The sequence below is a fragment of the Dyadobacter sp. SG02 genome (assembly GCF_900109045.1).
GTDB lineage: Bacteria > Bacteroidota > Bacteroidia > Cytophagales > Spirosomataceae > Dyadobacter.
Map to the genome: position 1 here is coordinate 57,020 of NZ_FNYL01000017.1, position 57,671 is coordinate 114,690.

Sequence of the window (57,671 nt, forward strand, 5' to 3'; positions counted from 1 at the left end):
CGAGCGGATTATGGCCTACCGGGCGCTGCGGTTTTCGAGGAACGATAAAACCCAGCTTCCGGGTTACGACGAGGCTATTCTGGCGGCAAATACGGTCGCTAGCCACCGCACGATCGACGACCTCATGGACGAGTTTCGTGAGCTTCGGCGGAGCACCATTACCCTGTTTAAAAATATGGACAAAACCATGCTGACACGTGTGGGTAATGCCAATCAGACTGAAATAACTCCATTAGCGCTGGGTTTTGTGATCCTCGGTCATCCGGTACACCACATGAATGTCGTCCGCGACCGCTATTTCCCGCTGCTCTAAACGCCGGCCAGCTGATCGAGCGCTTCTTCCACCTTGGTAACCGGTAACTGGCAGGTTTTGTCGTAACACACATAAATCGCCGTTTTGGCATTGATTTCGGTCCGGTTCTGCAAGAGCGGCAGGGTGGAGGAAGTGCTTGTCCCCATCACGATTTTGTTAGGGATAAAAAAGCGGTCGAAATCCTTGCGCATCGCGTCCGCATCCCCACCTATGATGGCAATTTCCGCAGTAGGAACCGCACGCTGGCAATACAATGCGGCCCAGTTAGTAACCCATTGTACATCGGCGAGGAGCAACTTGGTCATTTTGGAGAGCATATTGTCCGCAATTTCAAGGTAATCGTCGCGGTCCAGCATTTTGCCCAATGTGTAAAGATTATGGGCCATCATCGAATTGGAAGCAGGAATTACATTGTCAAAAAGCTCTTTTTTGCGTGCAATGAGCACTTCTCCGTAAGCATCCGTAAAATGGAAGAAACCTTCCGACTGGTCGAAAAAGTTGCTGATCGTATAATCGGCCAGTTCTTGCGCTTTTTGCAGCCAGCTTTCTTCAAATGTGATCTGGTAAAGTCCGAGGTAACCTTCGATAACCGCGGCGTAATCTTCCAGAAAGCCGGTTACCGTGGCGATGCCATTTTTGTAACTGTGTTTCAATTGGCTGCCGGTCGTCATTCTTTCAGCAATGAAATGCCCGGTTGCAACGGCGAGTTTCCGGATTTCTTCATGACCCAGTGCACGATAGCTATCCGTTAAGCCTTTGATTAAAAGTCCGTTCCAGGAGGCCAATATCTTGTCGTCGAGCCCCGGCCTGATTTTCGAACTACGCTTTTCAGCCAGTTTGGATAAGGCATTTTCATACATTGCGGGAAAATCATCGAGCTGTATGCCGGCCGTTTTTGCCGCATATTCAATCGGCTCGGTCAAATGCAGGTGATTGTAACCGTGCTCCCAGTTTCCTCGCTTCGATATTTTGTAGAGTTTTGAAAACCAGTTGAAATCGTCCCCCAGCGTGTCTTTGAGCTCGTCTTCGGTCCAGATGTAAAATTTGCCTTCGATTCCCTCGCTATCGGCATCCAACGCGGAGAAAAAGCCACCATCCGGGCTACGCATTTCGTTTGTGAGCCACTGAACCGTTTGCTCGATGCGGTTTGCGTAAAGCGGGCTTTGGGTTAAGGAATAGGCCTCGGCGTAAATGCTCAGCAACTGCCCGTTATCGTAAAGCATTTTCTCGAAATGCGGGATAAACCAGTCCTCGTCCACCGAATACCGCGCCCAACCACCACCGACATGATCGTAAATGCCGCCCAAAGCAATGCGGTTCAATGAAAGCTCGACCTGTGCCAATGCTTCGGGATTCTGGCTGATATCGAAATAGCGCAGCAGAAATTTATAGATCGAAGGCATCATGAATTTCGGCGCCCGGTCCATTCCACCCTTCTGCGTGTCGAAATGCCGTTGTATCTGCTCGAACATCTGGTCCGCGTCTTTTGTGTTGAACTTGACAGTGGCCTGCACTAGCCCGTATTTCTGGCTTTCGGAAGCCACCATATTTTCCACAAAACCTTCGGCGGAGCTTGCCAGCTCATCGTAATGGTTGGTGAATGCCTGGTTAATGCTTTTCAAAAGCTGCACCCAGTTCTGCGGCGGGAGGTAGGTAACCCCGTAAAATGGCTTGGTGTCGGGCAGCAGGAACACATTCAGCGGCCAGCCTCCGCGTACGCCCATCGCCTGCACGGCGTCCATGTACACCGCGTCTACATCCGGCCGTTCTTCCCGGTCGACTTTGATACACACGAAATACTCGTTCATGACCTCGGCGATAGGCTCTTTTTCGAAGCATTCACGCTCCATCACGTGGCACCAGTGGCAGGCCGAATAACCGATACTGACCAAAATGGGTTTGTTTTCGCTTTTGGCTTTGGATAATGCTTCCTCGCCCCAGGGATACCAATCCACCGGATTGTGGGCGTGTTGAAGCAAATACGGGCTGGTTTGTTGACTGAGTCGGTTCATAGCAATGCAGGCAGCGGCTATTGCAGGATCACTACCTTTTTAATGACAGTTCGGTTATTCGTAGTAAAGCGGGCAAAATATATGCCAGAAGAGAGCTTTGGAAGTGCGATCGTCCTTTTCGTTTCGCCGGCGAATGCTTTCAGTTTTTGTTGCAGGAAAATCTGCCCTTTGGTATTGGTTAATGCAAATTCAACCTCCGCGACCCCATTAATGCCCGCCAGCGACACGTTGAGCTCCTGCGCTGCCGGATTGGGGTAGACATTGACCATATCGACGGACGGTTCAACGCCATTGACCGAATCGTTTAAATCGAATTTGCAGAGAAAAACTTCCTTCCCTTTCATGGTAATGTTACGCGCCCAGTTCTGGTAGGAAACCGTGATGGAAGTGGTTGCATTATCATCGGCATAGGGGTTCTGGGCGGCGATCAGGATATTCTGGCCTTTTACAATGCCCCGCCAAACCGGGTTTTGCTGCTCCATATTATCCCGCGCCGACATCGGGATCACCAGTTGGTAGTCGCCTTCCAGCATATCCTTGAACTGAGATAGCCGGTACAGCCCGTAAATGAAATGCTCATAAGGTGCATAGTTCTCCTGCCGCTCAGCCGATAAGAATGGGTTTTCCCAAAGCCAGAGGCCTTTTGCACCGGAAAAGAAGGGGAAAATCGCCGTGGCTTCGGCCATGAAATTGGTGATCAGCGGAATGTTCGGGTCGTAGCTGTCGTGCACGCGCAGCCATACGAACGGGATGATCGGCTTGTTGCTCCACGCCACATTCGCTTCAATGCTGAATAGCAGGTAGGAGAGGTAATCCTTGCCAATGGGATGGTCGAAACCATAATAGTAGTATGGCGACGGCGACAGAAAATCCATCGCGTTGTAAAAGTTGCCGCCGATCTTGCCAGCATTGTCTTGCATGAGGTAATGCGTACGTGCGAGGTTGGTTGTCCAGTCCTGCCAGCTGTTGGCCGTGATATTCAGCCAGGTATTACGGATAGGAACGTCGCTGTAACTCGTGAGTGACGCTTTTACGCCCTTCGCGCGCAGGCGGTTGGCGGCCTCAGTGTACCACCAGCGCATATCACGTTTGTAGGTTGCCAGAAAGTCGGCATCCGAAAGGTTGCGGTAATTCTGGGGGATCTGGGTATTGGTTTTCAATGCAAGAATGTCACGGTCTTCGCGCTGCATACGCTCGATGTCGAGACATATCACATCGACACTCGTGACCGAATTGGCATAATTGTCCCAATAGCTCCGGTAAGCGGCGGTATCGTTACCCCACGGACTCCGAAGGGCATTGTCGGCCCAGGGCTGGTTGCCGCTGGACGTAGCCACGCCATACCAAAGTGCTGCCAGCTGGTTCGGTTGCAGTGAGCCCGGTTCAGGTCCGCTGAATGCGGCAAGGTGATTGAAACCGTGTTTTAATGGCTGGGATTGCGTGTCGCCGAAGCGCGGGCCGCTGTAAATCATTTTGAATGGAAGCGAAAACTCCGGGAATTTGCTCCATTCGATGTTATTGTTGGTTTTGACCGGGTTTAGCACATAACCGGGCTGACAATTCTGGCCGTGAGCGCTTAGCGCCGTGAGCAGTAGACTCAGAAATGTGCTGAAAAACGCCTTTGAATAGATGTTTGTATAGTATGTCATAAGATTAGACCAGACAAATTCGTTACTTTTGCAATGTCGCCAATTTCATTTTTTCGAGACGCGCGGTCCGCGACGGCCGCAAAAACAGCGGCGTCAAACAGTTCAGCAGAATAGAAATTGCCTTGAAACGTAAAATACAATCAACATGAAACGACTACTCCTTTTTGTTCCAGTCCTGTTTTTCTCGCTTTTGGTGATTAGCTGCAAGGACAAAGATAAGAACGAAACGCCTGAGCCGACCGCGAAGAATAAAATACTGGTTAATTATCCGTGGCGGATGTCGGCTGTGACCGATTTGTCGGGAAAAAGCATTTCGGACAACCAATTGGACGCAGAGACGATGGGTATCAAGAAAATGGATATCCAGTTTCAGCAAAATGCGACAGTTAGGGCATTCGATCAGGGGACCAGCCAGGTGGTTAATGGCGGTACATGGAGCCTTATCAACGAAGAAAAGACGTTGGATATCAAAATAATAGGCTTCTCTGGGGAATTCGGTCTTGAAGAATTGACTAATTCAACGATGAAACTTAAAAAGTCGATGCCCGTGAATGGCGTAGAGCAGGAAGCCATCATGGTTTTCCAGCCTGTGATCAAGTAACTGGTGGTGCGATATACAATTTATAGTGAAAAGCGGCGGAGATAATCTGCCGCTTTTCTTATTTTGTACAAATTTTTTTGAATGAAAAAGAACATTCCCTCCATTATCAACGCGTGGTGCATGTACGACTGGGCCAATTCGGTACACGCATTGGTGATCGTTTCCAGCATTTTTCCCGTCTATTTCAGCGCCACCGCATTAAGCGCTTCGGGTACGCCCGATGTTAATTTTTTCGGGACGCAGATCAAGAGCTCGGTACTTTTTTCCTACACAGTTTCGGTTTCCTTCCTGATCACCGCATTGCTGGTCCCTATTTGTACCGCCATCGCCGATTTTACAGGCAAGAAAAAGCGGTTTATGCAATTCTTCTGCTACACGGGGGCCATCAGCTGCATGCTATTGTATTTTTTTACCAAGGAAACGATGATTTCGGGCGTGTTTCTTTTTGGGCTGAGCCTGATCGGATGGAGTGGTAGCATCGTCTTTTACGACTCCTATTTGCCTGAGATCGCCACCGAGGACCGCTTCGACAAGTACAGTGCGCGGGGCTTCTCGTTGGGTTACCTGGGCAGTGTATTGCTGCTGCTATTCAATTTAAGCATGATCCTCGCGCCACAGTTTTATGGCATTACCCAGAAATCGCTTCCCGCGCGCATATCTTTTTTCACTGTCGGACTTTGGTGGATATTGTTTGCCCAAATCCCTTTTTGCTACCTGCCTTCCGGCAATGCGGATAAGGAAAAGAGCGGAAACTGGATATTTCACGGGTTTAAAGAACTGAGAAAAGTATACGGACGCCTGCGCGAGCAGCCTTATCTTGCCAAGTTTCTGAGCGCGTTTTTCATTTACACCATGGGCCTGCGCACGGTCATGTATGTAGCGACGATCTTTGGTGCTACCGAGTTGAAATTGCCTTCGCAAAGCCTGATCATCACCGTACTTTTAATACAACTCGTGGGGATTGCCGGCTCCTACACATTTGCGTGGTTATCGGGTAAAATCGGGAATATTTATGCATTGATGATCGGTGTCGCTATTTGGATCGGTATCTGCACCGGGGCCTATTACACTACCGAAGCGATGGAATTTTACGTGATTGCATGTACGGTAGGGATGGTGATGGGCGGCATTCAATCACTTTCTAGATCGACCTACTCTAAACTGATCCCTGAAAATGTCACGGATACAGCTTCTTATTTCAGCTTCTACGATGTGACGGAAAAGCTCGCCATTGTGATCGGTACATTTATATATGGTACGGTCGAGCACATTACGGGCAGCATGCGCAACAGCATTCTTGCATTGCTCATTATTTTCGTGATCGGCCTGATGCTGCTATACCGCATTCCGTCGCGGAAAGTGTACCACTTCGAATTGGATCGTAACAAAAATTAAATTAATATCGCAGCCCCAACCTGATTCACGGGAAGGTTACGAAGGATGTTAGCTCAGCTGGTTCAGAGCGCCGCCTTGACAGGGCGGAGGTCAGCGGTTCGAACCCGCTACGTCCTACTATTGATATGAAGGCTTGTATATCGCTGATATGCAAGCCTTTTTTTATTCAGTTTCTTAAATCATCTCCTATTTCTGCCCTTGCATTTAAAATTGCCCGCCTTCTTTTGTCTGAAAATTTCAATAACCAGAGTTTTATTATTATTTTAAAAAGATAAAGCTAAGTACTCATTTGAAATTCTGGTTTGCATTAAAATTATGTTGGAATTGACGGAGCGCCAATGGGCGCTGTTTGATTATGTGAAGGAAATGCATGGGGAGCAGAAACGTAAATATACCGGTGCGCCTTACTATACGCATTTGCTGAGTGTTGCCGATCGGGTTGAACAGTTTGTGCAGAATGGTTATGAAACGGAAATAGCGCTTTGCCACGACCTGATCGAAGACACCGAATGTTCGTTGGCTGACTTATCGGATAAACTGATGAGCATTGGGTATAATATCGAGGAAGACGAAGTGATCCTTGCCGGTGTGGACGATCTTACGGACAAGTATACCCATGACAAATACCCCTCATTGAATCGCGCGCAGCGCAAGGAGCTCGAAGGCGCGCGTATCGTCGCATCCCGTCCGATCGCGCAGACGGTCAAATACGCTGATATTATCGATAATATGCTTTCGCTCGCCGAGCATGATCCCGGCTTCGCCCGCGTGTACGCGAGCGAGGTTGACGGTTATTTATGGAAGATCGATATGGGAAATCCAGAATTATATGCGGCTTGCTGCCAGCTTCTGATCGAGGTCAAAGGTAAACTGGGAATGGATCAGAACTAGCAACGTTTAAAAGGGCATAAAAAAGCCTGCTCCATCTCGTGGGGCAGGCTTCCATTATATCGGTAGCTTATTAAAGCGTCCGTTTTACTTCGCGTAGCTCGAAACTTTCGATGATATCGCCGATTTCGATGTCGTTGTAGTTTTTGACACTCAAACCACATTCGTAACCGTTTCTTACCTCCTGAACGTCGTCTTTGTAACGTTTCAGCGAGTCGATCTCACCGGTGTAAAGTACGATACCGTCGCGGATCACGCGGATTTTGTTGTTGCGTTTCACATAGCCATCGGTAACATAGCAACCTGCAATGGTACCAATGCGGCTGATCTTGAACACCTCGCGGATTTCGATATTTCCGGTAATGATCTCTTCGATGGTCGGAGCCAACATACCGGTCATCGCATCCTTGATCTCCTCGATTGCCTGGTAAATGACCGAGTAGTGGCGAATCTCGATCTGATCCTGCTCGGCCATTTTCTTCGCATTCGAAGAAGGACGAACCTGGAATCCGACGATGATCGCATCGGAAGCAATCGCAAGGTTGACATCGGATTCGGAAATCTGACCTACTGCCTTGTGAATGATATTTACCTGAACTTCGGAAGTCGAAAGTTGCAGCAATGAATCGGAAAGTGCTTCTACCGAGCCGTCCACGTCTCCTTTTACAATGAGGTTCAACTCGCGGAAGGTACCGATCGCCTTACGGCGGCCGATCTCTTCAAGCGTAATGTGCTTGCGGGTACGGATCGATTGCTCGCGCTGGATCTGTTCGCGTTTGGTAGCAATGTCACGCGCGTCACGCTCGTTTTCGAAAACGTTGAAGCGGTCACCTGCCTGTGGCGCGCCGTTGAGACCCAGCAACTGAACCGGCATGGATGGGCCCGCTGTTTTGAGCCTTTTTCCAAGGTAATCGGTCATTGCCTTCACTTTACCGAAGTGCGCACCGGCCAATACCACGTCCCCAACTTTCAATGTACCGGTCTGCACGAGGATGGTCGTAACGTAGCCGCGGCCTTTGTCGAGTGACGCTTCTACCACGGTTCCTATCGCACGGCGATCCGGATTGGCTTTGAGTTCGAGCAATTCGGCTTCGAGCAACACCTTTTCAAGGAGTTCGTCAATACCCAGTCCCGACTTGGAAGAGATTTCCTGGGTTTGGTATTTACCACCCCATTCTTCCACCAGGAGGTTCATATTTGCCAGCTCTTCACGGATTTTCTCCGTGTTTGCGCCCGGCTTATCCACTTTACTGAATGCAAATACGATAGGTACACCGGCTACTTGTGCGTGGTTGATCGCCTCGCGGGTTTGCGGCATGACGCTGTCGTCCGCTGCAATTACGATGATAACAACGTCGGTGATTTTCGCACCCCGTGCACGCATCGCGGTAAATGCCTCGTGACCTGGTGTATCGAGGAATGTTACCGGCTTACCGGTTTTTGTCTTCACACTATATGCACCGATGTGCTGGGTGATACCTCCGGCCTCGCCGCTTGCTACGTTTTCCTGGCGGATATAGTCAAGAAGTGATGTTTTACCGTGGTCAACGTGACCCATGATGGTTACGATCGGCGCTCTTTCTTTCAGGCTTGCTTCGTCGTCGACTTCTTCCTGAACGTCGTTTTGTACTTCTTCTTCGGCCGAAATAAAGGCAACTTCAAATCCGAATTCATCGGCGATGAAAGTAATGGCTTCTGCATCGAGGCGCTGGTTGATCGAAACGAACATACCCATGCTCATGCACACCGAGATTACCTCCTGCACCGTCACGTCCATCAGGGACGCCAGGTCGTTCGCAGAAACGAACTCGGTTACGCGCAATACCTTTGTTTCCTCATCTCCGAAGCCATTCGGATCGTTCTGGTCTCCGCGGTCACGGCGACGGCCTTTTCCTCCTCTCGCTGAGCCTTTAGTGTTACCACCGCCCATACGCGCCATTGTCGCTTTGATATTATCAGCAACCTCCTTATCGGAAACCTCCTCGCGGCGGCCGCCTCTGCGGTTGTTGTTGCTGCTGTTGTTTCCGCCGCGGTTGCCTTGTCCACCTTGTGCCGGACGTTGTCCGCCACCTTGCGTGTTACCACCCTGCGTGTTGCTGCCGGGTGTATTCGGGCGGTTGCGGTTTGCGTCGGTGCCACCGGTATTGGTATTGGTGTTTGTATTTGTAGTGGCGCCCGGCGTTGCATTTGCGTCGGCAGGCCGGTTTTCACCAGGTGCCGCTGCTCCGTCGCGGATTCTCTTTCTTTTTCTACGGCGTTTCTTGTCAGCGGCATTGTCGCTCGAAGCAACCGGATCTTTCTTTTTATTGGTAGGGAGTTCGATTTTTCCAACGACCCTCAATCCTCTGAGTTGTTCACCACGCGCCTCGATCAGCTCCGATCCGCCTGCTGGCTGATCTTCGGTCGTATTGGTGGATTCCGGTGCGGCAGGAGCTGCCGAAGGGGTGCTTGCGGCAGGCGCTGCTGGTGCAGTTACGCTTTCCGCAGGTTTTTCAGCAACAGGCGCAGTTTCTTTCGGCTCAGCCGGTGCTGCCTGGCGTGGCTCTTCCTTCGCCGGTGCTTCGGCCACCGGAACGGCAGCGGGTGCCGCCGGTGCAGGAGGAGTTTCTTTCACAGGAGCTTCCGCCGGAGTTTCCTTCACAGGCTCAGGTTGGGTCGCTACCGGTTTCACTTCTGGTTGCTCTACCGGCGCTGGCTTCGGCGTTTCAGCCACTACTTCTTTCGGTGCTTCCGGTTTCGGTTGTTCCTCAGTTGCAGACTGTTGTACGACCGGTCGTTTCGCATCCAGGTCAATCTTGCCCACTACCTTGATACCAGGGAGTTTATTTTCAAAAGCAGGTTGTGGCTCGGTTGCAGCAGGTTTCTCTTCCGCAACTGGCTTTTCCTCGGCTTTCGGTGTATTTCGGAAATAAAGAATTCCCTCAACATCGCTTTTCACTTTGTCTTCCTTCACTTCAATCGGTGCTTCCACAGGGGGAGCAGCCGGTTTCTGTGTCAGAGAAGTTCTTAGCTCATTTGATTTGAAGTCCTTCGCAAGAAACTCAATTTGATCGGCATTAATTTTGGTATTCGGATTAGTTTCCACCTTATACCCCTTGGCAGACAGATGATCCACGATCGTAGTAATACCCACGTTCAGGATCCGTGCCACTTGGCTAAGGCGCATCATTTTATCTTCTGCCATATTAGCAATTTAGTAGAATAAGGTTTTGCATTGATTGCGGAGCCGTTTTGCACAGCTCCACGGGTTAATATTATTCAAATTCTTTCCGCAGGATATCGAGTACTTCCTCGACAGTCGCTTCTTCAAGGTCGGTCCTTCTTACCAGCTCTTCTTTACTCAGAGCGAGTACGCTTTTCGCTGTATCCAAACCGATTTTGTGCAATTCGTCGATGATCCATTCGTCGATCTCATCCGAGAATTCGGTCAAATCAACGTCTTCGTCATTTTGTTCTTCGATATCGCGGAATACATCGATTTCCATTCCCACCAGTTTGCCGGCCAGCTTGATATTCTGTCCGCCTTTACCGATTGCCAGTGATACCTGGTCTGGTTTGAGGAAAACCGATACGCGCTTGGCGTCGCGGTCGATCTGCATGGAGCTTACTTTCGCGGGGCTCAATGCGCGGCTGATGAGTAGTTCAAGGTTGTCGGTGTAGTTGATAACGTCGATGTTTTCGTTACCCAATTCACGGACAATGGAATGGATACGTGAGCCTTTCATACCTACGCACGCACCCACCGGGTCGATCCTGTCGTCGTATGATTCGACGGCCACTTTGGCACGTTCCCCTGGTTCACGAACAACTTTTCGCACTGAAATGATTCCATCATAGATTTCCGGGATCTCCACTTCGAACAATCTTTCCAGGAATACCGGCGATGTTCTCGAAAGCGTAATCTTCGGCGAACCGTTGTTCATTTCCACTTTATGGATCACCGATTTCACGGATTCTCCTTTGCGGAAACGATCTTTTGAAATCTGCTCGGTACGCGGGAGCGAAAGTTCATTGCCCTCCGAATCCACGATGATCACCTCGTGTCTCAAAGTCTGGTACACTTCGCCGGTGATCATTTCGCCTACCTGATCTTTGTATTTTTCATACATGATCTCTTTTTCCATGTCCTTGATCTTCTGGATCAGGGTCTGGCGGGCGGTTTGCACGAGGCGGCGACCGAATTCAACCAATTTTACCTCTTCGGCAACTTCTTCACCTACTTCAAAGTCACTCTGGATCTTGCGCGCTTCCGCAAGAGGTATTTTATTATATTCCCAGATATCCTCGGAGTTATCGTCCACGATCTCACGGGTACGCCACATTTCGAGGTCACCGCTTTCCGGGTTGATGATTACATCAAAATTATCGTCGGTGCCATATTTCTTGCGAATCATAGTACGAAATACCTCTTCCAAAACACTGATCATCGTCGGACGATCGATGTTTTTGGAGCTTGCGAACTCCGCGAATGATTCAATTAATATTCCGCTATCCATTGCTTAGTTAAAGAATATTTGCTGATACTAAGTTATACATATTATATAATTGATCACAACCGAAAAATGCGATTCCGGCGTTGTGAGTCTATTTAAACGAGATTTCGATCAATGCTTTGGAGATTTCATCCAGGCCGATCGTCCGCACCAGCGACGCCTCGTCTACCGGTGTTTTCGGTTTTTTCTTGGGGGCGGGCAGCTGGATCGTAATGTTTTCATCACTTGCATCCGTCAGGTTTCCTTGCAGCACTTCTCCGGTTTTCAAAGTAATCTTGAGATTCCGGCCCACATTCTTCCTGTACTGGCGCGGCAGCACCAACGGCTGGTCAAGGCCAGGGGAAGAAACTTCCAGTGTGTATGCATCAGTGAAAATTTCCAGCTCTTCAAGCTGCTTGGCGAGCCTGCGGCTGATGGAGGTGCATTGCTGAATTGTAATGCCCTCGTCGCTGTCGACAAGGATGGTAACTTTCTGACTTGCCTTGGAAGGTTTGATGGCGATATCTATCAGAAAACAATCTCCATCTTCCAGAAGCGGGGCCAGCAAAACTTCTAAGTGTTCCTTTACGGTCATGTATGAGCTATACAAATAAAAAAGGGGATTTTAGACCCCCTCAATCAATCGATCAAAATAGAATTGGATGCAAATATAAAATAATTTTGTCATTTCTACAAACATTCGGGGATGTCTTCCAAATCCATTTTCGTCCCCTATTTTTGCAAAAAATGCTATTCTGAATCAATGAAGGGGATCAAGAAGTTACTGTGGTTTTTGTATCAATGCTTTGCTTGTTATACCCTGCTGATTTACATATTGGTACTGTGGGTGCCTACCGACGGCTGGCTGGCCGGGTTTATGATGATGTCGTTTCCGGCCGTAGTGCTCATCCATCTGATTTCCATACCGGTTTGGTTTGTAATAGAGCGGAAAAAAGCCGTTTTGCCACTTGTACTGTTTGTCGCTGCCGGTTTATTTCTTTCGCGGACCTATGCATTCAAAAGTTCGGGGGAGGAGGCTCCCGCCGACGGTGCGCGGAAATTCTCCGTCATGAGCTACAATGTTCACGTATTCCAAAAGTATGCGGGGTGGCAGGGCGAGGCGCGACGCAAGGAAATCAAAGAAATGAAAGCGTGGATAGGGGATAGCGGCGCTGACGTGCTTTGCATGCCCGAGCACTACGACGAAGACGAAACCATTTTCGATACAGGAAATTATCTGAAAAAAAAGGGATATCGGCATACTGCCTATTTCCACGGCCGGAAATACGGAAAATCATATTGGGGGCTGGCAATTCTTTCGAAATACCCCATCGTCGCGTCCCGCGATACAATTTTTCTGGCGCAGAACGGACTGGTGCAGGCGGACATCAAGATTGGGCGAGATACGGTTAGGATTATCGGTTTGCATTTGTATTCCATGACATTGGGCCTGAGCAAGCTGGTCCGGCAAAAGGAAATGGACGGCATCGAAACCGAGGGACGTATTACGCTCAGCAAAATGAAAAAAGGCTTCACCCAACGGGCCGAAGAGTTTACCGTTTTGCAGGAGTGGATCAATGCATCGCCTTATCCGGTGCTGGTATGCGGGGATTTCAACGAGGTGCCTTATAGCTACATTTACGGAAAGCTGCGTAAATCACTCAAAAACAGCTTTGAAGAGAAGGGGCAGGGCTTTGGTTTTTCCTATAATCATTTACCTTATTTTATCCGGATAGACCATCAGTTTTTCGATGAAAGCAAACTTTCCGTTCATGACTTCACTACCTATTCCAAAATAAAGTTTTCGGACCATTATCCGATTATGGGTACTTACAGCTTTAAATAAAAACAGGCTCCGAAGAGCCTGTTCTACTGATATTTTACACCGAGACTATCGAGCTCGTGCGCCGATATGGTAGGTGGGAAAATGCCGTGGTCGAGCTTCTGCTTGACGAGCGCACCCGTTTCCGCAGCGTCCTGTTCCGTGGCAAAGCCATTGATACCGGGTATTCCGGGAATAACCTTTTGCTCGATCACCAGCGTAGTGTCCTGACGAACGTTGTAGCCCCAGCCATGCTCGCCCCTGATTGTTTCAACCTTGAAACGGGAAAGGCCTTCGCCGCCCTGATTTACCCCCTGTTTCTTGAAGAACAGAAAGTAAATCGCTGCTGCGAAGGCCAGTATACCTATGATCAGGATTCTGCTGTTTTTGCGGATCACAGATCGTCGTCGTCGTTGATAGGCAGACTAGGATCGAAGCCCCAGAAGTCGTCTGTTCCGCCTGAACCACCTGCGCTACCTGTACCCAGGTAACCGATTTTACCGATGGTGAATGAACCAGCAAATCCTCTTTGAGTTGGGAAAGGAGCTCTCTCAGTCCAGCTGTTCGCGCCCGGATCGTATTCCCAAACAGCAGAACTACCTTTTCCACCCACAATGTAAGCTTTTCCGTCGATCACGAATGAAGAACCGTAAGAACGTGCAGGGAAAGCATCCTGATCGAAACCGTCGGCGAAATCGATACGGGTCCAGTTACCTGAGCCGCCGTTACCAGCGGGGTCGAAGCTGTAAATGTCCTTGAAGGAAGTTCCGGCATTGCTTTCGCCGAAACCTACATAGGCCTTGTCGCCGATAGTGAATGAAATGGCGCCGGTTCTTTTACCACCTTTAAATGTAGCCATTTCGGTCCATTTGTCGGTAGTAGGATTGTATTCGTAGAAATCCTGGTAGTAGTTGCTCGCATTGAAACCGAGACCTACGTATGCTCTGTCATTCACGACGAAAGAAGTTGCAAACTGACGGGGACCACCGCCAAAGTCAGCGATAGAATCCCATTTGTTGGTAGCAGGATCGTATTCGTAATAATCTTTTTTGTAGCCGTTGTCAACAGTCCGTACGTCATCGAAACCGCCGCCGACATAAGCTTTGCCTTTCACCACGAATGCCGTAGCGTTGTTCCGGCCGGTTCCGGGGAAGGGGGTTATTTGAGTCCAGGTCTGTCTTTCGGCATTGTAAGCCCAAAAATCTTTCACCCTGGCAACTGTCTCGTTGGTATAACCCGTACCAATGTAGCCTACGCTACCAATCACAAAACTCACTGCATTGGTCCGTATAGATCCTCCGAAGCTTGGCAGATCCCTTCTGAACCAGTTTCCGCGTTTTTCTTCATCATCATCGTTCTTACAGCTTATCTGCACCAACGCTGTTGAAGCGACTAGAAGGGCTAACGAAGTCTTTTTTAAGGTATTAAACATGAATTTATTGTTTGACGAATTGTTACAAATGAGTATTGAGAATTATTGAATGTTTCAGCGGATCGCCATGGTATACACGGTATGACAAGAACACTGCTAACCTAAATTTTTTGCAAACATAACATCTTGATACTGCTAAGTAAAATAATCGGAAATTTTTTGTCCAAAACTTTAATCCCTCAGTTACTTTCAACGCGTATCAGGTTACAATGTTGCGCCGTTATGGCGGTCGACTGATTTGAGGATGCATTCCAACTTCGAAAGGTTTGAAATAGTCCTACTCCTTTTACGTTTCTAACCTTGTTTGCCACTAATCGGGTGCTTGCAGCGTAACACTTGAAAAGCCTTTGTTTTAACTCTTACGTATGCATTCCTTTTTTTGTTGCAAACCGGATTTTACTTTCTTATTTCTCCTAAATCGTTGAATCATGTTGTAATTAAGAATGCAACTGATATTTTTGCACTTTTTACTGTACTTGCTCTAAATGAAATTTCAGTCTAATTCCTTCGGGAAGTCGTCCATAGTCTCTAAGCTTCTGATCATAATTGGATTTGCGTTTTCGCTCGCGGCGTGTGAGTGGGGGGATCAGATCGAATCCCTTAATCAGCCCGATCTCGACGATTTTGCGGTGCTAAGTGCCGATACGGTGACCATTCAGCTATCCACGATCGGGACCGACTCGCTAATGACGGGAGCGGCTAGCCGGATGTTGCTGGGAACTTATAAAGATCCCTACTTCGGCAGGGTGAAAACAATGAGCTTCTTTCAGGCTACAAAGGATGAGGGCGCGAATATCGCGCAGGAAGCATTGTACGATTCGCTTATCCTGGCGCTGAAATTTGATAATGCGTACAGCTACGGCGATAGTACCAAACCGATGAATCTCACCGTTCACAGGCTGCTGAGCAACATTCTTGATAAAAGCGCTTATTGGAACCATAACTCCACGCCCTACGATCCCACCCCGATCGGAAAAACTACAATTATTGCAAGACCCAGAACAACTTCGTTCTTGAAAATCAAGCTCTCCGACGTGCTTGGGAAACAGGTTTTTCAAAAGGCTCAAAACAACCAGCTAACAGGAGAAGACTGGCTCGACCTCGTTAAAGGATTGGTAGTTGTGCCTGCGGCGACTGACAATGGACCGATTGTCGGCTTCAAATGGGGAGGGAATTTTGAGGACACAACATCCGTACAACTTCACTATCACATTCCTTCGGTAAGCGAGTACAAAAAGGATTCTACGATATTCAAAATAAAAGCGTCATATAATCAAACCGTTGCTGATCCTACCGGAACACAGCTTGCGAAGTTGCCGGAAAACAAGCGAATTTCACTGTCGTCTACGCAAACAGCGAACCAGGCATTTATGCAGGCAGGTACGGGGATTATGATCCGCGTGGACCTGCCTTACCTGAATAATTTCAAATACACAAAATACACGGCCATCAATAAGGCCTTCCTGAAAATAAAGCCATTGAGAGCCTCGGTTACCAATCCTCTCCGGGTTCCGCCGGTATTGTACCTTTATCGGGTCGACAAGAATAATCAATTGTATACGGACGGAAACGGTGCTCCATTGCCCGTGTCGATCTTGGGCGGTCAGGGAGGTGCATCTGCTGCCTTCTTTACCGATCTGGTCAAAAACGAACAATATTACCGCTTCGATATCAGCTCTTTCGCTACGGAGCTGATGGTTTCGGAAACGAACGATGTCGGCGGGATCATCATTCGGAGCAGTCCTTACGGTTCGGCCACTGGCGCTTACCGCGACCAATACACCGAATTCTCCATGAGCGTCGACAGGCTGGTGGTAGGCGATCAGAAGAATTCCGACAAGGGTGTTGAACTTGAATTATATTATACGAGGGTTAAGCCCAAATAATAGCAGGAGCATTCATAAAATAAGGGGTAGGCCGCAACGCTTACCCCTTATTATTTTACATAACTACCCCGTTCTTCGGCAATATTTTCTCCGGGATCTTCTCCGCACCGATCAGTTCGAGCAAATTGATCTCTATACTGCGCGACATGGAAGTCATCGGAATGTCATTTGGCCCGTTTTCGAACGGGTTTTGCATGATGTAGGCAATCCATTCTACATAAAAGAACAGGAACGAAATCGTGAATGTGATGGGGATGGCAATGCGGCCGATGCTCTCGACCAGGCCCATGGGAAGTACCAGCGTGAAAATGAATATCACCAGGTGCACGAAAAAGGCATATTGCGTGGGGAAAACGGTATTCTTGATCCGCTCGCATTTGCCCATCGCATCGCACAACCTTTGTAATGTGTTGTCGATATTCTGGTATAGCAATGTCTTGATTTGCCCGGAATCGTGCAATGCGGCCATTTTGAACTGGATCAGGTTCAGGATGGCATTGGGGATATTGTCCTGGGCGCCTACGTATTCGCGCTCGTCGGTGGTCAGGTGCAGATCCGCGTACACGAGTACCTGCGTGCGACGGAGCGAGTTGGCCAGGGCATAACACCAGGCGATCTGCAAATGGGCGATGTTGGAAACGAGCTCGTCTTTTTCAGCATCGGGGCCCTCGATAAATGCCTTCGCTTGTCGCACCAGCGTGCGGCTGTCGTTGACGATCTCTCCCCACGATTTACGGGCTTCCCACCAGCGGTCGTACGCCGAGTTGGTCCTGAAACCGAGCAGTAACGAGAGCGCGGTACCGAGAATGGTGGTGATGGAAATAGGAAAAGAGAGAAAGTGCCAGTTCTGATAACTGAAAAGATAAAATACCAGCGTTGCGTAAGCAGTTACCGCAACCACGCCCACCCAAATGCCTTTGAGCAGGCGCCAGATCGAGAAGACCTCTTTGACGTACATATACAATCATAATAAGTTCTCCCCAAAATATAAAAAGCGGGCCATAGTAGCACCCATGACCCGCTTTTTGAAATAAAAACAATATCCTGTTAATGCGCAGGAGCGTCGGCTACATTGCCAGGCCTTGTCGGTTGCTGGCCTTTTTTGCCTGTCGCCAGCTTCTCGATGGCCACGAACAATACCGGCACCACGAAAATCGCCAGCGAGGTAGCGGCGAGCATACCGCCAAATACCGTCCAGCCGATGGTTTTCCGTGATTCGGCCGCGGCGCCGCTTGCAAATGCGAGCGGTAGTACCCCAAGGATAAATGCCAGCGACGTCATAATGATAGGCCGCAAACGCAACTGAACCGCTTCGAGCGTCGCTTTTACGAGCTCCATACCATTGTCGACCCGCTCTTTGGCGAATTCGACGATCAGGATGGCATTCTTGGCGGCGAGACCGATCAGGGTAATCAAACCGATCTGCGCGTAAATGTTGTTGGACAAATTCGGCAGGAAAGTCAGCGTCAGGATCGAGCCGAACGCACCGATCGGTACGGCGAAAAGTACGGAGAACGGGATCGACCAGCTTTCGTAAAGCGCCGCCAGGAACAGGAATACGAATACGATGGAAATCGCAAAGATGGTCGTGGTACTGTCACCCGCTTTAATCTCTTCACTACTCATACCTGAAAACTCGTAGGCATAACCCGCAGGCAGTTTGGCAGCCTCTTCGCGCAATGCCGTGATCGCCTGACCGCTACTGAAACCGGGTTTCGGCGTACCGTTGATCTCCACCGAACGGTAAATGTTGTAGTGGGAAATCAATGCAGGGTTTTCTACGACTTTCGAAGTAACCAATGCACTGAGCGGTATCATATTACCTGCCCTGTTACGAACGTAGAATTTCTGGATCTTGTCGAGCGACGAGCGGAAACTGCTGTCGGCCTGCACCATTACACGGAAGTTACGGCCGTAAAGGTTGAAATCGTTGACGTAAGTACTACCGAGCAATGTCGACAGCGAGTTGAACACATCATTGACCTGTACGCCCAGTTTCTTGGTTTTATCACGGTCCACGTCGATCTGATAGCTCGGGGTCCGTGCATTGAAGAAGGTATAGGCGATCGCAATCTCAGGGCGTTTATTAACCCTTCCCAGGAATTCACGGGCGACGCCTTCAAACTGCTGAATATTATCCGTACTGGTCGACTGCTGTAACTGGAATGTAAAACCGGACGTCGCACCGAGGCCCGGGATCGCAGGAGGGGCGATCGCGAGTACGCGGGCTTCCTTAATATCCGCCGTACGTTTCTGGATTTCCTTGATCACCGCCTGTACGTGGTGCTCGGCACCTTTCCGGTCGGCCCACGGGTGCAAGCTCACGAACATCGTTCCCACGTTGGACTTGTTGGAGAAGCTGATCACGTTCAATCCGGCCAGACCACCCACTACTTTCACCTCCGGAATCGACGATACGCGGCCCATAATGTCTTTAATCATCGCCACGTTGCGTGTGGTTGAAGTCGCTTCCTGCATTTCGTAGGTTACGAAAAGACGGCCTTCATCTTCCACCGGAATAAAGCCCGAAGGTTTGTTTTTAAACAGAAAGAACAATCCTACAAACAAGCAGACCATCATCACAAGCACTAATGGCGTGGCCTTGATCCATTTGGAAACGCCTCTGGTGTACGAGCGCGAAACTTTATCGAACCAGCGGTTGAAACTATCGAAGAACTTTTCGAGCAGGTTCTTTTTCTCGTCCGCACCTTTGGAAGGGCGCAGCATGATGGAGCAAAGCGCCGGTGTGAGCGAAAGCGCCACAAATGCCGAAAGCAATACAGAAACCGCGATCGTGATCGCAAATTGTTGGTAGAGTCGGCCAACGATACCCGGTACAAAACCTACCGGCACGAACACCGCCGCGAGTATCAATGCAATGGCGATTACCGGGCCCGAAATGTCTTTCATAGCCTGCTCGGTAGCGGCGCGGGGCGACATTTTCTTTTCATCGATATAATGCTGTACCGCTTCCACCACCACAATCGCGTCATCCACCACAATACCGATCGCAAGTACGAATGCAAAGAGCGTCAGCGTGTTGATCGTAAATCCGAAAGGAATAAAGAATATAAATGTACCGATCAGCGAAACCGGGATCGCCAGGATCGGGATCAGGGTTGCACGCCAGTTTTGAAGGAACAAAAATACCACGAGTACCACGAGGATCATCGCTTCGCCGAATGTGTGCAGTACTTCCTCGATGGACACTTTCACTACGGATGCGGTCTCAACCGGGATCACGTAATCGATGTCTTTCGGAAAGGTCTTTTTCATTTCTGTCAAAGCCTTCATGACACCTTCGTAGGTATCAAGCGCGTTCGCGTCGGGTGCCTGGTAAATCAACACAAATGCGGCAGGTTTTCCCGCTACGAATGCATTTACACCGTAATCGAATTTACCGAGCTCCACGCGCGCAACGTCGCGCAGGTAAACAACACTTCCTTCCTCAGGTGAGGAGCGGACGATGATATCTTCAAACTGCGCTTTGGTATTCAAGCGGCTGTTGGTGAGTACGCTGTATTCAAATGCCTGTGCGCCCGGCTGCGGCGTACCACCTACGGTACCGGCCGCGATCTGCAAGTTTTGCTCCGCCAATGCCGCGGAAATGTCCGACGGCGTCATGCGCAGGTTGGCCAGCTTCTCGGGGTTCAGCCAGATACGCATCCCGAAGTCGTCCGCACGAGACACGATATCACCCACCCCTTTCACACGTTGGAGTGCGTCTTTGAGGTAAATATTGGCGAAGTTACCAATGAACTGCGAATCGTGCGTGCCATTGGGCGAGTACAATGCGAGCGCGATCATGATACTCGGCTGGCGTTTCCGTACCGTCAGACCGAGGCGCTTTACCGCATCGGGCAGGGTAGGCTCGGCCACACTCACACGGTTCTGCACGTCGAGGGCCGCGATGTTGACGTCGGTACCCACGTCGAATGTGACGTTGATGCTGCTTTGGCCGCTGCTGGTACTGTTGCTCGACATGTACGTCATGCCGGGCACACCGTTGATCTGCGTTTCAATAGGGGTTGTGGTCGTTTGCTCGACCGTCTGGGCGTCGGCACCCGTGAAGTTCCCGCTAACGGTTACGGTAGGAGGGGTAACATCAGGATATTGGGCCACCGGCAGGGTGGTGAGGGCAATGAGCCCCACCAGGACCAGGACCACCGAGGCTACTATCGCGGTGACCGGCCTTTTTATAAAAACATCTGCAATCATTTCGTACTGGTTTATGAAATAGTAAAAGGGACCGGCTGCTTATTTTTTGGGAGCGGCACCCTGAGCTGGTGCGCCTTCCTGTACAACTGCGCCTTCACGAAGGTTCTGCACACCTTCCACGGCGATTTTCTCGCCTTCTTTCAGCCCTTCCCTGATAATGATGTTCGGGCCGATGGCGGTGCCGAGCACGACTTTGCGCTGGGTAACTTTGCTGCTGTCGCCTGCCACGTACACAAAGTACTCACCCAATTGCTCGGTTACGGCTTTGTAAGGGATCACCACCGATTTCGCACCTGCATTGTTCAGTACCTGCACAGTGCCGCTCATGCCTGCGCGAAGCTGGTTGTCCTTGTTGGGGAATACCAGACGTGCCTTGATGCTACCGGTCTGCGGGTCCACGGCGCGGTCGAGCAATGCGATTTTGCCGTGTGCGGGGTAAACATCCGTTCCGAATTTGATCGAGAATGTCGAATCGCTGGCCTTTTGGGATTTCATTAATGTGGTGAAACGGTAAATCTCTTTCTGATCCACATTGAAATCGACCGCGAGCTGGTTATCTGTCGAAACCGTGTTCAGAATGGTCTGACCTGCTGAAACCGGTGCGCCTACTTTCACTTGCGAAATACCGATGATACCGTCGAAAGGTGCGGTCACTTTCGTGTAGCGCACACTCGTCTGACTCGCTTTAATGCTGGCCTTGGCGGCATCTACCTGTCTTTTCGCAACTTCCAGGGCAGCGTCGGCATTATCGACGAGCTGTTTGGCTACGGCGTCGTTCTTTTCGAGTTCGTGGTAGCGGTCGGCGTCCTTTTGCGCACGAGCGAGGTTCGCTTCCTGCACATTCAGACTGGCAACGGCCTGGTCGTAGTTGGCGTCGTACAGCTGCGCGTCGATCGTGTAGAGCAGCTGCCCTTTGCGCACGCGGGCACCATCCGTGAAGTGAATGCCGGTTACGAAGCCTGTAACCTGCGGCCGAAGCTCGATTTCGTTCAACGGCACCACGGTTCCCGGGTATTCGTCGTAGTAAGTAGCCTCTGAGGTAGCCACCTCTGTAAGCGTAACATTAACCGCCGGAGGTGCGGTAGGTGCCTGTTGCTGGTCTTTTTTGCCGCATGAGAAGATCGTCAATGCAAGCAGGGCAGCGGGATAATATTTTGTTGTATTTAAAAACATATCATTAAAATATTTTCTAATGGAAGCTGGTGTTAATGGAGGCTGGCTGTGAGCCCGGCCTGTTATTGAATATTAATCTGTCCGAGCGCTTTCTGAACGTCGATCTTGCTCGCGAGCACCAGGTACAATGCATTATAATAATTGATGCGCGCCAGACGGAGGTCGGTCTCGGAAGTAACCACTTCGAGGTACGTTTTGATACCCGATTTGTATTGCAGTTGCAGCACGTCATATACCTCACGCGCAAGCTCGACATTCTCTTTCTGAGCCAGCAGGTTCGTCAGGTTACCTTTATAGTTTGCCAATGCAGCCGCATATTCCGAATTCACATTGTTTTGAAGGCCTTTCAGATCCCAGTCGAGGCGTTTGAGCTGCCATTCGGCTTGTTTGGTATTGGCCTTTCTTTTTCCGCCCTGGTAAATAGGGAGCGAAAGCGTCAGCACGCCGAACGAGTTGGGATAGTTCTTGTTATAAAGGTCCGAAAACTGGTTGTTCTGGAAGTTTAGGTTATAAGCCCCGTTTACGGCCAGGTTAGGCAAATAGCTCCATTTGTTGTAGGTCAGATTCGCTTCCGCGAGCTTTCTTTGCGTTGCCAGGATCTGGTACTCGATGCGTCCGTTCAGATCCACGTTCTGCAAAGTGTCCAAAGCGATTTCCTGCTCCATTTGCAAAGTGTCGTAGCTGATTTGCAACGCTTTCGTAAGCGGATAGCCCATCAGCGTTTTCAGATATTCGAGTTTCGCCTTCAATACTTCCTCGTTGCTCTTCTTGTTGGCGCGGGTGTTGTTAAGCGAAATGGTCGCCCGTTTGTAGTCGATCTTGTCGGTAATGCCCGATTTGTACTGATTCTGGGCATCTTTCAGGCTGCGTTCGAGGCGCACGATGTCCTCTTCGGCTACTTTAATCTGTTGGGTGGTGGCCAGTACGTCGTAGAATGCTTTGGAAACACTCACAGCCAGGTCGGTTTTGTTGTTCACCGTGTTCTGGCTCGCCGCGAAAAGCACGTCACCACGGGTGCGCTTGGCCAGCAACACGTCGCGGTTGAAGATCTGTTGCGAAAGCGTAAACTGCGCGGCCGAGAGATTGCTCACCCCCAGTTTCACCGGGTTACCGGCGATAATGCTCGTCTGAACAATAAAGTTGTGCTGCAAATTGTAATTGAAGCCGATCTGCGGGTACCAGTCGGCCAGTTTGGCGCGGACCTGGTTGGCCGTGATCTGCTCGTCGATCAGCGATTGCTGGATCGCTGGCTGGTTTTTGATAGCGTACGCAACCACATCCTGTAAAGTTGCCTGCTCCAAGACCGGCGCTTCCCGGCTACTTTCCTGGATGCCCTGAGCCAGGGCGGTACTGAGCAAATTCAATAAGAGGAATGCCGAGCTAAGCGCCAAACGCGTCGTTTTTTGTGGCTTAGACCAATACTTCATGTAGGTGTTAATTAGAATTTTGAATAGAGATAAGTGTTTCTGTCTGATGATGAACAGGTTAAAAATTGGAAAAAAGCATGATAGGAGTCAGCTATCCGTGGCTAGGAACAGGATTTTGACCCCCGAAAAGAAAGGATTGAGCGGCGTGAGCATGGCCAGTAGGTTTAGAGAACGTTTTTTGTAAACAATCGGTGACATTAATGGTCTGCGTATAAGCTGCCCCGTTGTCCGATTGTACTTATTAAGGATTAAAATGATGGAATAGTTTCCTATGCTTTTGAAAAAAATTGGCAAGGCACCATACTTTCTTTAAAATGTGTAATTTTTAAAGAGAATTGTGCTTTACAGGACATTTCAAAGGCGATTTATTATGCGTAAAAATTACGCATAGAGATTATTCGGCGACCATTTCGTGCTGCGGCCATATCTTTTCGATCAGCCACGCAAAGATGATCACCAGCGTGCAGCCGATCAGGTTCAGCCAGAGGAATGCGGTGAGGTCGATTACATAGCTGGCGATTACGAATATTTCTCCGATAATGCTTCCCCAGAAAACTGCACGGCTGCCAATGTTTTTGAAATAGAATGCCACGAGGAATATGCCCAGAATAGTGCCGTAAAACAGCGAGCCGAGGATATTCACCGCCTCGATCATACTGCCCAGCCGCGAGGCATATTGCGCCACCGCAATGCAGAACACGCCCCAGAAGAATGTCGCCCAGCGCGACGCGGCCACATAGTTGCGGCCGTCCTCGTCTTTGCGTACGATCCGCTTGTAAATATCGATGATCGTGCAGGAAGCCAGCGAGTTATAAGCTGCCGCGACCGAGCCCATCGAGGCCAGTAATATCACGGCAATGAGCAGGCCCACCATACCCGCGGGCAGGTAATCGATCACGAAACGGAGGAAAATGTAGTTCACATCGTTGGTGTCGCCGCCATTCGCTTTCGAAAGTACGGCGGCCGCCTCTTTTCTTACTTCCTTCACTTTACCTTCCAGCCCGGCCAGAATGCTGCGTGAGGCAGCAATCGCCTGCTGGTCGTCCTTGCGGATAGCGTCCGTGAGCGCCATAACCTGGGGCCGCTTCACAGCCTGTATTTCCTCATGCTGCTTTTCCAATGCCGCATATTCCGCTGCATATGGGGTTGATTTGACCTGATCGACGGCCGTCTGGTTAAAGAAAAGCGGTGGCGTTGTGAACTGGTAGAATGCAAACACGAGCACGCCCACCAGCAGGATCAGAAACTGCATCGGTATTTTAAGCAATCCGTTCATGGCGAGTCCTAACTTGCTCTGCCCCTGCGAGCTGCCTGTCAGGAAGCGTCCTACCTGCGATTGATCGGTACCGAAATAGGAGAGTTGTAAAAAGAACCCGCCGATCAGCCCCGACCATACATTATATCTATTATTCAAGTCGAATGTAAAGTCGATCAGGTTCACTTTCCCCATCTTGCCGGCCACATGCAAAGCATCGGTAAACGACACCTGTTCGGGCAGGAACTTTACGACCATCACACCCGCCACGACCATGCCGACCGTGATGATACCCATTTGCTGCAAATGGGTATGCGAAACGGCCCGCGAGCCGCCGAGCGTCGTGTAGAGGATCACTACGCCTCCCGAAATAATATTGGTCCAGGTGATATCCCATCCCAGAATGGCCGAAAGGATCAGCGACGGCGCATAAATGGAAAGACCGGTTGACAAACCGCGCTGCAAAAGGAATAAAAACGCCGTCAGCGCACGCGTACGCAGGTCGAAACGGCCTTCGAGAAATTCGTAGGCGGTGAATATTTTCAGCTTCCCGAATTTGGGAACGAATGTCACGCAAAGTACCACCATCGCGAGCGGTAGCCCGAAATAGAACTGCACGAAGCGCATTCCGTCGGTATAGGCTTGTCCAGGGGCGGAAAGAAAGGTAATGGCGCTAGCCTGTGTGGCCATGAGCGATAACGTCACATGGTACCAGGGCATCGATTGCCCGGCGAGCAGAAAGGAATCCATGGTATGTTTCTCGCGGCTGCGGTAAATACCATATATGACAACAAAGAGAAGGGTAAGCGAAAGAACAATCCAGTCGAGCGTGCTCATTGAAAGTGGGCCATAAATAAATAGAAGAGGACAATTTGCAATGCGAGCATGCCGATCAGCAGAATGTACAGCTGTTTCCAGCTATTGACAAATGGGGGCAGCCCGTCGCGATCCTGCGAGCTATTTTCTTTTATGATCATTGTTCGGGTTGAAAGGTTTAGTATTGAAAAATGGCCGGGTATTGTACCACAAGCAAAAGTAGAACGGTTTTGACTTAATTTTAGCATGGAAAAATGTTAACGAAGCGTTAACGGTAGCCATATGGGAACGGCCCCGGACAGGACAGAACAGGCTGGCCGGTTGATTTTTAATTATTTATTTTCCGGGAATATTACAATCCTGAACACCAAAACGATCTGTCTGTGAAAAACTACCTGGCCTTCCTTTCACTTTTTCTGTGCCTGCCTGCCGGTGACATTGCCGCTCAGGAAGTATCCGGCCCCGCACTCCCCCCGATTTTCGACAACAGTTACGAAGCCCAGAAGGATTCGAGAATCCGGCAGTACCTGTCGCCGAAACGCATTGTGTGGATGTCGGACCGCAGCGGGACGAGCGTGGTGGATGCTTCCGCCCTGCTCCGGAAAGGCACAGGCCAAGCCGACCTGGTTCACCAGAATTTCGCAAAGCTGATCAGCACGGAAGGTGAAACGCCGGGCATATTGTTTGATTTTGGAAAGGAAATTCAAGGCGGCATCCAGATCGTAACCGACCAGCCTGCCAACCAGAAGCCCATCCGCATTCGCATTCGGCTGGGCGAATCGGTCAGTGAAGCCATGTCCGAGATCGACACCATCCAGGGCGCGACCAACGACCATGCCATGCGCGATTTCACCATTCAGGTGCCGTGGCTTGGTGTAATGCAGGTAGGTAACTCCGGCTTTCGTTTTGCAAGAATAGACCTCGTGGACGCCGACCGCGAACTGCAATTGAAAGAAGTACGGGCTATTTTCGAATACCGGGACATTCCCTACCTCGGCTCGTTCAAAAGTAATGACGAGCGCCTGAACACCATCTGGAACACCGGTGCCTACACGGTGCATTTGAATATGCAGGAATACCTGTGGGACGGTATCAAGCGCGATCGCCTGGTCTGGGTAGGCGATATGCACCCGGAAGTGATGACGATCAACACGGTTTTTGGTAAAAACGAAGTAGTGGCCAAAAGTCTCGACCAGGCCCGGGACATTACGCCGCTGCCGGGCTGGATGAACGGCATTAGCGCTTATTCGATGTGGTGGGTATTGATTCACAGGGATTTGTATAAAAATCAGGGCGATCTTGAATACTTGCGCAAGCAGCAAAAGTACCTCGTCGCATTGCTGGACCAGTTGATGGCGAAAACCAAAGACAACAAAGAAGACCTCGACGGTACCCGTTTCCTCGACTGGCCATCCAGCGAAAACCCGGAAGGTATTCACGCGGGCCTGCATGCGATGATGATCATGACGCTCGAAGCAGGAGCGGAGCTTTGCCTCATTCTCGATGAGCCCGCGCAGGCGACGCGCTGCAAAACCATGGCCACCCAGATGAGAATGTACGTTCCCGACGCCAACGGTTCCAAACAGGCCGCCGCATTAATGGCCCTGGCCGGCCTGATGCCCGCCGAAAAAGCCAATGCGGAAGTGATAGCGGTCGGTGATTGCGAGCGTTTCTCGACATTCTACGGCTATTATATGCTGCAAGCCAAAGCGCAGGCAAAGGATTACACCGGCGCATTGAACTGCATCAGAAACTACTGGGGCGGAATGCTCGACATGGGTGCAACGACCTTTTGGGAGGATTTCGACCTGGCCTGGACCTCAAACGCCGCACCGATCGACGAGCTGGTACCGGACGGGAAGGACGATATCCACGGTGATTTCGGGGCTTATTGTTACAAAAAACTCCGCCACAGCCTTTGCCACGGCTGGGCTTCCGGACCTACTTCATGGCTTTCGGAGCATGTCCTTGGGGTGAGCATTGTTGAACCGGGTTGTAAAACGATCCGCATCCAGCCTAACCTGGGTGATTTGCAATGGGTAGAAGGTACTTACCCGACTCCGATGGGCGTGGTGAAGATCCGGCACGAAAAACAGACCGACGGCACTGTGAAGTCAAAGATCGACGCGCCGAGAGGGGTGAAAGTGTTGCGTTAAGATTTAATCCGTTTTTTATGAAAACTAGTTTAATGTCGGTAATACTGGCAATGGGAAGCGTTTTGGCGCATGCAGAGGGGCTAACGCCGTCGTACCTGCGTTGCGAATACAAAGAATCGCCGGTGACCGATGTCGCCCGTCCGCGTCTGAGCTGGGAGCTTTCGGCCACTGAAAATAACCAGATTCAAACGGCATACCAGGTATTGGTAGCCACCTCGCCGGAAAAGCTTTCGGAAGACGCCGCCGATTTGTGGAATTCCCGGAAAACGTCCGGCCGTGCAACGGCACAGATCGAATATGCCGGAAAGCCGCTTGGTTCGCGTACCGTTTGCTATTGGAAGGTGCGGAGCTGGGACAGGAATGGCGCTGCCGGCGCATGGAGCAAGCCTGCCCAATGGGAGATGGGCTTGCTCGACAAATCGGAGTGGGAGGGGCAATGGGTCGGTCTCGACCTCGACGGGCTCGGTAAAGGCAAAGTGTACCATTTGCCGCCCGCGCCGTATTTGCGTAAAGAGGTCAACATCCGCAGAGCGGTTAAAAACGCCAGGTTGTACGTTACCGCTTTGGGGCTCTATGAATTTAGTATTAATGGGAAAAAAGCAGGCGACGCATTTCTGACGCCCGGCTGGACGGATTACGACAAACGGGTCTATTACCAAACCTACGACGTAACAGGGCATTTGAAAGCCGGGGTCAATGCATTAGCCTCACAGTTATCTTACGGCTGGTATGCGGGTTACCTGGGTTATTCATTATTAGTCCAAAATCCCGTCGTACACGCATTCTATGGGAAAGTACCCGTATTGAAAGCACAGCTGGAAGTGGAATATACCGATGGGAAAAAGGAAACTTTTGTTACCGATCAGAGCTGGAAAGCGAACCAGGGCGCATTGCTGGAATCGGATTTGCTGAATGGCGAAACTTATGATGCGCGTTTGGAACAAAATGGCTGGAATACGGCCGGTTTTGACGATGCGAAATGGAAAAATGCGGAGGTGTTTCCTGACAAAGCCGAACGTAAAATTCAGGTCTATCCCGGCCCGCCGGTTCGAATTACCCAGACATTAAAAGTGGTAAATCATAAAGACCGCGGCAATGGCACCTACATTTTCGATATGGGACAAAATTACGCGGGCATTGTCCGGTTGCATGTGAAGGGCCGCGCGGGAGACACTATCCGGCTGCGTTTTGGTGAAAAGCTGTATCCCGACGGCCGCCTGATGACCGAAAACCTGAGAATGGCCCGGGCGACCGACACTTACATATTAAAAGGCGATCCGGCCGGCGAAACCTGGGAACCGAAATTTACATTTCATGGATTTCAATATGTGGAAATAAAAGGGCTGAGAAATGCGCCGACGCCGGAAACATTGATCGGCCTGGTCATCGGCTCGGATACCCCGAAAGTGGGTGCTTTTGAAACCGACAATGCAATGATCAACCAGCTGTACAGCAATATCGACTGGACGCAGCGTGCCAATTACGTGGACATTCCCACGGACTGCCCCCAGCGCGACGAGCGCATAGGCTGGACTGGCGACGCGCAGGTGTACGTGAAGTCGGCGACATTCAACCGGGATGTGGCTTCGTTTTTCACCAAATGGGTGGTCGACCTGAACGATGGCCAATATGAAAATGGCGCCTACCCACTCTACGCGCCGCGCCCGAACCTCCGTAAGACCGATACTTTTTCTCCGGGCTGGATGGAAGCGGGCATTATCTGCCCGTACCAGATTTACCGCACATACGGCGACACCCGCATGATCCGCCGGGGATGGCCGGATATGGTGCAGTTCATGGACTTCCTCGATACCAGAAGTAAGGGAACATTCCTTTTTAAAGAGAATGCATTTGCCGACATCGATCCGAAAGGCGGCTTCGGCGACTGGCTGTCATTTGGCAAGAAAACCCCGCCGGACATGCTGGCCTCATTCTACTACGCCTATTGTGCCGATCTCATGGCCGAAATGGCGGGAGCGATCGGTAATGCCAAAGATCAGCAGCGGTTTACAGAAACGGGTAAGAAAGTGCGGGACGCTATTCGCGGGTATTATGTCGATCAGGATGGCCGTTTCAAATGCGACGCGCAGGCTTACGGCAATGGTGCGGGCTATGTGGACGGTTCCCTGGGTTTTACCGGACATACGCAAACCGCCTATGCCAACGCCATTTACATGAATATTATCAATACCGGCGACCGCGCGAAAGCCGGCGCCTACCTGACCACGTTGTTGAAAGAAAACGGCGACAAACTCGGTACCGGTTTTCTGGGCGCCAAGCCGCTGCTCCCGGCGCTTTCTGCCACCGGCCATTCCGATTTGGCATACAAACTATTCCTGAGCAAAGAATTTCCCTCCTGGGGTTTCGAGGTGGAAAACGGTTCCACCACCATTTGGGAGCGCTGGGACAGTTTCACCAAAGAAGACGGTTTCAAATACAATGCCGCCATGAACTCATTCAGCCATTACGCATTCGGTGCGGTGTGCGAATGGATGTTCGGCAACGCGGCGGGGATCGTGATGACCAAACCCGGATTTGAAACCTTTGACATACGCCCTGAAATCGCGCCGGATGGCATGGGTAACAATGGTATTAACCATCTGAAAGCCTCTTTGCGGACAATCAGCGGGACTATTGTTTCCGAATGGAGCAAGCAGGATGGAGGCCTGGCAATGAAAGTTTCCGTGCCCGTGAATACGCTCGCACATATATATGTACCCGCGGGCGCAGGTGCACAGGTGCTCGTGAATGGAAAGCAGCTATCTTCTTCTGCATTAGTCAAAACCGTTGGAAAAGAAGATAGCTACTTGATTGTCGAGGCTGGCTCGGGAGATTATGAATTTACGGTAAGCAAATAAGGGGATCAGCTTACTGTTTCGTTTACCAGCCGGTCTACGCAAATAGTGAGGCTATCGCGCCAGTATGGAATAGAAATGCCGAAGTTGTTTTTAATCTTCGACTTATCCATTACCGAAAATGCCGGACGTACGGCGCGGGTTACATATTCCGAGGTTTTCACCGGATTCAGTTTCACGCTTGTTTCGCTGAGGTCGAATACCGCCTTGGCGAAATCGTACCAGGAAGTGACGCCTTCGTTGCTGTAATGGTAAATGCCGTACGCCTTGTTATCGGCTTCAATGATGTCCAGGATAGTATTGGCCAGATCGATCGCGTAGGTAGGGGAGCCCACCTGGTCTACGATCACACCCAGTTGCTCGCGCTCGCGGCCCAGGCGCAGCATCGTTTTTACAAAATTGTTACCGAATTCGGAGTACAGCCAGCTGGTGCGGATGGTGTAATGCTCGGGCAGGATTTCGGCGATCGCCGCTTCCCCTTCCAGCTTGGTCAGCCCATACACGTTTTCCGGCTCGGCAGGATCGGTTTCGGAAAGCAGTTTGGGAATATCACCTTTAAAAACGAAGTCGGTGGAAATGTGGATCAGCGTGGCCTGGTGTTTTTTGCAAACTTCCGCAATATACGCAGCGCCGTCGCGGTTGACCTTCCGGCAGGTGTCCACATCGTCCTCGGCCTTGTCTACCGCCGTGTAGGCAGCGCAGTTGATGACGAACTGCGGCTTTTCGGCTGTAAAGAGCTTGTCAAGCAATTCTTTGTCGAGGATGTTGGCGTTTTCTTCCGAGGGGAAGGAGATGTCGGTAATGTTACGTTCCGTTGAGTTTTTTTTAAGGCAGCTTCCCAGTTGCCCTGAGGCACCTAATACGACTATTCTCATTGAGTATTTTTAAAATGCGTTCAACACAAATTTACGCAATGCCTCAGGGAAGGGGATATTATTTGTTGATTATTATTTTACGTGACGTGGTTTTGCCCTTGTCGTCTTCCATATTCACTACATAAATTCCCGCAGGAATACCATTTACATCAATGCCTTTTTCATATGCGTTGCTCACCGATATAAGACGACGGCCGCTCATGTCCCAAACTGACACCTGCTTTATCTTCCGGCCATTGCGGACGAAAATCCGGTCGCGCACAGGATTAGGATATACCGCAGCTTCCACCTCGTCCTGCGAACTGTTTTCCGGTTTCAGGATTTCGGTACCGTCCGATGCGATCAAACTATCCGCGCCCGGCGCCATTTCACGCGTATTGGTAAGATCCGCGCCAAACGTGTAGGCAAGGTAGGTGTTTGGAACGATGGCTGCATTAGTCGTCATCGAGCCCGCGCTGATGTAGCTGACACCACCATACAAGGACATCTGATCGACCGTAGAAGGAATTTTCACCCATTTTGATCCGGTCCAGCCGATGATGTAAATCTTGTTCAAATTCTGCCCCGGTGCGAACGAAGCCATGCCGCTTTCCAGATGCCACGCCAGCGTTATTTTCGTCGCGGTAGTGCCGTTGATATCCCAATATTCCTGGGTCGAAACCTTGCCTACATTGGCATCCTTGCTCGTGGACGAAAACGGGGCGCCGGCAGGAAGCGGCGGGTAATTGCCGCCCTTGTGGCTCGTGGTGATCCCGATGGCCGGGTTCGCCGAAAAATAGGCTCCCGTCGTACCATTTGCCGCAGCGGCAAACGGACGGTATACGCCATTGTCGGTGGTTGGAAAAACAAAGCGGTTGTTACCACTCATTTTTATATAGCCATCGACCATATTGGCGGTAATTACGGCCGTACTGGGGTAAGTGACCACTCCGAAAGTCTGGCGATCCGTAAATATCCTTTTCCTCTGTGCATGCGAGCTGTTCATCCCGATCAGCAGCATACAAACTGCTCCAAAAACATGTAAAACCCTTCTCATCTTTCCCTTTATAAATTCTAACCTAGATAACACTTTTTGTTACACAAAAATAGAATTTATACTACACATAAAAAAGTGTGCCTCGGGAAAATGATTGAATAGTTTTGCCTGGAAAATGAAAAAGGCGCCACTGGCGCCTTTTTCATTGCATTTTGGTTGTGGATACTGTAAGATAAATACTACTGCCCGCGTCCAAGGACCATTACTTGTACAGTCCTGAAAATCAGCTGGACATCGTCAAAAACACTATAAGATTTCAGATATTGAAGGTCATATTTAAGGCGCTCGACATTCTTGGCAACCGTATCGGCATAGCCTACGTTGATCTGCCCGATCGAGGTAATGCCGGGTTTAACCGTCAGCAAGCGCTGGAAGTCATGCGGGGCCGCTTCCATAAGCATGTCTACATCGTATTTGTACAAAGGACGCGGGCCTACTACCGACATTTCGCCTTTCAACACATTGATAAACTGCGGAAGCTCGTCGAGCCGCGACTTGCGCAGGATGCGACCGATCGGCGTAATGCGCGGGTCTTCGTCGCCTTTGGAATGCTGCAAACCCATTTTATCGGCATCTACACGCATACTGCGGAATTTGTAGATGTAGAACAACTCTCCCCAACGGCCTGAACGCTGTTGCTTGAAGAACACAGGCCCCGGAGAACTGATCTTGATCGCCGCCCACACCAGGAAAAACACCGGTGCGCCGAGGATCATCACGATCGTAGAGAATATAAGGTCGAATGCGCGCTTTACAGTCTGTTCGTTCAGGCTGGAAAACGGTTTGGTGTTGATTTCGATGATCGGGTACATGTCGTGGTACTCGATCGTCGCCATGTTCGTAACAAAACCGCGGAAGTCGGGAACCAGACGAATGTGTGTCCGCTGGCGTTCGCCCAGGCGGATTACTTCTTTCACCTGCTCGTCGTTCATTTCCGAAAGGCAGCAATACAGATAATCCAGTTGCTTCTCCTTCACCATGTTTTCCAACGACTGGATAGGGTTTTTGTCCGCAGAAGGATCAACAGCGCCGGAAAACCGGTACCCGAGTTCTTTACGTTCGGCATAAAACTCGCGGATCAGCGTGGCGAGGTCGCCCTTGCCGACGATCCCGTAGCGATTGTAATTGTAGCCAGCCTGACGGTACACTTTCAGGAAAAGCACAGCGGCCGCCCGCGACGCCGACGACAGGGAGATGAACATAATGTACGTCATCAGGAACTGGTAGCGCGAGTACTCCTCACCCTGCTTGCTCAGGTACAAAAACGCCATCATCACCGCGCCGTGCACCGTCACCGCTTTCAGAAAGCTGGCGAGCTGCGTATTGAAATGGTACGACAACCGCGTGAAGCGATAGGTTTTGAAAACGTAGATCGTGAAAACCCAAACCAGGTTTGCTACGAGCAGCAGGTTTACATACTGATTTTCGAACAGCGTGGAAAGGCCATTGTCAAACCGGAAGATGTAAGCGAAAAAGAAGGATAAATTCAGGAGCGCGACGTCCGTCCAGAGGTGAGCCTTGGGCAGTAGCCCAGGATAGTGATTTTTCATAAGTATTATAACGTTGAGTATAAATGCCTTTCAGATACCAACTCCATCTGGGGCTTATCGGGCTATCGGATCTTGAAATTCGGATCATGTCCGGATTCTACTTTCGACTGCTCGCCCCGGCAGGACGCATTCAATGGTATGTAACAAGTTTAAGGCATTTCTTTCTTAATTCAAAGCCCTATCCAGGCGTAAATGTCGTATTTTATTGATAATTAATGGTTTATGTTGATAAATTTATACAAGTATTTTGTATCCGCTATGTATTATCCTATTTTAACATTTTTAGTTGCTACCCAAAAATTTGTAGTATTATTTTTTGTAGTAGTCAGGAAGTCGTCACTTTATAATTGCCGAGCAGATTTAACTCCCCATTGCCTTCCACCTGAATACTTTTGGCGGTAATATCCTGACCGACAGAAACGGTATGCCCGCTGTTGATCACGACGACATCATTCGGACCGGGCATTCTGCCCGTCGACCAGATGGAGCGGTCGGGCCACATGCCGGAGGCCAGTGACTGGACCTTGTCGGAGAAGAGGGAGGTGGTTGTGAAGTTTTTGTAGAGGATGCTGTTGGAAGTTGTTTCCGCAGCGCCGAGCCAGTCGACGAGGAGGTCGCGGTAGACGCGTCGGAAGTCGATTTGCATTTTGATTTCTTGATTCTTGTTCCATGATGGTGCCACAATCGGTTCCAGGTCAGTGGTAAGAACCGGGGCGGTGCCGACGATCTGTCTTTTTATCCCCGATCCGAAAATGAACATAGGAGCGGCAACCCCATGGTCGGTCCCTTTAGATGCATTGGAATTTGCACGACGGCCGAAGTCGGAGAATGTCATTCCAATTACCCTGTTTTCTGTTCCTTGTAGTGCCAGGTCTTTTTGGAATGCGGCAACTGCGTCGGAAAGTTGTTTCAACAAAAGTGCGTGTTCGCCTTCGGTCGTTAAGGTGCTTACCTGGTTTGCATGCGTGTCAAAGCCTCTCAGTTCCACATAATAGATTTTAGTTTTTAACCCACCGTGTATGAGTCGGGCAACTACTTTTAATTGTTCTGACAAATCGTTCGAGGCAACGCCTGCAGGGTAGGTAGCTAAATTCGTGCCTTTTTCACCCGCAGCCTTTATTTCGGCGGAATAGCCAACAGACATCACCTGTTGTTCCCGGTAAAATTTTATCAATGACCCGGCATCACAGCAGGGTAGAGTAGTATCTGTCACCGGGTTGAGGTTACCCATCAGTTGATAGAAGCTACCAGGGTTTTGGATAGAAATATTCATTGGTTGAGATGGCCCCAGTAGCGTTGTGGTATTGATGTACCCTATCTGAATAGCGAGCGGATCGCTCATATCAGCAGTAGGAAAGGCGGTGGGATACCCGGGGAATCTTTTATCGAGATATCTCCCGGCCCAACCTGTTTCAGAATATTTCTCAGCATCGACTGCAGTCATCCAAATGTCTGACGAGCGATAGTGGGATTGATTCGGATTGGGGTAAGATACTGAGTTTACTATGCTGAGTTTGCCCTGGTTATAAAGCTCCTGCATGCCGGTCATAACCGGATGGAAGCCGAACTCGGAATTGCCTGAGAGCCTGAGTATCTGGGCTTCGGGAATCGCGATATTGCTTCTCAGATTATAGTATTGAGAATAGTATTGAAGTGGGATAACCGTATTTAAACCGTCATTACCGCCATTAAGGTAGATAATAACGAGCACCTTATCCTGCTCGGCGGCAAGGGCCTGGGATACGGCGGAAAAAAAAGGGGAATTTCGTCCAAAGGTTTTAAATCCTAAACCATTAATGGTTAGTGGCAGGACGAATGAGGACGCGGCTGATATAAATTCTCTTCTCTTCATAGCGCTCTTTGCTCAAAACACGTGATATTCGGCCATACTGAACATATGCCTCAACAGCAAACGGCATCGTCTCTGCACGGCATTTTTTTTGTTGACATCAGTAGGTGTCGTCCGGTAGGCGTTCCATTCGTTGATCCAGGTATTTCTCGTCACTCCCGTCATCATGATGGAATCTATCAGGAAGTTTTTCTGACTTTGGGTAAGCTCAAATACAAAGAAGTTTTGAATCATCTTGTCAACAATAAATTCACTGGTGATGGCCGGCGTTCCCTGAACATCGGAAAAATTGGGTTGGAGGGCAGTTGCCCAGGCCACCAGGTCGATCCAAAGTACATACCCTGGACGAATCTCCTGATCAGTATACGGTATAATGTACCTGTCTGTCACCTGATTGCGTAATCCTATCGCCGTACCATTAATCCAGTTTTTAGAATATCCCGTCTGGTAATAAGGAACATAGCCAAAAACAGAAGGCTGGTCCAGAATTCTTTGCTGCAATGTGGCCATGTTATCGTAGGCGAACTTGCCGTATATCCGAAATGCCCGAAGGTCTGCCGTCATATTCGGTACTTTTATTTCAAAGAGTCGCAACGTTCCGATAACCAATTCCATAGGAGACTTGAAGATTGCCCCGCGGTTCCGCTGATCGTAGAAAATTTCGCTGCTCAGAAGTTTCCGGATTACGGGTTCTATGCGAAAGCCGTTTTCAGCGCTGGAGAATAAATTGGCGAGCGGTATAATTACGTTGTTCTCAATTTCCAGGTCGATGTTCGCATTGACATACCATCTGTACAGTTTTCGGCATATATGCTTGGGCGACTCGGGATGTGCCGTCAGCATATCGATCAGTTCATGAATTTCTTGCTCGGCACCGCTCTTGTCAGTCCGGCCCTGTATAGTCCTGTTTCCGTATAGGGCTGAAAATGTCTTAACACCGGTGTCATGGCGATCGGGCGTAAACACTACTTCGAAGGACGTAGAGCCTTCTACCAGGTAGTTTTTGACTTGCCAGCCAGTAAGCACTTTTGCGGCGGCTTTGACATCATCTTCCAAGTAATTAGGATTGCCGGAGAAATCTTTTTGTCCAACTACAAATAATTCCTGCAATTCCCTTCCATAATTCTCATTCGGCTTGGTTTTAGCGTTCTCGTTGCCGTTTTGAAATAGCAGCATTGCTGCCTCATTGGTCATTTCAAACGTCATCGTCTTGAAGTTTCCAAGCGCATTCCTCCGCAATAAGCGCATGTAGCTGTCCGTCATCCGATAGTCGAAGACAACGCCTTGCGGAACAACGAAATGATTTTGCCAAAATGTCGTTAGCTTTTCCAGCACAGAAGGCGGCTTGCTCTGGTCCGCCATCAGCGCTGCCCACCAATAGCGAATGTAGTAGCACCATTCGCTGCGGCGCTCCTTGTTGAAAGGAAAAGTTAGAAATGGCTGTCCTGCCGTAGGTTTGGTTTCGTCCAAATCCACCGGCGGTGGCGGCGAAGAGTGATAGGTGGAATTCGCGATGAGCTGTTCAACGGCCTGTGAGGCCGTAAGCCCGGTAAAAGCGACGATTTCCTGTTTCGTCGGGCCAAAAGTCGCGCGTCTCAGCAGATGAGCAGCCATATTGGCATCTAATGGTGTCTGATAAACATCCAGGTATGGCATCTTCTTTCCCCTCTTATCGTTCAAATGGTGCTGTAATGGCTATTAAATCAAGCCTTTACAGCACCACACAAAGGTACTCAAAATATGCAATATTTGAAAATAGTTTGATATAAATTATAGAACTTATTCTACTTTTTTATAAAACATATCAAATTTTACTGCTACGATGCTAAACGCTGAGCTTCGCGGGTTGGGGAAGCAATTTGAGCAAATACTTGCCATAACCACTCTTTACGAGGGGCTGCGCGATTTCGTTCAGCTCGTCCGGACCGATGAAGCCCATTCGGTAGGCAACTTCTTCGATGCATCCGATCTTGAGTCCCTGGCGTTCCTCGATAACCTGTACAAACTGTCCGGCTTGCATTAACGACTCGAAAGTACCTGTGTCGAGCCAGGCGGTACCACGGTCCAAAACACCGACTTTCAGCTTACCCGATTCCAGATATGCCTTGTTCACATCGGTGATCTCGTATTCTCCCCTTGGCGACGGTGCAATGGATTTGGCGATGTCGATCACCTGGTTATCATAAAAATAGAGACCGGGTACGGCGTAGTTTGATTTAGGCTCCAAGGGCTTCTCTTCAATGGAAAGCGCATTAAATGCCTCGTCGAATTCCACCACGCCATATCGCTCCGGGTCATGTACCTGGTAAGCGAATATCACCCCGCCTTCGGGGTCGTTGTTGGCTTGCAGCAGTTTAGACAAGCCCGAGCCGTAGAAGATGTTGTCTCCCAGGATTAAAGCTACCTTGTCATTACCGATGAACTCTTCTCCTATGACAAAGGCCTGAGCGAGACCGTCCGGGCTCTGCTGTACTGCATAGCTGAACTGACAACCGATCCTATTTCCGTCGCCCAGCAGCTTCTGGAAATGGGGCATGTCGTGAGGCGTGGAAATAATGAGTATCTCTCTTATCCCTGCGAGCATGAGGATCGAAAGCGGGTAGTAAATCATTGGCTTGTCGTAAACAGGCATAAGTTGTTTACTTACCGCCAATGTGAGCGGGTGGAGGCGGGTTCCCGAGCCACCGGCAAGAATAATTCCTTTCATATGTATTTTATACGTTGAGTAACTGGAATGTTATCGTTTTTCATACATTTCGTCGTAATAGTGCTTGTATTCACCCGACGTTACATTGTTCAGCCATTCGGTATTGTTTAAATACCATTCGACAGTTTTGGTCAATCCTTCGTCGAATTGCAGTGAAGGTGTCCAACCCAGCTCCTCTTTCAGCTTTGTGGCGTCGATAGCATACCGAAGATCGTGGCCGGCGCGATCAGTGACATAATGGATAAGCTGTTCCGATGTTTGCTCGGGGCGTCCCAGCTTCTCGTCCATTATCTTGCAAAGCAGCTTTACCAGATCGATGTTCTTCCACTCGTTGTGTCCGCCGATGTTGTAGGTTTCTCCAATTTTACCTTGATGAAAAATCACGTCGATGGCCCTTGCATGGTCTTCTACAAACAGCCAGTCACGAACATTCTCGCCTTTTCCATAAACCGGGAGGGCTTTGTTGTTGAGAATGTTGTGAATCATGAGCGGAATCAATTTTTCAGGGAAGTGATTAGGGCCGTAATTGTTGGAACAATTTGAAATCACAACGGGCATTTTATAAGTGTTATGATATGCCCTCACAAAATGGTCGGACGAAGCTTTGGAGGCGCTGTAAGGCGAGCGGGGATCGTATTTTGTGGTTTCGAGAAAGAACTCCTCCGGGTCGTGGAGCTCGCCGTAGACTTCGTCGGTGGATACGTGGTAGAAAAGGCGGTCGGCAAAATCTCCATTCCATGCCTTGCGAGCAGCATTGAGCAAGTTTACAGTCCCTAACACGTTGGTCATAACAAACGACATCGGGTCGGAGATCGATCTGTCCACGTGGGATTCCGCTGCAAGATGGACCACACCCTGGAAGTCGTGTTCCGCAAACAGCTCTTCCATAAATGCCGCGTCAATGATATCTCCTTTGATAAATGTATAGTTGGGAAGATCTTCGATGTCGGTAAGATTTTCCAGGTTACCGGCGTAGGTGAGCGCGTCCAGGTTAAAGATCTGGTAATTGGGATATGCCGTAACGAAACGTCTTACTACATGTGATCCGATAAATCCAGCCCCGCCGGTGATCAGTATTTTTTTAGGATTGTTCATTTTTTGTTATTTAGGACTCCTCAGACGGTCGGTTTAAAAATTGCTTCAAAGGTTGGCAATATCTGATCCTTTTCAGATACGATGGGCTTTTCGATTCCCCAGGGAATGCTGAAAAAGGGGTCATTCCAGCGGAGCCCGCCTTCGGATTGCTTATGATAGGTGTTGGTACATTTGTATTGAAAAATGGTATCTTCCAGCGCCGCAAAGCCATGTGCGAAGCCTTCCGGGATGTACACCATGATACCGTTTTCGGCGCTGAGCTCGAACAGCTCGAATTTGCCAAATGTAGGTGATTCCGGACGAAGGTCTACGGCAACGTCCAGCACCTTGCCCTGGATCACTCGTACCAGCTTGCCTTGCGAGTGCGGCGCATGCTGAAAATGCAGGCCGCGGATTACTCCTTTTTTTGAAAAGGATTGGTTATCCTGGATGAAGCTTTCTGTAAAGCCCTGGGCTTTCCATACTTCGTCATTGAAGGATTCGAAAAAGTGTCCCCGATCGTCACCGTAGATGGACGGCGTAATCACCCAGACGTCAGGAAGGGATGTTTGGCTGAATTTCATGTTGCGTTGAGTAAATGGTTCGAAAATGATTTTCGTATTGATCTATGATATTATTCCATTCATAAATATGTTTGATCTTATCCAGGTTGTTGACAACATAGGAGGTATACTGATCTTTGCGTACCGTTTCAATACACTTCCTTACATCGTCGGCATTGCGGAAATACAGCGCGTCCTTTTCAAGAATGGTGGAATTAAATTCATTGTGATTAGCACAGATTAGCGTTTGCGATGCCATGGCTTCCAGCAGCGAAGGGTTGGTGCCTCCAACCGAGTGACCGTGAAAATAGATGTTGGAATAGTAGCGCAGATTGTTCAATGCGTTGATGTCGTAAATTCCACCTACGAAGTGAATATGCTTGGATGCGGCATACTTATTTTTCAGGTATTCACCATACTTGGTCGCGTGCTTGCCGACAACAAGGAACGGGTTCCTGGTCGTCGCTTTTGAAACGCCTTCCAAGATTGTATCCACATTGTTTTCCGGCTCCAGTCGGGCTATGAGCATGTTATACCCGTAAGGTGTGAGGTTATACTGCGTGAGAATCTCGTCGGACGGGTCCTCGAACGGAAATGCACCATAGGGGATATACGTCGATGGAATTTTATATTTCTTTGCTAAATAATCCTGTATTCCCAGCGAGTCCGCGATCCAGTGGTCGCTGTAAACCGTTCCGAGGTACTCGGCCCATTTGAGGAAGTTCCTGACGGGTTTTGAATATTTCGTCCTTTTCCATTCCAACCCATCCATATTTGTGGTGATAATACAGTTTTTGCGGGGCAGCAGCCATCCCCAAACTGTACTACTCGTGTAACCGAGTTGGAGAATGATGTCATAGTTTTGCTTGCGTGTGTGCAAAATACAGTTCAAATCGTAAATAAACTGACCTGCCGTGCCCCATTTGTCCTCAGGATCATTGCAGTGGACCAATTTCACGCCATTCCATTCGGACGCCTGATAGGGGTGGGAATGGGAGTTGTAAACCGTAATGTCATGCCCACGTTCTACCAGTCCTTTGGCAAGATATTCTGCGAATTGTTCGAATCCACCGTAGTGATTGGGAATCCCACGTGTACCTATGATTGCTATTTTCATGGAATGTGTATTTTGTATATTCCTGGATATCTTGATTATTTTATTGTCCTGAATTCCGTTCTTTCTTCCCACCCGGTCTGTTTTCGAAAGGTCTGCACCTGTTTTTTGAGCGATCCCGAGTCTGATGATCTGAGGGGAGTTCCGGACTTAAGCAGGACTACATTCTTGCCTGATCTGAATGAGCTTTTTCCCGTAATTGTGCCGCGCGAGAACATATAGCTCGAACGGGGGTTTGCAAATTGATTACCCGAAATTAATAGGTCTCCATCGGCAACTTCCCATGCGTGAATAAGGAGATGTACGCCTACGTTTTTGTCAGTTCTGACGGCATGGGACCAGCCGAAGCCGGAGTTACTACAACGGTTGTCTATGAATTTGCAATTTCTAAATCCAGATTTCCAACCCTTTATCCAAAGTTCGAAAGACTGTTCATTTTTATCAGCCGTGTTATTACGGAACACTACATTATCAAAATAGGCATTGACAGCCGCGCCCTGCATCGTATAGGCCGCATCAAAAACCTGTGAAACGGAGCAATTTTCTATCAAACAGTTAGTAGCGGAATTAAATAGCTCAATGCCGTTTCCGTATCTGGTATTTTTGATTTTTGCCCTCGGTAAATAGGATCCTCCGATTTCGGCGATATCAACTCTTTTTATTTCGACGTTTGATACACCGTCACCTTGGATCGCGTGCCCACCTGTGCCGACTAGTTTCAGATCTTCCACAATCATGTCATCACTTAGCTCGATGATTGTATAATTGCCGGCAAGCTGAATGGTATAACGATTGATATCTTTATTGAGTTTGACATAAAGATAACCATCCTGGCTCATAAAATCCCAGTTTTGGGCTAATGATGTTTGGTCGGCAATCTTTGACCCATATATCACTCCATTCACTTTGATAAAACCGATGTTTGAATCTGTCAGGTTGGTATACCCTTTAAGTTTTGACGAGTCCCGAAGATTTATACGCCAAATATCGTTGGCTTGTTTTTCAAATGCGTTTGGCATTACCTTTTTATACAAGCTTAGCACGGGTTTCCGATCCGAATTGCCATACGCTCCGAGTGTAATTTTTTCTTTTTTGCCGGATGCAGGAATTCTTTTCAGGCTAAAATACAGCGTGTCGCCACGACGCAAGAGATAACTATAACCTCTGTATAGTTTATGTAACGTCTTCCAGGGCTTTGTAGAATCTCTTCCGCTGTTCAGATCACTTCCGCTACTCGACAGGTATATCTTGTTTTGTGAAAAGGCTTTCTCACACACTAAAATAAATAGTAGCAGTATCAAGAACTTTTTCATAGTCTGCCGATTTAATTAATAAAATCACCGGTTTTTATCGCTGTCCATTCAGGATTCTGTGATAAAAGCTTTTGGTGAGTGTACCAATGTTTACCCAGTCATAATTGGTTCTGATGATCGAAGCCGATTTTTGTTTGACAAGTTCGAGCTGATCAGGATCGCGCGCCAGACGTACTATTTGATTTGCCAGGTCTTCAGCATTTTCACTTTGAAAAAGAAACCCGGTTTCATCGGCTTTGACAATTTCCATAAAAGGTTTGAGGTCTGAACATAGAACAGGCTTTCCATAGCTCAGGCTCAACAGTAATACACCACTCTGATAAATTTCACGGTAGGGGAGTACAACCAGATCGGCGTTTTCGTAGAAATTGACAACTTCTTCATCGGGAATGTATCGGAAATCTGTTGTAACGATGTCGTCAATAGCGAGTTGGGAAATCAGATCCCGGTATTCGTCAAGGTCACTTTTCCAGGCCTTTCCACCGATTGTGAGATGAACAGAGTGGCCTTGTTGTTTTACTTTTGCAACTGCTTTTAAAAGAACATCCAAGCCTTTCACCTTCTTTATCTGACCAAAAAACAGGAGCCTGAGAGGAGCCTTCGACGAGCTCTTTTCTTTTACCGGTGTAATAAATGGAATATAGTTGCCGTGTGGAATGACGGCCGTCGGACGAGTATTGATATTTTTCTCGACAAGAAAGTCCAGAGAGGTTTGATTGTGGACTATTACGCCATCGATGAGTAAATAGCACAACTCCTCGATCAATCGACTGGCCTTTTTGTCGAATGCGTTAACGTCGTGTACGGTTACGACAGATTTTAATCCCATCAATTTACTGAGGATCAAAACAAGGAGATCGATTGATCTGAATGTAAAAAAGTGGAGGTGAACGATGGGTGATTTTTCTTTTCGGGCATTTCGGAAAGCAATAAAGTGCCCTTTCAGATATTCAATCGTTTTGGATACAAAACTCCTGGTCCATAAATCATCAAAACAAATAACTGTTTTGACATTTGGATAGGAGCGTAGACTGGTCTTGTCGCACGTGTAATAACTTACCGACACACCATTCTCACCTAGCCCGTAAGCTAATCCATAATCATAATAGTCCATCCCGCCATGCCCTCCAACGGGTTCTATGAGGGCAATGCCGGGCAAAGCAGAATCATTAAGCGGATTTAATTTCATAACGTTGAGTATAATTACTGATCAAGAGGGACCAACAGGTAGTAGGGTATTATGCTACCTCACCAAGTACTGCAAGAATGTCTTCTTTCTTGCCATCGGCATGGCCGGTCGAGATTGGCTGGAAGTCAAAAGTGTAGTTATCAATTTGATGTCGGTTAATCAATCGCTTTGTTTCGTTTTCTTCTTCGGTGAATTTTAGGTTCTTGTCCGAGTAATTATATATTGCATATCTCACTTTACTGGACTGGGCAAGTACTGCGGGATGTAGCCGGGCTGTAAGGACGAACTGCGCATTTTTTATAGATGACACGGCTGCATCAAGTTCATATCCAAATACTTTCTTTGTTTCCAGGCCGTTTTGCATAAAGATTTCTTCACAAAGCTGTGCCTGCTCGAGATCGGTCTCCGAATCACAAATGAGATTGACAACATTCCGGATTTTGAGATTTTTGCAAAGAGTTACGGTCAGCTCAGCCAACTTGGTATTTACCTCGCTGTTGTTGAGATTTTTATATTCAGTAAGGTCCCGGCAGCTAAAAACGACGTAATCTTCTTCAAATATGCGAGGTGTTTCGTTTGTAGCTTGCAAGAAGGCGATATCGGGAACAAAGCCCAGCTTGTTGTATGGGACTCTGAGTTCTTTCGCCACGGCAATCGACTTATGGTCTCGCAGAAAGATCCGGTTCGAAATCATGCCAGCTAATTTTATAAACATCTTGGTTTGTAACTTATTAGCTGTATCAATCCCGATACCCATATAGTAGACTGGAATTCCGGTAAGCTTCGCAAGTGTCATATACTTAATTCCACCCGTACCTCCCTGGTCCATAAAGCAGGTCCCACCACCCCAGATAATTGCACTTGACCCTTTTACCTGCGATTGGAACTGGCTGATCGAGGTCTTCAACAATGAGAAAGTTTCAAGGCGCACATTCTTGCGTTGAAAAGCGATTGCCTGATCCAAAGTATCTTTATCGCCATAAGTGAAAATAGCGATTTCAGAAAATTTATCCTTATAGTAGTCAATCAATGTCGACAGCATGAGCAGGTCGCCAAAGTTGCCGCCGTAGTATCCGATAAGCGAGAGTTTCATTCTGCAACAGTGATTTTAAGGCTTTTGAAGTGATTCGTGTAAATAGTGTAATACAATCCTGCGACGAGTAATTCGCTAAAAATATAACTGGTTGCGATCGCGCTCACCCCGTGGCTGCGAAAGAAGTATACAAAAGCGGCTTGGAACAGGATTGATCCAACGGAGGCCAGCAACTTCTTCCCAATGCTTTGTTCCGAGAGTATTGCAGCGCCGAGTGCTGTCGAGAAGAACCTGAAAGGCAGGCTGCATGCCAGGGTGCGCAATATCATAGTTGCTGCACCGAAATCTTTTGGATAAATACTTCCGATAATGAAATCGGCCGAAAGGAACAATCCGAGTGCAACCAATAAGCCGCCCGCAAAAGACGCGATCGCATGTCGGATCGGGATCATGTAGGAAGAGTGAGTTGGTGCGAGTTTATGATATTTCGGAAGAAAATATGTGCCGAATATCGTATTGGGCAGTATGTAACAAGCCGCCAGAATAGTGTTAGCAGCGCTATAAACCGCTGAGGCTGTCGAACCAAACAGATAAATAGAGAATACCGTCGAGATTTGTATCTGTGCAATGTTGAGCGTGCCATTGAGAGAGTAATTGACTGATTCTCTCAGATAGCGAAGAAGCTCTTTGAATTTGACCGAAAAGTTCAGAAGGTATTTAGGTTTGCTTCTTTTATGGGCAACCACTAAAAGAACCAGTGCAAAAAGGTGCGCGACGCAAAGTGTTAATGCAAGATTGGTCAAGTTGAAGGCCAATATAAGCGTCGAAGCGGCCACTACTATCAACCGGACTACCGGCAGGAGGCTCTGAAGAATGGACACGCTATTGAATTCTTCTTCAAATTGGGCATAAGCTACCGAAATGTACTGCACAGTTTGCGGTAGGTAATAGGTCGCAAAACATACAGCAACAAGTAATCCGATATCCGAGTTGACAAAGACCAGGGTACTCAGGGCTATCGCAAGCAATGTGGTAATCAGAAGAGACAAGGAGGCGAGGGAGGCGAGCGAGTTCATCTGTGAGGGATTAACGCACGCTTTTCTGAGAAAAAGCCCGGATGCCCCCATGCCCGCAAGCGGACCGATAATGGATAGCATGGAATTTGAGGCGGCATATTTACCGAAATCCGAGATCGCCAAATGGTGGCTTATGACAACTTGAAGCAAAAAAGTTGCCCCCGCGGCGCCGAACCCGGAAATCAGTACCCGAATAATTTTGTTCTTAAGCATTTGGCAACAAGCAATTAGCGTATTTTTAAACCGATTCGAGCATTGTAGAATCAACGGGAGTATCAACCGGACCTCTTTTCGGCGAAGCTTTTGATACTGGCGCTAACGATTTGGCCATCAGAAAAGCCTGGCATACCGACACGAGGATGGTAAAAGAGGATTCTGTAAATGCCTGGAACAGAATCGTGATCAAAATAAATGAAGCGATCACGTAGTTTTTGCGTTTCATATGCATTTGAAAAATCAATACGAAAAGCAACACATGGCAAATGAGAAATAGCCCACCCATTTGATAGCCGATTACTCCAAGTAAACTTTCGTTTCCATTCTGGTAGAGAGATGCTTCTCCGGTCTTGAACGGCGAAGGTGATATACGGCTGGCAATTGTTTCCAGGTAGGCGACGTATCCGGCGGTACCTAATCCATTGCCCCAAAAAGGGTCTTCCAGTGCTGACCTTATACCAAAGACAAGTCCTGATATGTGGTTAGCGGTAGACTTGAAAGGGGTATCATCAAATCCATAATAGAATGTCCAGCCGTCATACATGATGGGCAGGGCAAATATGAAGGTGAGTGAGAGGACGATCAGTATTTGGTTTACATATTTCGCATAGTTGCCCAACAGAAATATGAGTGATCCGAATAGTGAAGTCTTGGTTTTGGCCAGCAAGGTTACAACAGCCGTAATCCCCCATTTTACAGGTTGACGCTTACCGATTTGATAATAACAAAACAGGAAAAGACACGTGAATGCGAATGTCAGCGGCGATAAGTAGAAAGACCCCAGCCTTAGCGAATTGACCGAGAAGACATCACGGGTATAATAGTTACCAGGGATGCTTCCACCGAACAACTTGCTGAAAATGACGTATTTGATAGAAAAAGGAATAAAATATTCAGCAACTGCCACGATCAAGCCAGCCAGGAAAATTTTCTCGATGTACCTTAGCAACTTGCCGAGAATGTGATCCGGGGTTTGAAACGCACAGTAAATCCAAAAGTAGATAAACAACAATTGGGTGTAGCAGATTACCACCAGAGATGGATCCCATTCCTGTATCAGGGTAATATCGATTATAAACCGGATCGTCAGGTAGAGAAGCATCCATTTGGTCAACACTACAACCTTCTGCCTTTTAGTATCTTTTCGTTTAAAAGATATAACCGCCAGAATGTATAGAGCGGCACCGCCCACTTGAAGGATTTTTCCAACAGACCGGAGGCTGAGCGAATTTAGAAGGTTGGAAAAAGACGCAACCAAAATAAAAAGCAGCCCTGCATAGGTGATTATATCGGATTTGGATAGCTTCATTATGTTTGGCTTGAACCAATTTACCTCCCAGGGCTCACTATCCCGGCAGCTACATTGGTTATTATAACGTTGAGTATTTTTAAGCGATCATCTGCTACGGGTTCTGATAGCCCGTAGCAGATGGGCCTTTAAATTTTACTGATCATCTTCTTTAGCTTCGTCTCGACATTGGAGCGGCCGCTATTTTCATCATCGTAGTAGCCGTAACCATAGCCGCCGTACCCATACCCATACCCGTAACCGACACCGTAGTTAACACCATTAAAGATGATGGAGAGATTGGCAAATCGCTTGGTTCTTTGAAGTTCTCCAATTCGTTTCAAATGGTCGATAATCGTGTAATTGAAACGAACAATGTAGAGAGTGGCATCTGCATGCTCGGCAATCAGTGCCGAGTCTGTAACGAGACCGTAAGGCGGGGAGTCGATCAGAATATAGTCATACTTTTGGCGAAGTTCCGCCAGCAACAGCGGCAGCTTGCCATTGCTCAGGAGTTCTGACGGGTTCGGGGGAATAGGCCCGCTCGTCAGTACGTCGAATTTAGGGTGAACTCCCGTAGACTGAATAAAGTCTTCATAGTGTCCCTGACCGATAAGACAGTTGGAAATCCCGAATTTATTGGGAACCATCAGGCGGTCATGAAGTGTGGGTTTTCGAAGGTCGAGCCCGATAAGCAATACTCGTTTATCGGAGTATGCCAGGCTGGCTGCCAGGTTGATACTCACAAAGCTCTTACCTTCACCTCCGATCGACGAGGTGAACATGATTACCCTACAACTGCCATCGCCCAGGTACTGTAAGTTCGTTCGAAGTGCCCGGAATTGCTCGGCAACAGCACTTCTGCTGGTCATTTTGATAATGGCATCTTCGCCCGACTGCCCAGCCTTCATCTGACCGATTTCCCCGAGGATTGCCGAGTGAGTCACTTTTTCAATTTCTTCTCTTCGCTGAACCGTGTTGTTCATCAGGAAAAGCAGATTGATAAGTAATACCGGTATGACCAGACCTCCAACGCCTGCACCAAGCCAGACAAATGCTTTTTTAGGCTTGATAGGATTGAAAGTAGCGATTGGAGCATCAATGAGCCTGCTGTCTGTAACTGTTGAAGCATACGCCAGAGCAGTTTCTTCCCGTTTCTGCAACAGGTACAGGTAAAGTTCCTCTTTGATTGATTGCTGACGTTTGATACCTACGAATTCCCTTTCTTTTTTCGGGATGCTGCGCAGGCCAGCCGAGAACCTCGTATTAATGCCTTCCAGATTTCGCTTTGTCACCGCCATTCCCCTTTTCAGGTTTTGAACGTTTTCCCGGATCGATTGGCGCGTACCTGCGAGCTGCGTATTGATCGTTTCGAGCAAAGGGTTGTTGGGTGAGGTCGTTCTGGCATAGCGTTCCCGCTGTAATTCAAGTTCGTTGAATTTGGTCAAAAGGGACACAAGCACCGGATCATCAATCATATAGGTAGCAGGTGCAACAGCGCCTTCGCCGGCATTCTGAATGTAGTTATCGACACTTTCCAGGATGCTGATTTTTGTATTAACCTCGTTGAGCTTGGTGTCGTTCTCTTTGATGTTTTCGAGGAACAACTGTGACTCTGCGCTGATATCGGTGATCCCCTGGTTTGTTTTGTAGGATTCTACGTCTTTTTCGACATCTCCCAGCTCTCCTGTGATAAGCCCGAGGCGGTTTTCAATAAATTTAAGCGTATTGCTGGCTTCGCTGTTTTTATCGCTGAGAGAAGATTGGACGTACACATCCAGCAATTTGTTCAGGACATCCTTAGAGCGCTGTACGTGTGAATCTTCGAATGTCAATTCAAGCACGGTACTTTTTACATTTGGTTGTTCGACAGACAGCGATTTTAGCATGATCTCTGCCAGATTTTTTACCTCAGTAAAAACAACTGTAACATCCGTGAATTCGGACGGTACACCTTTGGTGACCACAAAAGCACCCCAGGCATTGTTAAAGCGCTGGTTGAACGTAAAGACTTTGTCTTCGTCATTGAACCGGAAGTGCGTACTGTCCACCATGTGGATTACCAGCGGTTCTTTGTAAGCCAAAGGTGTAACTACCTCTGGTTTGATGATTATCGGGCTTGTTTTGTAGAGGCTAACCTTTCTTAAACCATCTTTCGCCCTGTACGCAACGTCCAGGTTCAGTTCTTTGATGACCTGCTCCATCAATGTCTGAGACCTTATAATCTCCAATTCGTTCTCAACCAATTTGTTGCCTCCAAATTGAGAGCTCAACTCTGAAAGTATGTCCCCTTGCGCGCCGCTGAGTCCTTTATTTTCGTCTTTAATCAAGATCGAAGTCTTGGTACTGTACGTCGGCGGAGTCACCTGCAGATAGAAAAATGCCGAGATGAGCGCAAGAAAGAGAAAGACGGGGAAGAGGTACCAGTAACGCAAATATCTTTGTACGTGCTCGTTAAGGTTGAATTCCTCTTCGTGGTCATCCAGGTCGAGGTGCTGGTTATTTTGATTGGTCATAACATTGAGTATATGTTGCCCGGAAAGGCATTAACGATCTGTTGAGTTTGATCTATTTGGTGAAATTCAGGATTAGAATTCCAAGCGTACCCACCGCAGCGACGATTGATGTCACAATTGGTACAAGTTGTACATTCCGATCCGTTGCATTGAGCCTCGTTTTGATCGGCTCCACATAGATTACGTCGTTTTTGTGAACATAATAAAACGGAGACGTAAAAATGTCGCGGGATGTAAGGTCGACTCTTGCATACTCCCTTTTTCCATTTTCTTCCCGGATGATGAGCACATTGTCTCTTCGGCCGAAAATAGTGAGGTCACCGGCAAGGCTTATCACTTCCGGAAGGGAGATTTTTTCATCAGGGATTACATACACCGACGGGCGGGCAATTTCTCCAAGCACCGAAACCTTGAAGTTCAGGTTGCGCACAATGACAGATGGCTCTTTCAGGAAATTCTTCAGTCGTACACGGATGGTGTCGGCGGCGTCGGTGGTACGGAGGCCGACGATCTTCAACTTTCCTACGAGCGGGATTTCAATTGAGCCATCCGCGTCAACCAGGTAACCGAGGGGCTGGGTCCTTGCACCACCACCAGTAGTTGAATAGTTGGTACTAGCAGTGGTGAATGAGTTCGGCGTGTTGAAAACCTCGTTAGCCTCTGCATTCAAGCTTCCTACAACGATTGACAGCAAATCGTTAGGTTGGATCGTGGGAATATATTTCTGTTTAATTTCCTGGGTTGAATACTGTAAGCTGTCGCCTTGGAAATATACAATGGATTTGGTGGAGACACATGAAGTGACTCCTCCGATTATCGCGATAAAAATAGATAGTGATGTAAGCGGGACTAATGCTTTTCGCGCGAATTTCAGATTCATATTGATTTAACGATGAGTAAAATAAATTCTTAAAGTATTGATTAGTAGTCTTTTCTGGTTAGCTAATTGCCTTTTTTCTTGTTTATCCAGTCTTTATGTTTGATAAATTGTCAGTCAATTTTTCAAAATGCCTATCGTTAGGCTTCTTGGTAATGTCCAAATGGCTTGTAGATGGGTATTTACTACAAATATAGAATAAATTCAATTAGTATTGAGCAACCGCCACAAGTTTTTCATTATGAAAAGGGTATCTGGATAGCCAACCGTTCTTATCGGATTTCTGAATTAAATCCAGATGCGCCATTTTATGTGCGTCCGTTCCAAGAAAGGTGATGAGCTCATTTTGTAATAGCCACTCCGCAGTTTTGTTTACCCCCGGACCGTAATGTCCCGTCAGCGATAAGATATTGAGTTGCAATTCACAGCCGCCGTCTGCTAATTTTTTATACATCGGAAGGTCGTTGTGAAAATACGTATAGCGTTCCGGGTGGGCCAAAACGGGTTGATACCCCTTTTCTATTATCAGGAACAGCGTCTCGGAGGTATTCATCAGGGGGGTAGAATAGGGGAGCTCCACAAGCAGCCGATTTCCGGGAAGCGTGAGCATCTGTTCACCTGTATGAAGCATCTCCATAAAATGTTCATCAATAAAGTACTCTGCGGCAGCATTTATGGAGATTGAAAGGTTCGCCTCCCTGACTGCGGCCCGTACCGTTTCTAGTCCGGATAGGATTATTTCCGGCGTATTTCTGTAACAATCCCAAATAATATGAGGAGTAGTGTACAAATGGGTGTACCCTAGTTCAACCATTTTTCGGATCATCGCAACCGATTCTTCCACAGTCTGTACGCCGTCGTCGATATCTGGAATGAGATGCGAATGAATGTCCATTCCAATCCCACCCAGATTAAGACCTTGCTTGACTTTCTTATTTCCAAATAACCAATTCAACATGCGCTTAGAAATACTTGGCGACTCTTACCGTCAGGCCACCTGAGTTGTTTAATAATTTTCCCTGATCCCACGCGCCGACTATTCCCAATTCGGTGTTCAGCCCAATTTTCCTGGTTGCCTCGGCATACCCGGAGAACTGGTTTAGTTTTGGGAAAATGCCATAAATGGCCGGCGTATGAATAGCTCCCGTGGTATGTCCGTTAGGGCTGGTTCCGAACGTTCCATAGTTACGGGAGTACGATAACTTCGTCAACACTTTCCATGATCCCAGTCCCAGCTCAGCGCCCAAATGAACCATTACAACGCGGTTGTTGATAAAGTAATCGCTCGGAAACTGTGGTAGCCCGTCTCTGCTTAATGTTTTGGGTGTGATGAAAGGCGTGCCCAGTCCTGCTCCATAATAGGACCAACCCTTTGCATAAAGGTAATTATTATAATAGTCCTCATCGCCAGAAGGGGTAATTTTAGACCAGCTTTCTCCTCCCTGATTTCTGGTAAACAGGAACTCGATTAACAGTTTGTTCCAGTGGAAATTCGATGTTTTTTCCCGTTTGTTGCGAAGGCTCAAACCTGTCAGACCGTCGGTAATATTGGATAAATGTGCGAGGCCTCCCACTTCATAGAAAAATTGGTGATACAAAAGTACATCTACACTATTAAACCTGTAATCCGCACCGACATCAATAGAACCCATGTGGTTGCCGATTTTGCTATGATTCCAAACCCTGCCTAAAATTACGCGCTGGTAAGTGTCCCATGCGGATAAGTCGAATGGCTTCCATGCATGCCCTTTTTCCGACCAAACATTCTTCTCATCCCCAAAAAACACCTGATGGTTAAACCCACCATACAATTTCAGTTTACTATGCGGCTTACCCAGGCGCACGTAAAGCGACTTCTGATGAAATTGTGTGGTGGTCATATTCGTATCCCCATACTGAACCGGCGTCTTGCCAACCCAGCCGTGGGCGAAGTTGCCCTTAAATGCCACAAAACGTCCCAAAAATGGGATCGGGTAGTATTCCGGTATTGAAATCTGTACTTTCGGAATGCCCAATGCATTACCGGAGATCGCGTAGTTTCCTGAGGTTAGTAGCGTATCTGACAGTCCCATAACCTCCTTGATACGCCCGCCTTGCAACTGAAATATGCCAATACGGAGCTTGCCGTAGCCTTCAATCAATGTCAGATTGGAGCCCTTTCCGGCATTGCCGCGAACTTGTAGAGATGCTCCCCAGTCTACTAATTTCGTCTTGGAAGTATCGTAATCTACGCGCGCGCTGCCAATAAGGCTTGCCGAAGCGCCTGACAATGGCACACTTCCGAATTGATTGGAACGCATCCAGAATGGCACCTGGTCGCCAGAGGTGTAGCCGGCCTGACCTTCGAGGCCGAATCGGACGTAGGGAAACTGTGCCTGGGCTTTAAGGAGGGGTGTTAAGCACAAGAGTGCCAAAAGTATTCTTTTCATGTTTTACGTTGAGTACAAGCAAAGTTACTGACTCCGATCAATTATCCAATCATCGAAGGAAGGCAGTTTGAATTATTCCTTGAACAACTCAGTCGGCGTTAAAATGATTTTGTCAGTTTAGTTATCACTCCCACAGAGGAAGGTATAACATCACCAGCGTCAAGGGCCGCCGCCAACCCCAGACTAAAATCGTGCCTGAATACTTTGCGAGCTTCCAGGTAACCCGAAAATTGCGAGCGTTTGCCAAAAGCCTTTTCAGTGGAAAATGTACCGTAATTCATTGAGTATGTTAGTTTAAGAAGGGTTGACCATGCTTTTGTTCCTGCCGAGACGGCACCATGAAAAGCCAGCAGGCGATTGTTGAGAAAATATTCCCGGTCATTTCGTGGCAAATCCTTACTCCCGTCCAAAGTGGTGGTGATCAGCGGGGTTCCCAGTGATGCTCCGTGGTATGACCACCCTTCGCGATATATATAATTATTGTAATAATCCTCGTAACCCAACAATCCAAGGCGCTTCACGGCATCGGCTGATTGATTTTTGGTGTAGACCGTTTCAAAAACCACTTTTTTTAGGTGAAGTCGCTCATAGTCAGGTGTTTTCGAGGTGAAACTGATGCCGTTGATGCCGTCGGCCGCGTTGGCGAGGTGTTTGAGGCCGTCTTTGTCGTAAAAGCTCTGACGGTAAAGCATAATGGTCATTGAAGGAGCTTCGTAGGTAAAGCCGATATCGACCGAGCCGAGGTGGTTTCCAACTTGTGAATATTCGAACCGCTTGCTGAAAACGACGTACCGATATTCCTCCCAGGGCGAGAGGGTAAACTCGTTTTTCGAGAAAATAGATTTGTTGTTCCCCCATTGCACATTGTCGTTCAGCCCTGCGAAAACTTTGAGCTTCGAAGCAGGTGTGCCGAACCGCAGGTAGAGGGATTTTTGGTGCAGGTATGTTTTGGCTTCATCCACCTGCCGGTAGGGGAAATGGATCGGAAGGGTGCCCATCCAGCCATGCGCATAACTTCCTTTTATGGCAATAAACTTTTTCAGGATGGGCAAGGCGTAGAATTCCGGAACGGAAAGTTCGATTTTAGGAACACCAAGGGCATTGCCCGATACGGAAAAGCTTCCGGATGTCAACAGCGTATCTGCAAGTCCGGTAGTTTCACGAAAGCGGCCGCCGCGGATCTGAAAGGCGCCAAGCCGGATTTTTCCATAACCCTGGATGAGCAGGGCTTTTACCCGGTTGCCCGCATTCAGGCGGCCTTCAAATCCGGCGCCCCAGTCAAAGAATTTGTCACGTGAGGGTGAGAATGCTTTTTCAGTTCTTACAATGAAGCCCGCAGAACCACCGTCGATAGGGACGCTTCCGTATTGATTGCTCCGCATCCAGAACGGTACCGCATCGCCGGTGGTGACCGAGCCCTGCGCTTCAAGATCCAGTTTCAGCAGCGACCTTTGTGCGGACGCAAAATGGGAGAATAATACAAAAAGAAATGGTAATAGGCTTATTTTCATGCATATAACGTTGAGCTTAACCAAATATAAGGAACAACGTCACATTTCAGCGACCGATCAAACTAATTTTATAGACGATTTTACCAAATCATAACATAGTTAGATGAGGGTAGCTCATCGCCCCGCCAACGTCTCCTGGTGCTGCCACAAATCCTGGAACACAGGGCTGTTCCGGTAAAGATCGTCGAACGTGCCTTCGTCGATCAGGTAACCATCGCGGAGAATGTAGACGTAGTCGAACTTGGTCAGTAAATGCAGGCGGTGCAGGGTGGATACCACAGCCTTGCCGCTGAACTCGGCGAACATTTTGTCGTAGATCAGCGATTCGGTCTTCGGATCGATGCTGCTCGTCGGCTCATCGAGCAACACAATATCGCTTGTGCGCGCTGCGAGGATGCCGCGAGCGAGTGCGAGGCGCTGCTTCTGCCCGCCCGAAAGGTTTACACCCTTTTCCTGAATGCTGGATTCGAGGCCTTTGGGCAGTTTGTCGACGACGTCGGCGAAATGCGCGGTATCGCATACCTGCATAATGTCGCCTTCCTCAAATGGCAGGCCGAGGGTAATGTTGTAGGCAATGGTGTTTTCAAAAATTTCGGGGTCCTGCGGGAAGAGCGTCACCTGGTCGGCGAGCATTTCGATGGCGGCCTCGTGCCGGTTGTCGACGGTCACTTTTACGTCCTTTTCGGGTTGGTACAAACCCCTTAGCAACGCGAGTAATGTGCTTTTGCCGCTGCCGCTTTCACCGATGAATGCAATGCGCTGGCCACGGCGAATGCGGATATCGAGCCGGTGGAGGCTGTGCGCCTGCTTTTCGGCATCGTATACTTCGCCGTGCGAGAAGTTGAGGTTACTGATATGGATTTCCTGCCAGTTTTCGGGCAGGTCGCCGGCTTCGTCTACGCGGTGATGCTCGCGGTAAGCTTCACCAATGGCCCGGGCGGTTTGTACTTCGGTGTTGTAGCGGATGATCTCGGTATACTGCCACGCGATGTCCTGGAATACTGATGTAAACTGGTTGACATAACTCAGCAACGTCACCAGTCCGCCCACCAGAAACACTTCTCCCGGGATATAATGCTGGTATACATAACCAATCGTGACCACAATGTAAATGATCGCGATAAACACGCTCGCTACAAACCATTTCCATTCGTTAATCGATACCGACCGCCTGAAAGGAGGGAACACGTCGGCTACTTTTCCCATCAGGCTGATTTTCATCCGTTTTTCAAGCCTTAGCGTGATGACGGTGATGATATTGGAAAGACTGTCAAACAGCGTAGAAGAGACAATATGCTCCTTTTCATTCGATTCGTCCAGGGCCTTAATGAATGGTTTATCAAACCTGAAAATCACAAACACGTTGATGACGCCGATTAGCACGCCTATTGCGCCAAACAGCGGAGAGAACCAGATGATCGCGACAAAGGAGAATATGAATTTGGCAAATGCATGCAGGAACATGAAGCCGTTCTGGAAAAAGTCCTTCAAGGCTTCGTAGGCTTTGCGGATGCGGTTGATCGTCGCGCCGCTGTGGTGGTCCTGGTGCCAGCGGATAGGCAAATGCAACGCCTGGTGATACATTTCGTCGAGGAAATTACGGCTCAGATCGAACGCCAGCTTGCGTTCCATAACGCGTGCGGGCCCGTGGAACGCCCATTCGAGCAGGATCAGGCCCAGGTATGCGCCCCCATACACCCATACGTTGCGCAAGGTGCCTTCCGCATCCTGTTGAATGGACTGGATAAACCAGCCGTAAAGCAGCGGGTGCGCCGCCAGCACGAGGTTGGCCATCACGAACATGCCATAAACCAGCAGGTAGCGGCCGCGTTGCTGCCGGGCATAGCGCCAGGCCGTGGCAAGCAGGGATAAATAGGGGTTCTTCATGCGAAAATAGGTGGTTGCGGGAAAGGCGGAACCCTACCCGGCTCAGTACAACCACAAAATGCCTCCGAAGGTTGCCTCCCGGTGGGTAAACTTTGTGTGAAGAATCAGTAGTTTTTAAGAGTTTGCGGTTTACTTACACGTTGACCGATTTTCACAAACCAACCTTTTTGAACTACCAAACCGGAATTTTTATGAGAAGATTAATGCATGTTTTTTGCAGCGCCGTTTTGCTGAGCATTGCCCTTGGAATTTCTGCACACGCACAGGACGGCTGGATCAGCCTGTTCAATGGAAAGGACTTCACCGGTTGGAAGATCGGCGCGAATGCGAGTTCCTTCACGATCGAGGATGGTACCATCAAAGTGGCCGGGCCACGGGCGCATCTTTTCTACGACGGTCCGATTAAGAACCATATGTTCAAAAACTTCGAATTCAAGGCGCAGGTGAAGACGACGCAGGGTTCGAATTCCGGTATTTTCATCCATACCACTTACCAGGAAGACGGCTGGCCCGCACAAGGCTACGAAGTGCAGGTGAACCAGTCGCACACCGATTACAAACGCACCGGAAGTCTCTACAATGTGATCGACGTGAAGGATACCTACGTGAAAGACGGTGAATGGTATACCGAGTACGTGAAAGTGGAAGGAAAGCACATTACCATCAAAATTAACGACAAAGTGGTGGTGGACTACGAAGAAACCGACGTAGACAAACGCCAGGGTGATATGAAGAACAAATTCCTGAAACAGGGTACATTTGCATTGCAGGCGCACGATCCCAAGAGCGTGGTGTATTACAAAGACATTCAGGTAAGACCGCTAACCGAGTAACAGCATTGCTTCCGATGGAAGAAGAAGTTCATTTCGAATCGATACTGGAACGCCTCCCCAAAAAGGGAGGCGAATTTTATATGATGGTACCCGACGACGTGGCCGCACAGTTCGTCGAAGGCCGCAGGCCCGCCCGTGTGCGTTGCGTGATCAACGGTAACGTACATTTCCAATGCGCCATCCGGCCGAAGGGCGGGGGAGGGTTTTATATTAATGTGGCCACGCAGCTCCGCCAGCAGGGTAAATTGGTGTTAGGCCAAAAGCTGCACGCGACCGTCCGCAAGGACGATAGCGAATACGGCCGGGATATGCCCGAGGAATTGCAGGAGCTGTTGGAGCAGGACGAAGAGGCCAAACGACTTTTT

43 protein-coding genes and 1 tRNA gene (2 of these 44 running past the window's edge) are annotated in these 57,671 nt (G+C 48.7%); 11 read left to right on the top strand and 33 right to left on the bottom strand.

The features are described from left to right. Window positions 1–313, top strand: the 3' portion of a protein-coding gene (locus tag BMW93_RS30310; protein WP_090385441.1) for a DinB family protein. The gene continues 206 nt to the left of window position 1, outside the view; the window shows 313 of its 519 coding nt (coding positions 207–519); the start codon falls outside the window, past its left edge; the stop codon is at window positions 311–313. Here the strand turns inward: BMW93_RS30310 and BMW93_RS30315 are convergent. Next, entirely contained in the window at window positions 310–2,325 is a 2,016-nt protein-coding gene (locus BMW93_RS30315) for a thioredoxin domain-containing protein (RefSeq protein WP_090385443.1), read from the bottom strand. The genes BMW93_RS30310 and BMW93_RS30315 overlap by 4 nt on opposite strands. A gap of 17 nt (window positions 2,326–2,342) precedes the next feature. Then, a complete protein-coding gene (locus BMW93_RS30320; protein WP_090385445.1) occupies window positions 2,343–3,974 on the bottom strand; it encodes a T9SS type A sorting domain-containing protein in 1,632 nt (543 codons plus the stop codon). 145 nt (window positions 3,975–4,119) lie between these two features. Between BMW93_RS30320 and BMW93_RS30325 the strand changes: the two genes are divergently transcribed. From BMW93_RS30325 to BMW93_RS30340, 4 genes are all read left to right on the top strand, one after another. After that, window positions 4,120–4,575, top strand: coding sequence for a hypothetical protein (locus tag BMW93_RS30325; RefSeq protein ID WP_090385448.1), 456 nt, complete (start codon window positions 4,120–4,122; stop codon window positions 4,573–4,575). 81 nt (window positions 4,576–4,656) lie between these two features. Next, window positions 4,657–5,970: an MFS transporter gene (locus BMW93_RS30330; protein WP_090385450.1), complete on the top strand. Its 1,314-nt coding sequence runs from the start codon at window positions 4,657–4,659 to the stop codon at window positions 5,968–5,970. A gap of 42 nt (window positions 5,971–6,012) precedes the next feature. Beyond that, window positions 6,013–6,087: transfer RNA gene (locus BMW93_RS30335), tRNA-Val, on the top strand. 198 nt (window positions 6,088–6,285) lie between these two features. Next, the gene (locus BMW93_RS30340; protein ID WP_090385453.1) at window positions 6,286–6,861 is read left to right on the top strand and encodes an HD domain-containing protein; all 576 of its coding nucleotides are present in this window, start codon (window positions 6,286–6,288) and stop codon (window positions 6,859–6,861) included. Window positions 6,862–6,931: 70 nt separating this feature from the next. On the opposite strand, the gene infB is transcribed toward BMW93_RS30340, so the two are convergent. From infB to rimP, 3 genes are all read right to left on the bottom strand, one after another. After that, a complete protein-coding gene (gene infB / locus BMW93_RS30345; protein ID WP_090385455.1) occupies window positions 6,932–10,042 on the bottom strand; it encodes a translation initiation factor IF-2 in 3,111 nt (1,036 codons plus the stop codon). Window positions 10,043–10,112: 70 nt separating this feature from the next. Beyond that, complete coding sequence (gene nusA / locus BMW93_RS30350) at window positions 10,113–11,354, bottom strand: transcription termination factor NusA (RefSeq protein WP_090385457.1); 1,242 nt, start codon at window positions 11,352–11,354, stop codon at window positions 10,113–10,115. Window positions 11,355–11,442: 88 nt separating this feature from the next. Next, complete coding sequence (rimP, locus tag BMW93_RS30355; protein ID WP_090385459.1) at window positions 11,443–11,925, bottom strand: ribosome maturation factor RimP; 483 nt, start codon at window positions 11,923–11,925, stop codon at window positions 11,443–11,445. Window positions 11,926–12,093: 168 nt separating this feature from the next. Between rimP and BMW93_RS30360 the strand changes: the two genes are divergently transcribed. Then, window positions 12,094–13,176 carry an endonuclease/exonuclease/phosphatase family protein gene (locus BMW93_RS30360; RefSeq protein ID WP_090385462.1) on the top strand — a complete coding sequence of 361 codons (1,083 nt, stop codon included), beginning with the start codon at window positions 12,094–12,096 and terminating at the stop codon, window positions 13,174–13,176. Window positions 13,177–13,199: 23 nt separating this feature from the next. On the opposite strand, the gene BMW93_RS30365 is transcribed toward BMW93_RS30360, so the two are convergent. Next, complete coding sequence (locus BMW93_RS30365) at window positions 13,200–13,550, bottom strand: DUF4907 domain-containing protein (protein WP_090385464.1); 351 nt, start codon at window positions 13,548–13,550, stop codon at window positions 13,200–13,202. Beyond that, window positions 13,547–14,584 carry a kelch repeat-containing protein gene (locus BMW93_RS30370; RefSeq protein WP_090385467.1) on the bottom strand — a complete coding sequence of 346 codons (1,038 nt, stop codon included), beginning with the start codon at window positions 14,582–14,584 and terminating at the stop codon, window positions 13,547–13,549. Before BMW93_RS30370 ends, BMW93_RS30365 begins: the two co-directional genes overlap by 4 nt. A 485-nt stretch (window positions 14,585–15,069) precedes the next feature. On the opposite strand from BMW93_RS30370, the gene BMW93_RS30375 reads away from it, so the two are divergent. After that, window positions 15,070–16,470 (top strand): DUF4270 family protein, encoded by a 1,401-nt coding sequence (locus BMW93_RS30375; RefSeq protein ID WP_090385468.1) that lies wholly within the window; start codon window positions 15,070–15,072, stop codon window positions 16,468–16,470. A gap of 55 nt (window positions 16,471–16,525) precedes the next feature. Here the strand turns inward: BMW93_RS30375 and BMW93_RS30380 are convergent, their stop codons facing one another. From BMW93_RS30380 to BMW93_RS35610, 6 genes are all read right to left on the bottom strand, one after another. Further along, complete coding sequence (locus tag BMW93_RS30380) at window positions 16,526–17,428, bottom strand: bestrophin family protein (RefSeq protein ID WP_090385471.1); 903 nt, start codon at window positions 17,426–17,428, stop codon at window positions 16,526–16,528. An 89-nt stretch (window positions 17,429–17,517) separates the two neighbouring features. Next, the gene (locus tag BMW93_RS30385) at window positions 17,518–20,688 is read right to left on the bottom strand and encodes an efflux RND transporter permease subunit (protein WP_090385475.1); all 3,171 of its coding nucleotides are present in this window, start codon (window positions 20,686–20,688) and stop codon (window positions 17,518–17,520) included. A gap of 39 nt (window positions 20,689–20,727) precedes the next feature. Next, window positions 20,728–21,861, bottom strand: a complete 1,134-nt coding sequence (locus BMW93_RS30390; protein ID WP_090385477.1) for an efflux RND transporter periplasmic adaptor subunit — start codon at window positions 21,859–21,861, stop codon at window positions 20,728–20,730. A gap of 62 nt (window positions 21,862–21,923) precedes the next feature. Further along, complete coding sequence (locus BMW93_RS30395; RefSeq protein WP_090385480.1) at window positions 21,924–23,288, bottom strand: TolC family protein; 1,365 nt, start codon at window positions 23,286–23,288, stop codon at window positions 21,924–21,926. Between the two features lie 394 nt (window positions 23,289–23,682). Further along, complete coding sequence (locus BMW93_RS30405; RefSeq protein WP_090385485.1) at window positions 23,683–25,380, bottom strand: sodium:solute symporter; 1,698 nt, start codon at window positions 25,378–25,380, stop codon at window positions 23,683–23,685. Further along, window positions 25,377–25,520 carry a hypothetical protein gene (locus tag BMW93_RS35610; protein WP_177194244.1) on the bottom strand — a complete coding sequence of 48 codons (144 nt, stop codon included), beginning with the start codon at window positions 25,518–25,520 and terminating at the stop codon, window positions 25,377–25,379. The genes BMW93_RS30405 and BMW93_RS35610 overlap by 4 nt, the downstream gene beginning before the upstream one ends. A 222-nt stretch (window positions 25,521–25,742) precedes the next feature. Between BMW93_RS35610 and BMW93_RS30410 the strand changes: the two genes are divergently transcribed. Beyond that, window positions 25,743–27,515, top strand: coding sequence for an alpha-L-rhamnosidase C-terminal domain-containing protein (locus BMW93_RS30410; protein ID WP_229241020.1), 1,773 nt, complete (start codon window positions 25,743–25,745; stop codon window positions 27,513–27,515). A gap of 17 nt (window positions 27,516–27,532) precedes the next feature. Next, a complete protein-coding gene (locus BMW93_RS30415) occupies window positions 27,533–30,373 on the top strand; it encodes an alpha-L-rhamnosidase (protein WP_090385488.1) in 2,841 nt (946 codons plus the stop codon). A gap of 5 nt (window positions 30,374–30,378) precedes the next feature. Here the strand turns inward: BMW93_RS30415 and rfbD are convergent, their stop codons facing one another. From rfbD to BMW93_RS30515, 20 genes are all read right to left on the bottom strand, one after another. Further along, window positions 30,379–31,245 (bottom strand): dTDP-4-dehydrorhamnose reductase, encoded by an 867-nt coding sequence (rfbD, locus tag BMW93_RS30420; RefSeq protein ID WP_090385490.1) that lies wholly within the window; start codon window positions 31,243–31,245, stop codon window positions 30,379–30,381. Window positions 31,246–31,303: 58 nt separating this feature from the next. Beyond that, the gene (locus BMW93_RS30425) at window positions 31,304–32,281 is read right to left on the bottom strand and encodes a T9SS type A sorting domain-containing protein (protein WP_090385493.1); all 978 of its coding nucleotides are present in this window, start codon (window positions 32,279–32,281) and stop codon (window positions 31,304–31,306) included. A 179-nt stretch (window positions 32,282–32,460) separates the two neighbouring features. Then, entirely contained in the window at window positions 32,461–33,831 is a 1,371-nt protein-coding gene (locus tag BMW93_RS30430; RefSeq protein WP_090385495.1) for a sugar transferase, read from the bottom strand. Window positions 33,832–34,156: 325 nt separating this feature from the next. Then, window positions 34,157–35,683, bottom strand: a complete 1,527-nt coding sequence (locus BMW93_RS30435) for a DUF1501 domain-containing protein (RefSeq protein ID WP_090385498.1) — start codon at window positions 35,681–35,683, stop codon at window positions 34,157–34,159. Window positions 35,684–35,695: 12 nt separating this feature from the next. After that, complete coding sequence (locus BMW93_RS30440; RefSeq protein ID WP_229241021.1) at window positions 35,696–37,294, bottom strand: DUF1800 family protein; 1,599 nt, start codon at window positions 37,292–37,294, stop codon at window positions 35,696–35,698. 211 nt (window positions 37,295–37,505) lie between these two features. Further along, window positions 37,506–38,387 carry a glucose-1-phosphate thymidylyltransferase RfbA gene (gene rfbA, locus BMW93_RS30445; RefSeq protein ID WP_090385502.1) on the bottom strand — a complete coding sequence of 294 codons (882 nt, stop codon included), beginning with the start codon at window positions 38,385–38,387 and terminating at the stop codon, window positions 37,506–37,508. Window positions 38,388–38,417: 30 nt separating this feature from the next. After that, entirely contained in the window at window positions 38,418–39,482 is a 1,065-nt protein-coding gene (gene rfbB, locus BMW93_RS30450; RefSeq protein WP_090385504.1) for a dTDP-glucose 4,6-dehydratase, read from the bottom strand. Window positions 39,483–39,502: 20 nt separating this feature from the next. Continuing rightward, on the bottom strand, window positions 39,503–40,045 hold the full coding sequence (rfbC, locus tag BMW93_RS30455; protein ID WP_090385507.1) for a dTDP-4-dehydrorhamnose 3,5-epimerase: 543 nt from the start codon (window positions 40,043–40,045) through the stop codon (window positions 39,503–39,505). Beyond that, a complete protein-coding gene (locus BMW93_RS30460) occupies window positions 40,017–41,141 on the bottom strand; it encodes a DUF1972 domain-containing protein (protein ID WP_090385509.1) in 1,125 nt (374 codons plus the stop codon). The genes rfbC and BMW93_RS30460 overlap by 29 nt, the downstream gene beginning before the upstream one ends. 35 nt (window positions 41,142–41,176) lie before the next feature. Then, window positions 41,177–42,451 carry a right-handed parallel beta-helix repeat-containing protein gene (locus BMW93_RS30465; RefSeq protein ID WP_090385512.1) on the bottom strand — a complete coding sequence of 425 codons (1,275 nt, stop codon included), beginning with the start codon at window positions 42,449–42,451 and terminating at the stop codon, window positions 41,177–41,179. Window positions 42,452–42,485: 34 nt separating this feature from the next. Continuing rightward, entirely contained in the window at window positions 42,486–43,640 is a 1,155-nt protein-coding gene (locus BMW93_RS30470) for a glycosyltransferase family 4 protein (protein WP_090385514.1), read from the bottom strand. A 49-nt stretch (window positions 43,641–43,689) separates the two neighbouring features. Continuing rightward, window positions 43,690–44,733, bottom strand: a complete 1,044-nt coding sequence (locus BMW93_RS30475; RefSeq protein ID WP_090385516.1) for a polysaccharide pyruvyl transferase family protein — start codon at window positions 44,731–44,733, stop codon at window positions 43,690–43,692. Then, window positions 44,730–45,962 carry an oligosaccharide flippase family protein gene (locus tag BMW93_RS30480; protein WP_090385519.1) on the bottom strand — a complete coding sequence of 411 codons (1,233 nt, stop codon included), beginning with the start codon at window positions 45,960–45,962 and terminating at the stop codon, window positions 44,730–44,732. Before BMW93_RS30480 ends, BMW93_RS30475 begins: the two co-directional genes overlap by 4 nt. A 25-nt stretch (window positions 45,963–45,987) precedes the next feature. Further along, window positions 45,988–47,274 carry a hypothetical protein gene (locus tag BMW93_RS30485; RefSeq protein ID WP_090385521.1) on the bottom strand — a complete coding sequence of 429 codons (1,287 nt, stop codon included), beginning with the start codon at window positions 47,272–47,274 and terminating at the stop codon, window positions 45,988–45,990. Between the two features lie 128 nt (window positions 47,275–47,402). Then, window positions 47,403–49,769 (bottom strand): polysaccharide biosynthesis tyrosine autokinase, encoded by a 2,367-nt coding sequence (locus BMW93_RS30490; RefSeq protein ID WP_090385524.1) that lies wholly within the window; start codon window positions 49,767–49,769, stop codon window positions 47,403–47,405. A gap of 52 nt (window positions 49,770–49,821) precedes the next feature. Then, a complete protein-coding gene (locus tag BMW93_RS30495) occupies window positions 49,822–50,643 on the bottom strand; it encodes a polysaccharide biosynthesis/export family protein (RefSeq protein WP_310590250.1) in 822 nt (273 codons plus the stop codon). Window positions 50,644–50,854: 211 nt separating this feature from the next. Next, on the bottom strand, window positions 50,855–51,604 hold the full coding sequence (locus BMW93_RS30500) for a tyrosine-protein phosphatase (RefSeq protein WP_090385529.1): 750 nt from the start codon (window positions 51,602–51,604) through the stop codon (window positions 50,855–50,857). 4 nt (window positions 51,605–51,608) lie between these two features. Then, entirely contained in the window at window positions 51,609–53,075 is a 1,467-nt protein-coding gene (locus tag BMW93_RS30505; RefSeq protein ID WP_090385533.1) for a capsule assembly Wzi family protein, read from the bottom strand. 98 nt (window positions 53,076–53,173) lie between these two features. After that, window positions 53,174–54,586, bottom strand: a complete 1,413-nt coding sequence (locus BMW93_RS30510) for a capsule assembly Wzi family protein (RefSeq protein ID WP_090385535.1) — start codon at window positions 54,584–54,586, stop codon at window positions 53,174–53,176. Window positions 54,587–54,700: 114 nt separating this feature from the next. Next, window positions 54,701–56,473: an ABC transporter ATP-binding protein gene (locus BMW93_RS30515; RefSeq protein ID WP_090385538.1), complete on the bottom strand. Its 1,773-nt coding sequence runs from the start codon at window positions 56,471–56,473 to the stop codon at window positions 54,701–54,703. A 191-nt stretch (window positions 56,474–56,664) separates the two neighbouring features. Here BMW93_RS30515 and BMW93_RS30520 point away from each other — a divergent pair, with 191 nt between their 5' ends. Further along, window positions 56,665–57,306 carry a DUF1080 domain-containing protein gene (locus BMW93_RS30520; protein ID WP_229241023.1) on the top strand — a complete coding sequence of 214 codons (642 nt, stop codon included), beginning with the start codon at window positions 56,665–56,667 and terminating at the stop codon, window positions 57,304–57,306. A 14-nt stretch (window positions 57,307–57,320) separates the two neighbouring features. Next, on the top strand, window positions 57,321–57,671 hold the 5' portion of the coding sequence (locus BMW93_RS30525) for a YdeI/OmpD-associated family protein (protein ID WP_090385543.1). It continues 126 nt past the right edge of the window; 351 of the gene's 477 nt are visible here — the first part of the coding sequence; the start codon lies at window positions 57,321–57,323; its stop codon lies off the right edge, out of view.

Excerpts from the sequence above, each read along its gene's own strand:
- BMW93_RS30380 (WP_090385471.1), bottom strand. The coding sequence starts at position 17,428 with ATGTACGTCAAAGAGGTCTTCTCGATCTGGCGCCTGCTCAAAGGCATT.
- rfbB (WP_090385504.1), bottom strand. The coding sequence starts at position 39,482 with ATGAACAATCCTAAAAAAATACTGATCACCGGCGGGGCTGGATTTATC.
- BMW93_RS30360 (WP_090385462.1), top strand. The coding sequence starts at position 12,094 with ATGAAGGGGATCAAGAAGTTACTGTGGTTTTTGTATCAATGCTTTGCT.
- BMW93_RS30485 (WP_090385521.1), bottom strand. The coding sequence starts at position 47,274 with ATGAAGCTATCCAAATCCGATATAATCACCTATGCAGGGCTGCTTTTT.
- BMW93_RS30465 (WP_090385512.1), bottom strand. The coding sequence starts at position 42,451 with ATGAAAAAGTTCTTGATACTGCTACTATTTATTTTAGTGTGTGAGAAA.
- BMW93_RS30505 (WP_090385533.1), bottom strand. The coding sequence starts at position 53,075 with ATGAAAAGAATACTTTTGGCACTCTTGTGCTTAACACCCCTCCTTAAA.
- BMW93_RS30415 (WP_090385488.1), top strand. The coding sequence starts at position 27,533 with ATGAAAACTAGTTTAATGTCGGTAATACTGGCAATGGGAAGCGTTTTG.
- BMW93_RS30405 (WP_090385485.1), bottom strand. The coding sequence starts at position 25,380 with ATGAGCACGCTCGACTGGATTGTTCTTTCGCTTACCCTTCTCTTTGTT.
- BMW93_RS30375 (WP_090385468.1), top strand. The coding sequence starts at position 15,070 with ATGAAATTTCAGTCTAATTCCTTCGGGAAGTCGTCCATAGTCTCTAAG.
- rfbA (WP_090385502.1), bottom strand. The coding sequence starts at position 38,387 with ATGAAAGGAATTATTCTTGCCGGTGGCTCGGGAACCCGCCTCCACCCG.
- BMW93_RS30520 (WP_229241023.1), top strand. The coding sequence starts at position 56,665 with ATGAGAAGATTAATGCATGTTTTTTGCAGCGCCGTTTTGCTGAGCATT.
- BMW93_RS30430 (WP_090385495.1), bottom strand. The coding sequence starts at position 33,831 with ATGAAAAATCACTATCCTGGGCTACTGCCCAAGGCTCACCTCTGGACG.
- BMW93_RS30395 (WP_090385480.1), bottom strand. The coding sequence starts at position 23,288 with ATGAAGTATTGGTCTAAGCCACAAAAAACGACGCGTTTGGCGCTTAGC.
- BMW93_RS30500 (WP_090385529.1), bottom strand. The coding sequence starts at position 51,604 with ATGTTGAATTGGTTATTTGGAAATAAGAAAGTCAAGCAAGGTCTTAAT.
- BMW93_RS30340 (WP_090385453.1), top strand. The coding sequence starts at position 6,286 with ATGTTGGAATTGACGGAGCGCCAATGGGCGCTGTTTGATTATGTGAAG.
- BMW93_RS30325 (WP_090385448.1), top strand. The coding sequence starts at position 4,120 with ATGAAACGACTACTCCTTTTTGTTCCAGTCCTGTTTTTCTCGCTTTTG.
- rimP (WP_090385459.1), bottom strand. The coding sequence starts at position 11,925 with ATGACCGTAAAGGAACACTTAGAAGTTTTGCTGGCCCCGCTTCTGGAA.
- BMW93_RS35610 (WP_177194244.1), bottom strand. The coding sequence starts at position 25,520 with ATGATCATAAAAGAAAATAGCTCGCAGGATCGCGACGGGCTGCCCCCA.
- BMW93_RS30515 (WP_090385538.1), bottom strand. The coding sequence starts at position 56,473 with ATGAAGAACCCCTATTTATCCCTGCTTGCCACGGCCTGGCGCTATGCC.
- BMW93_RS30330 (WP_090385450.1), top strand. The coding sequence starts at position 4,657 with ATGAAAAAGAACATTCCCTCCATTATCAACGCGTGGTGCATGTACGAC.
- rfbD (WP_090385490.1), bottom strand. The coding sequence starts at position 31,245 with ATGAGAATAGTCGTATTAGGTGCCTCAGGGCAACTGGGAAGCTGCCTT.
- BMW93_RS30435 (WP_090385498.1), bottom strand. The coding sequence starts at position 35,683 with ATGAAGAGAAGAGAATTTATATCAGCCGCGTCCTCATTCGTCCTGCCA.
- BMW93_RS30370 (WP_090385467.1), bottom strand. The coding sequence starts at position 14,584 with ATGTTTAATACCTTAAAAAAGACTTCGTTAGCCCTTCTAGTCGCTTCA.
- BMW93_RS30390 (WP_090385477.1), bottom strand. The coding sequence starts at position 21,861 with ATGTTTTTAAATACAACAAAATATTATCCCGCTGCCCTGCTTGCATTG.
- rfbC (WP_090385507.1), bottom strand. The coding sequence starts at position 40,045 with ATGAAATTCAGCCAAACATCCCTTCCTGACGTCTGGGTGATTACGCCG.
- nusA (WP_090385457.1), bottom strand. The coding sequence starts at position 11,354 with ATGGATAGCGGAATATTAATTGAATCATTCGCGGAGTTCGCAAGCTCC.
- BMW93_RS30385 (WP_090385475.1), bottom strand. The coding sequence starts at position 20,688 with ATGATTGCAGATGTTTTTATAAAAAGGCCGGTCACCGCGATAGTAGCC.
- BMW93_RS30315 (WP_090385443.1), bottom strand. The coding sequence starts at position 2,325 with ATGAACCGACTCAGTCAACAAACCAGCCCGTATTTGCTTCAACACGCC.
- infB (WP_090385455.1), bottom strand. The coding sequence starts at position 10,042 with ATGGCAGAAGATAAAATGATGCGCCTTAGCCAAGTGGCACGGATCCTG.
- BMW93_RS30480 (WP_090385519.1), bottom strand. The coding sequence starts at position 45,962 with ATGCTTAAGAACAAAATTATTCGGGTACTGATTTCCGGGTTCGGCGCC.
- BMW93_RS30440 (WP_229241021.1), bottom strand. The coding sequence starts at position 37,294 with ATGGCTGCTCATCTGCTGAGACGCGCGACTTTTGGCCCGACGAAACAG.
- BMW93_RS30475 (WP_090385516.1), bottom strand. The coding sequence starts at position 44,733 with ATGAAACTCTCGCTTATCGGATACTACGGCGGCAACTTTGGCGACCTG.
- BMW93_RS30425 (WP_090385493.1), bottom strand. The coding sequence starts at position 32,281 with ATGAGAAGGGTTTTACATGTTTTTGGAGCAGTTTGTATGCTGCTGATC.
- BMW93_RS30470 (WP_090385514.1), bottom strand. The coding sequence starts at position 43,640 with ATGAAATTAAATCCGCTTAATGATTCTGCTTTGCCCGGCATTGCCCTC.
- BMW93_RS30490 (WP_090385524.1), bottom strand. The coding sequence starts at position 49,769 with ATGACCAATCAAAATAACCAGCACCTCGACCTGGATGACCACGAAGAG.
- BMW93_RS30320 (WP_090385445.1), bottom strand. The coding sequence starts at position 3,974 with ATGACATACTATACAAACATCTATTCAAAGGCGTTTTTCAGCACATTT.
- BMW93_RS30460 (WP_090385509.1), bottom strand. The coding sequence starts at position 41,141 with ATGAAAATAGCAATCATAGGTACACGTGGGATTCCCAATCACTACGGT.
- BMW93_RS30510 (WP_090385535.1), bottom strand. The coding sequence starts at position 54,586 with ATGAAAATAAGCCTATTACCATTTCTTTTTGTATTATTCTCCCATTTT.